38 protein-coding genes and 2 pseudogenes are annotated in these 47,010 nt (G+C 44.8%); 23 read left to right on the top strand and 17 right to left on the bottom strand.

Going from position 1 to position 47,010, the window contains the following annotated elements; translation table 11 throughout:
• The 10 genes from ED312_RS24155 to ED312_RS20975 all read left to right on the top strand — a co-directional run.
• Positions 1 to 211 (top strand): hypothetical protein (locus tag ED312_RS24155; RefSeq protein ID WP_206363296.1); only part of this gene is annotated, 211 nt, incomplete at its 5' end.
• A gap of 29 nt (positions 212 to 240) precedes the next feature.
• Positions 241 to 1,527: a GH36-type glycosyl hydrolase domain-containing protein gene (locus ED312_RS21015; protein WP_240643164.1), complete on the top strand. Its 1,287-nt coding sequence runs from the start codon at positions 241 to 243 to the stop codon at positions 1,525 to 1,527.
• Between the two features lie 506 nt (positions 1,528 to 2,033).
• Positions 2,034 to 2,630: a Crp/Fnr family transcriptional regulator gene (locus tag ED312_RS21010; RefSeq protein WP_123217988.1), complete on the top strand. Its 597-nt coding sequence runs from the start codon at positions 2,034 to 2,036 to the stop codon at positions 2,628 to 2,630.
• 76 nt (positions 2,631 to 2,706) lie between these two features.
• Positions 2,707 to 2,991: a hypothetical protein gene (locus tag ED312_RS21005; protein WP_123217987.1), complete on the top strand. Its 285-nt coding sequence runs from the start codon at positions 2,707 to 2,709 to the stop codon at positions 2,989 to 2,991.
• A 172-nt stretch (positions 2,992 to 3,163) separates the two neighbouring features.
• Positions 3,164 to 4,216 (top strand): tellurite resistance/C4-dicarboxylate transporter family protein, encoded by a 1,053-nt coding sequence (locus tag ED312_RS21000; protein WP_123217986.1) that lies wholly within the window; start codon positions 3,164 to 3,166, stop codon positions 4,214 to 4,216.
• Positions 4,217 to 4,334: 118 nt separating this feature from the next.
• Positions 4,335 to 5,390 carry an MFS transporter gene (locus ED312_RS20995; protein ID WP_123217985.1) on the top strand — a complete coding sequence of 352 codons (1,056 nt, stop codon included), beginning with the start codon at positions 4,335 to 4,337 and terminating at the stop codon, positions 5,388 to 5,390.
• A 21-nt stretch (positions 5,391 to 5,411) separates the two neighbouring features.
• Entirely contained in the window at positions 5,412 to 7,631 is a 2,220-nt protein-coding gene (locus ED312_RS20990; protein WP_123217984.1) for a molybdopterin oxidoreductase family protein, read from the top strand.
• Positions 7,632 to 7,677: 46 nt separating this feature from the next.
• Complete coding sequence (locus ED312_RS20985; protein ID WP_123217983.1) at positions 7,678 to 8,247, top strand: 4Fe-4S dicluster domain-containing protein; 570 nt, start codon at positions 7,678 to 7,680, stop codon at positions 8,245 to 8,247.
• Between the two features lie 11 nt (positions 8,248 to 8,258).
• Positions 8,259 to 8,786, top strand: a complete 528-nt coding sequence (locus ED312_RS20980) for a QcrA and Rieske domain-containing protein (RefSeq protein WP_123217982.1) — start codon at positions 8,259 to 8,261, stop codon at positions 8,784 to 8,786.
• 3 nt (positions 8,787 to 8,789) lie between these two features.
• Positions 8,790 to 9,050: a hypothetical protein gene (locus ED312_RS20975; RefSeq protein ID WP_123217981.1), complete on the top strand. Its 261-nt coding sequence runs from the start codon at positions 8,790 to 8,792 to the stop codon at positions 9,048 to 9,050.
• Positions 9,051 to 9,075: 25 nt separating this feature from the next.
• Here ED312_RS20975 and ED312_RS20970 read toward each other — a convergent pair whose 3' ends face one another.
• The 10 genes from ED312_RS20970 to ED312_RS20925 all read right to left on the bottom strand — a co-directional run bounded on the left by ED312_RS20970 (position 9,076) and on the right by ED312_RS20925 (position 19,326).
• Positions 9,076 to 10,302: a hypothetical protein gene (locus tag ED312_RS20970; RefSeq protein WP_123217980.1), complete on the bottom strand. Its 1,227-nt coding sequence runs from the start codon at positions 10,300 to 10,302 to the stop codon at positions 9,076 to 9,078.
• The gene (gene nadB / locus ED312_RS20965) at positions 10,299 to 11,780 is read right to left on the bottom strand and encodes an L-aspartate oxidase (protein WP_123217979.1); all 1,482 of its coding nucleotides are present in this window, start codon (positions 11,778 to 11,780) and stop codon (positions 10,299 to 10,301) included. Before nadB ends, ED312_RS20970 begins: the two co-directional genes overlap by 4 nt.
• Entirely contained in the window at positions 11,777 to 12,736 is a 960-nt protein-coding gene (gene nadA / locus ED312_RS20960) for a quinolinate synthase NadA (RefSeq protein WP_317125698.1), read from the bottom strand. The genes nadB and nadA overlap by 4 nt, the downstream gene beginning before the upstream one ends.
• A 42-nt stretch (positions 12,737 to 12,778) precedes the next feature.
• Positions 12,779 to 13,561: an ABC transporter permease gene (locus tag ED312_RS20955; RefSeq protein WP_123217977.1), complete on the bottom strand. Its 783-nt coding sequence runs from the start codon at positions 13,559 to 13,561 to the stop codon at positions 12,779 to 12,781.
• Between the two features lie 39 nt (positions 13,562 to 13,600).
• Positions 13,601 to 14,332 carry an ABC transporter ATP-binding protein gene (locus ED312_RS20950; RefSeq protein ID WP_123217976.1) on the bottom strand — a complete coding sequence of 244 codons (732 nt, stop codon included), beginning with the start codon at positions 14,330 to 14,332 and terminating at the stop codon, positions 13,601 to 13,603.
• The gene (locus ED312_RS20945) at positions 14,326 to 15,567 is read right to left on the bottom strand and encodes a nitrous oxide reductase family maturation protein NosD (RefSeq protein WP_123217975.1); all 1,242 of its coding nucleotides are present in this window, start codon (positions 15,565 to 15,567) and stop codon (positions 14,326 to 14,328) included. Before ED312_RS20945 ends, ED312_RS20950 begins: the two co-directional genes overlap by 7 nt.
• 13 nt (positions 15,568 to 15,580) lie before the next feature.
• Positions 15,581 to 16,027: a nitrous oxide reductase accessory protein NosL gene (locus ED312_RS20940; protein WP_240643162.1), complete on the bottom strand. Its 447-nt coding sequence runs from the start codon at positions 16,025 to 16,027 to the stop codon at positions 15,581 to 15,583.
• Positions 16,028 to 16,064: 37 nt separating this feature from the next.
• Positions 16,065 to 16,679 (bottom strand): hypothetical protein, encoded by a 615-nt coding sequence (locus ED312_RS20935; protein WP_123217973.1) that lies wholly within the window; start codon positions 16,677 to 16,679, stop codon positions 16,065 to 16,067.
• A gap of 137 nt (positions 16,680 to 16,816) precedes the next feature.
• Entirely contained in the window at positions 16,817 to 18,778 is a 1,962-nt protein-coding gene (nosZ, locus tag ED312_RS20930; protein WP_123217972.1) for a Sec-dependent nitrous-oxide reductase, read from the bottom strand.
• Positions 18,779 to 18,822: 44 nt separating this feature from the next.
• Complete coding sequence (locus ED312_RS20925; RefSeq protein ID WP_123217992.1) at positions 18,823 to 19,326, bottom strand: c-type cytochrome; 504 nt, start codon at positions 19,324 to 19,326, stop codon at positions 18,823 to 18,825.
• Positions 19,327 to 19,724: 398 nt separating this feature from the next.
• On the opposite strand from ED312_RS20925, the gene ED312_RS20920 reads away from it, so the two are divergent.
• The 9 genes from ED312_RS20920 to ric all read left to right on the top strand — a co-directional run bounded on the left by ED312_RS20920 (position 19,725) and on the right by ric (position 30,567).
• Entirely contained in the window at positions 19,725 to 21,800 is a 2,076-nt protein-coding gene (locus tag ED312_RS20920; RefSeq protein WP_240643161.1) for a TonB-dependent receptor, read from the top strand.
• Positions 21,801 to 21,819: 19 nt separating this feature from the next.
• The gene (locus ED312_RS20915; protein ID WP_123217970.1) at positions 21,820 to 22,668 is read left to right on the top strand and encodes a hypothetical protein; all 849 of its coding nucleotides are present in this window, start codon (positions 21,820 to 21,822) and stop codon (positions 22,666 to 22,668) included.
• Positions 22,669 to 22,896: 228 nt separating this feature from the next.
• Complete coding sequence (locus ED312_RS20910) at positions 22,897 to 23,514, top strand: thioredoxin family protein (RefSeq protein ID WP_123217969.1); 618 nt, start codon at positions 22,897 to 22,899, stop codon at positions 23,512 to 23,514.
• Positions 23,515 to 23,784: 270 nt separating this feature from the next.
• Positions 23,785 to 25,899 (top strand): ribonucleoside triphosphate reductase, encoded by a 2,115-nt coding sequence (locus tag ED312_RS20905; protein WP_123217968.1) that lies wholly within the window; start codon positions 23,785 to 23,787, stop codon positions 25,897 to 25,899.
• Positions 25,900 to 25,980: 81 nt separating this feature from the next.
• Positions 25,981 to 26,142, top strand: coding sequence for an anaerobic ribonucleoside-triphosphate reductase (locus ED312_RS20900; RefSeq protein WP_123217967.1), 162 nt, complete (start codon positions 25,981 to 25,983; stop codon positions 26,140 to 26,142).
• A complete protein-coding gene (locus ED312_RS20895) occupies positions 26,102 to 26,812 on the top strand; it encodes an anaerobic ribonucleoside-triphosphate reductase activating protein (protein WP_240643160.1) in 711 nt (236 codons plus the stop codon). Before ED312_RS20900 ends, ED312_RS20895 begins: the two co-directional genes overlap by 41 nt.
• Positions 26,813 to 26,909: 97 nt before the next feature.
• The gene (locus tag ED312_RS20890; RefSeq protein WP_123217966.1) at positions 26,910 to 27,344 is read left to right on the top strand and encodes an RrF2 family transcriptional regulator; all 435 of its coding nucleotides are present in this window, start codon (positions 26,910 to 26,912) and stop codon (positions 27,342 to 27,344) included.
• A 252-nt stretch (positions 27,345 to 27,596) separates the two neighbouring features.
• The gene (locus ED312_RS20885; protein WP_123217965.1) at positions 27,597 to 29,834 is read left to right on the top strand and encodes a nitric-oxide reductase large subunit; all 2,238 of its coding nucleotides are present in this window, start codon (positions 27,597 to 27,599) and stop codon (positions 29,832 to 29,834) included.
• 4 nt (positions 29,835 to 29,838) lie between these two features.
• A complete protein-coding gene (gene ric, locus ED312_RS20880; RefSeq protein ID WP_123217964.1) occupies positions 29,839 to 30,567 on the top strand; it encodes an iron-sulfur cluster repair di-iron protein in 729 nt (242 codons plus the stop codon).
• A gap of 99 nt (positions 30,568 to 30,666) precedes the next feature.
• Here the strand turns inward: ric and ED312_RS20875 are convergent, their stop codons facing one another.
• Genes ED312_RS20875 through ED312_RS20855 form a run of 5 tightly spaced genes read right to left on the bottom strand, consistent with a single transcriptional unit; the run spans position 30,667 to position 33,123 of the window.
• Complete coding sequence (locus ED312_RS20875) at positions 30,667 to 31,458, bottom strand: helix-turn-helix domain-containing protein (protein ID WP_123217963.1); 792 nt, start codon at positions 31,456 to 31,458, stop codon at positions 30,667 to 30,669.
• Between the two features lie 8 nt (positions 31,459 to 31,466).
• On the bottom strand, positions 31,467 to 31,931 hold the full coding sequence (locus ED312_RS20870) for a phage tail protein (protein WP_123217962.1): 465 nt from the start codon (positions 31,929 to 31,931) through the stop codon (positions 31,467 to 31,469).
• Positions 31,932 to 31,938: 7 nt separating this feature from the next.
• Positions 31,939 to 32,322 carry a DoxX family protein gene (locus ED312_RS20865; protein ID WP_123217961.1) on the bottom strand — a complete coding sequence of 128 codons (384 nt, stop codon included), beginning with the start codon at positions 32,320 to 32,322 and terminating at the stop codon, positions 31,939 to 31,941.
• A 6-nt stretch (positions 32,323 to 32,328) separates the two neighbouring features.
• The gene (locus ED312_RS20860; RefSeq protein ID WP_123217960.1) at positions 32,329 to 32,793 is read right to left on the bottom strand and encodes an SRPBCC family protein; all 465 of its coding nucleotides are present in this window, start codon (positions 32,791 to 32,793) and stop codon (positions 32,329 to 32,331) included.
• A 6-nt stretch (positions 32,794 to 32,799) separates the two neighbouring features.
• A complete protein-coding gene (locus tag ED312_RS20855) occupies positions 32,800 to 33,123 on the bottom strand; it encodes an ArsR/SmtB family transcription factor (RefSeq protein WP_123217959.1) in 324 nt (107 codons plus the stop codon).
• Between the two features lie 643 nt (positions 33,124 to 33,766).
• Between ED312_RS20855 and ED312_RS20850 the strand changes: the two genes are divergently transcribed.
• On the top strand, positions 33,767 to 35,434 hold the full coding sequence (locus ED312_RS20850; RefSeq protein ID WP_123217990.1) for a sulfatase family protein: 1,668 nt from the start codon (positions 33,767 to 33,769) through the stop codon (positions 35,432 to 35,434).
• Positions 35,435 to 35,650: 216 nt separating this feature from the next.
• Here ED312_RS20850 and ED312_RS24530 read toward each other — a convergent pair.
• Both ED312_RS24530 and ED312_RS20845 read right to left on the bottom strand, forming a co-directional pair.
• A pseudogene (locus ED312_RS24530) lies at positions 35,651 to 36,796 on the bottom strand (acyl carrier protein); the annotation flags it as partial.
• A 291-nt stretch (positions 36,797 to 37,087) separates the two neighbouring features.
• Positions 37,088 to 42,745: pseudogene (locus ED312_RS20845) on the bottom strand (SDR family NAD(P)-dependent oxidoreductase); the annotation flags it as partial.
• 154 nt (positions 42,746 to 42,899) lie between these two features.
• On the opposite strand from ED312_RS20845, the gene ED312_RS20840 reads away from it, so the two are divergent.
• From ED312_RS20840 to ED312_RS20830, 3 genes are all read left to right on the top strand, one after another.
• Positions 42,900 to 43,217 (top strand): acyl-CoA dehydrogenase family protein, encoded by a 318-nt coding sequence (locus tag ED312_RS20840; RefSeq protein ID WP_123217957.1) that lies wholly within the window; start codon positions 42,900 to 42,902, stop codon positions 43,215 to 43,217.
• Positions 43,217 to 44,473: an acyl-CoA dehydrogenase family protein gene (locus tag ED312_RS20835; protein ID WP_148044345.1), complete on the top strand. Its 1,257-nt coding sequence runs from the start codon at positions 43,217 to 43,219 to the stop codon at positions 44,471 to 44,473. Before ED312_RS20840 ends, ED312_RS20835 begins: the two co-directional genes overlap by 1 nt.
• 1,089 nt (positions 44,474 to 45,562) lie before the next feature.
• Positions 45,563 to 46,639, top strand: a complete 1,077-nt coding sequence (locus ED312_RS20830; protein ID WP_123217955.1) for an alpha/beta hydrolase-fold protein — start codon at positions 45,563 to 45,565, stop codon at positions 46,637 to 46,639.
• Positions 46,640 to 47,010: the final 371 nt, after the last annotated feature.

Raw genomic sequence — 47,010 nt, 5'->3', positions numbered from 1 at the left:
CCATAGAGGTCCCCTATGGGGGCTAGCCAAAGCCACCTTCTTAGAAGGTGTGATTTTTACTCCCTATAAATTTGGGGAGGAAAACACGGGTAAAGGGACTGTAAAGTACGGACTAATGTTAGTCGCTCTTCTCAGTGCCATTGTTTTTCTCAGAAGAATTAATCATTATTTTTTTATATCTTGTCATATGTTTAAACATATGAACTTTTAATTATGGGTATTAAACCTAAAACTGCCGGTGTGGCATTTCTTGTCATTTTATGTTTTGCCTGTGGCCGTTCCGGAAAGGAGCATACTAAAAATGAAACCGGATTATCTGCGACCACCGTTATAATACGGGATTCTTCCCTGGATACCGTAAAACAGATGGCTCTTGAGGTGATAAAAGATGGCTTTAATGCCGGTGCAGGATATCAGGAGGTCTGGATACGGGATTATAATACTTTTATCAACCTTGCGGCACATGTCCATACGAAGGAATTGCTTAAAGAAAATCTGAGAGTGTTTTTCCGGTTGCAGGGAAACGACGGTAATATCGTAGACGGGTTTATCCCTAAACAAAAAGCCAAAGCTTCGGAGGGAGGTTACGAGTATGTGTATACGGACCTGGAGGAAAATTACGCGGGGCATAAAAATACGGTAGAGACCGACCAGGAGACTTCGCTGGTACAGGCCGTGTACAAGTATATAAAATCTACCGGCGACACTCATTTTTTACAGGAAAAGACAGGAGGGAAGAGCATAGAATCGCGTATGGAAATGGCTATGCAGTTTTTGCTGGAAAAGCGGTTCAACGAAAAATACGGACTGGTATACGGGGCCACTACCGCAGATTGGGGTGATGTTCAGCCGGAACACGAATGGGGGGTGTATATAACGGAAGACACTCATTATGCTATGGATATTTATGATAATGCCATGTTTCTTATTGCCCTGGATAATTTGATGGACATGGCTCCTTCGTTGCAGCAAAAGTGGAGGCCGGTAAGAAATAGGATAGCTGAAAATACCATGAAATATTTATGGGATGATTCCCGCCATAAATTCATACCACACCTGTATACCGATGATTCTCCTTTTCCCCCGGATTTTGATGAAAATGAGATTTATTATCACGGGGGTACCGCCGTGGCCATAGAGGCGGGGTTACTCTCCAAAGAAGAGATAAAAATCTCTCTGCAAAAGATGACAGATAATGTCAAAAAATCCGGTGCGGCGAGTATAGGACTAACGTTGTACCCGCCTTACCCGGAAGGCTATTTTAAAAACCGTGGAATGCATCCTTATGGCTATCAAAACGGGGGAGACTGGACCTGGTTTGGCGGAAGAATGATTAAGGTATTGATAGAAAACGGTTATGAAAAAGAAGCCCGTGAGCAACTCCGCCCGATGATTGCCAGGGTGATAGAAAACAAAGGTTTCTATGAGTGGTATTCCGTCGATAATGAACCCAGGGGCTCCGCGACCTTTAAAGGATCGGCGGGGGTTTTATTTGATGTTATTCAGTTGCTTCGGGAGAATGAATAAAATGCGAAGGGGGACTCTGTGGATATTGTCCTTCGATACCAATTCTTCTGCGGGTCCCATAATTTTATTTCCATGTTTTTCTTTTTCCTGCAAAAACACGGGGTTTCTGTCGCTTTTAGAGGATTAAATGCGGGAAAAACCGGCATATAACGGACTGGAAAAAGCAAAATTCCGATCTTTATCACAATACTGAGGGATCTTTTATAAAAAAAGTATATCTCTGAATGCTCCCGATAGTCCCAGGGATCGCTTTGGTATGTGTGAAGTTTTAATTATAAGGTTATGAGGCTAATGAGTTATCGGGTTTATGTATATTGTCTGAATAGCTACACAACTAACCCGTAACCAAAGAGCAATTTCACCGCTTATCAGAATTTACTGATACCAATAGTGGTTTAGCGCTATCCGCAAATGACAAATATCATAGTATTGCTCCCGGTTGTTAGTGTTCTTTGTATTTCCGGTCTGCTTGAAGCGGACCCTGTAAGAATTACAAACTGGTATTAATGATAACTACGGATCTACTTCTGGATAATGGGGCGGAACTCATTTCTTATGATAAGGGAGAGGTGATTTTCAGGGAAAATCAAAGGGCACAGAACTATTATCAAATACTTTCAGGGAAAGTGAAAATGAACAATTTTACTTCGGAAGGAAAGGAGTTTATTCAGGGAATATTTTCTGACGGTGAAAGTTTCGGAGAACCTCCCTTATTTGCCGATGTAACCTATCCTGCCAATGCCGAAGCTTTAACCGGAACCCGAATTTACCGGCTTTCGGGGGCCGGTCTTTTTAGGTTACTTGTGGCTTATCCCGAAGAACATCTGAAAATAAGCCGGGCTTTGGCCCAAAGGTTATATTACAAAGCCATTATGGCAAACGAATTGTCCGGTCAGGAACCGGAACACCGTATATTACGTATTCTGGATTACCTCAAGAAAGAGGTATATGGATTGGAGGCCCCCTTTTCCTTTAAAGTAAATCTCACCCGCCAGCAGATAGCAGACCTTACGGGCCTGCGCGTGGAAACCGTGATCCGTGCCGGCAAGTGCCTGGAACAGAAGGGGGCAGTTAAAATTGTTAAGCGGAAGCTTTACAGGTGATCTGGCCATATGATTTAAATCATATGTGGCGTTACACTGCCGTGATACCTTTACAGCAAATATTAAAGTAAAGGTTATGCAACTCTATCAAACACTTTTTTCGAGATTTAAAGAGATGTATTATGCTTCCGTAACCATTGGTATTATAGCTTCCAGTTGCGCGGGTTCCGTGGCAGCCATGCTAATCCTGATGAACGGTTATGGTATGTGGCATATGCTCCAGTTGTTTCTCATCGTGGCCGTAGCGATGACTTATAATACCACCGTACTTGCGCAATTGAGACCGAGATTCGTTTTTAATACGTTGCTGATAAGCTTGTCTGCCAGTATAGTGGTTATTGCCGGCTATGTATTATTTTAAAATGCCGACGGCGGAGTGGAAGTGAAATAGGAAGATGGCCGGATTTTGTGGAATACCATACGCAATAAGCAGTGAACTGATGATGTGACGGATTTCCGGGTATATAGGTAGAGGGCTTTAACACATCCAAAGAAAAATCGTACATTTGTTAGGCTACCAACAACTTTTGATAATGAACCTGCTACGCTCCCGGATCAAAACGCTTCTCCCTGCATATTTTGCCCTGGTCATGGCCACCGGTATTATTTCCATAGCTTCATTGCTGGAAGGATTAACAGTTTTTGCCTGTGTGCTTTTTTACCTGAATCTCGTATTTCTTTCGGTACTTGGCCTTTTGTTTGTGTACAGGCTTGTTTTTTTCCGCGCACAGGTACTGGAAGACCTGAAAAGTTACCAGAAGGGACCGGGATTTTTTACTATAGTGGCCGCTCTCTGTATCGTGGGAAACCAGGTTATTTTGTTCCGGAAATCAGTAGCCTTGGCCGAAGTGATCCTCCTCGTGGCCGCCACCGCATGGCTGGTAATTGTGTATAGCTTTTTTTACAGCATTACAGTTACCGAAGACAAAAAATCCCTGAAAGACGGGATTAATGGTACCTGGCTGGTTATTATCGTGGCCATACAGGCATTGTCTGTACTGATATCATTTGTTTCCGGGGATTTTGGAAAACATGCCTACCTATACCTGTTCGTGGCCTTGTGCCTGTTTTTACTAGGGTGTATTTTTTACCTCTATATCATGTCGCTCATTATTTACCGCATTTCCTTTTTCTCTTTGAATGCTAAAGAACTGGGAGCGCCCTATTGGATAAACATGGGGGCTACAGCCATTTCTACGCTGGCAGGTTCCATGCTGATCCTGCACACCGGGGGTTTTAATTTCATAGCAGAGATACTGCCTTTTCTCAAGGGGTTTACACTCTTTTTCTGGACAGCCGGTACCTGGTGGATCCCCTTGCTTATCATCCTGGGGATCTGGCGGCACGTAATCAAGAAAGTCCCGGTACCCGTTTCGGCCGGGGGTTATGATCCCACTTACTGGGCCATGGTTTTCCCCCTCGGGATGTATACCGTGTGTACCTTCCGGTTGAGCGAAGCCCTGGAAATCCCTTTTTTAAAGGCCATTCCCGAATATTTTATATATGTGGCCCTGTTGGCCTGGACAGCCGTAATGATCGGGTTTGTCAGAAATCTGGCTTTGCTTTTTAAGAATAAAACAAATTGAATACAAACTTTAGAATGGCTTTAAATTGTAATTCTTCGGAGTAGGTGTTAGCCATATTGTCCTAAAATGCTTAAATTTAACTGTCTCCTGTCGATGTTTCATCTAAAGCCCCATAGTAATGAACAGACTTTTCCGAACATTAAACAAAAAAGCGCTTATCAAGGCAATTATAGCGGCAGTACTGGTGATTGCACTGGTACTTGTTGGTTCCCGTAATCTTCAGAATTTCGATCCGGCACTGATCGCTTATCTCATCGGGACCATATTTGCTGTTTTCGGCATTGCCTATCGCTATTCCATATGGCTTCAACGTCCGCCTACGAGACTTTACTGGCGGCGCAGCATGCAGTTTCTTTTCAGCCGGCATTTTATTCCGTATTTTTTGCGTTCCCTACGGTTATTTTTCCGGAATATTATGTTCCAAAGATTCCTGGTTTACCGGGGAAGGAGACGGTGGATAGGACATTTCCTTCTGGCTACGGGGTGTATGCTGGCTTTTGCCATTACTATCCCCCTTACTTTTGGCTGGATACACTTTATACTGAAACCGGGGGACGATACCACGTATTACGCCTATCTGTTCGGATTTGAAGCCGGCTCTTTCGCACTAGGGTCAACCCTTGCCTTTATCGCTTTCCACGGGCTGGTATGGTGTTCCGTACTGGTCACTGTCGGGGCGGTAATAATGATGAAAAGAAGGTTCACCAACGGCGGGCTTATTGCTACGCAGACCTTCGGGAACGACTGGTTACCGCTTATTCTGCTTATCGCCATATCCCTTACCGGATTGGGTATTTCCTATGATTATACGTTTCTGGGAGGAAAGACCTACCAGTTTATGGCGGTGACCCATGCCATAACGGTTATCCTCTTTCTGGTATGGCTGCCCTTCGGTAAATTTTTCCACATTTTCCAGAGGCTGGCCCAGCTGGGGGCCAATCTGTATAAAAAGGAAGGCAGCAGAAGGGGAATGGCCGTATGCCCGCACACAAAAAAAGAATTTGCCGCACAAATCCATGTCGATGACCTTAAAAAAGTAACAGAAAAACTGGGTTTCAATTTCGGAAAGGAGGACGGTACCAGCCATCTGGACCTGAGCCCGGAAGGAAAACGGTCGGCACTGGCCAGGGCCCATTTTGAAGCGAGGAAAGAATCAGGACATTTTTTTGGTTAAGAACAGATAAAAAAGATATTCATGGCAAAACTTCCGGTAGCTACAGATCAACTCATAAAAAAATTCGGACCCCATAAAGCCTATACCCCGCAATCCGGTTTTTACGGCGCACACGAGCCGGACAGGCTGGTCAAGACCCATTGTTGTTACTGCGGAATGCAATGTGGCATACAACTGAAAGTAAAGGACAACAAGGTTACGGGTTTCGAACCCTGGATGGAATTTCCGTTCAACGAAGGGAGGCTGTGTCCCAAAGGCGTGCAGCGCTATTTGCAGAACAATCATCCGGACAGGCTTCTGGGGCCCATACAAAGAGTGGAAGGCAAGGGATTTGAGCCTGTATCGTGGGAGCATGCCATGAGTAAAACCGTAAGCGAGATCAGGAGGATACAGGAAAAATACGGCAATGATGCCTTTGCCATGCTGAGCGGTGTTTCCATTACCAATGAAAAGAGTTATATGATAGGGAAATTTGCCCGGGTGGCCCTGAAAACCGCAAATCTGGATTATAACGGGAGACTCTGTATGGTGAGTGCAGGGGGAGGGAACAAAAAGGCTTTTGGGCTGGACAGGAGTTCCAATAGTTGGGCAGACCTGGCCCATGCCGAAGTTATTATTGTAGCAGGGGCCAATATCAGCGAAACCTTTCCCACACTAACGCATTATATCTGGCAGGCCCGGGATAACGGGGCGAAGCTGATCGTTGTGGACCCGCGGGTGATCCCCCTGGCGAGGACGGCCGACCTGCACCTGCCGGTAAGACCCGGGGGCGATTCGGCCCTGTTCGGGGCCATGCTGAAGATTCTCGCGGACAACGACTGGCTGGACCACAATTTTATAAACAATTATACTTCCGGATTCGAAGAGACCATAGCCGCCGTAAAGGATTATACCCTGGATTGGGCAGAGGAACAGACCGGTATTCCCGGGGAAAAGATTATGGAAGCAGCTACGCTCTGGGGAAAAGCTAAAACCAGTTTTCTGCTTCATGCCCGCGGTATAGAACATCATACCAAAGGAGTGGACAATGTGTTGAGTTGTATTAACCTGGTTCTGGCCACCGGACGTATCGGAAAACCCTATTGCGGATACGGTACCATCACCGGGCAGGGCAACGGCCAGGGCGGAAGGGAACACGGTCATAAATGCGACCAGTTACCGGGAAACCGGGATATAACCAATCCGGAACACCGGAAATATATAGCAGAGGTATGGGGGATCGATGAAAAGGATATGCCCGGAAAGGGCCTTACCGCCTATGAGCAGATCGAAGCGATCCACCGCGGAGAGATCAAAGGCCTGATATCGATCTGCTTTAATCCGCTGGTGTCGCTGCCTAACAATAATTTTGTTCGTGAGGCCCTGGAAAAGCTGGAATTCTATATATGTATCGACAGCTTCCTCTCCGAAACTGCCCGTCATGCGGATATCGTCATGGCCGGGTCGTTGCACGAAGAAGAAGAGGGCACGGTAACTACGGCCGAAGGCAGGGTAGTGAAAATAAATGAAGCAGTAACTCCCCCCGGTATGGCGAGAAGGGACGGGGAGATACTCATGGAGCTGGCCGAGAAACTCGGGGCAGGGGACAAGTTCAGTTATGCCTCCAGCGAAGATATATTTAATGAACTGAGAATAGCTTCCCGGGGAGGGACAGCCGATTATTACGGGATTACCTATAAGAAGATCGTAGACAATATGGGGGTTTTCTGGCCCTGCCCGTCTCCCGATCATCCCGGTACTCCCAGGTTGTGGGAAGATCGTAAATTTAAAACGCCCGACGGAAAAGCACATTTCAACCCTGTGCCATACCGACCGGCCTCGGAAGTTACGGACAAAGAATATCCTGTAGTACTGACCACGGGAAGAGTGGTATCTCAATACCTCAGCGGGACTTCCACCAGGAGAATAGGCAAACTCGTGGACCAGTATCCCGAACCCTTGTTGGAAATACACCCCAAACTGGCTTTCCGGTACGGGATAAAGGACAGGGACCTGGTGCGGGTAGAAACCAGGAGGGGAGAAGCAGAGTTCCCCGCACAGGTAGTGGAGACTATCCGTGAAGATACGGTGTTTATCCCGTATCATTGGGGAGGAAAGCATTCCGCTAATCAGCTGACCATCGGAAGCCTCGATCCCGTGTCCAAGATACCCGAGTTCAAGGTATGTGCATGCCGTTTGATACCTATGGGATATAAGGCGCTTGATGTCATCACGAAAACTGCCTATCAGAGCGGACTGTGAAGTGTAAAGAAGATAATATAGATATCAACCATAAAAGATAAATATGATGCCAGTAACCGATTACCACCAGGAAATGGCCTTTTTTGTAGATATGCAACGCTGTATAGGTTGCCATGCCTGCGAAATGGCCTGTGCGGAATGTGAAACCAACGGACAGGAAAGCATGATACATGTCAATTATGTAAACCGGGCCGAAAGCGTACAGACTACCGTACAGGTATGTATGCATTGCGAAGACCCTGCCTGCGCTAACGTATGCCCGGCCGATGCCATTCACAAGGACGAATTCGGAGTGGTTCATTCTGCCAATACTTCCCGCTGTATAGGATGTTCCAATTGCGTTCTGGCATGTCCTTTCGGCGTGCCTAAAAAAATGGAGGAAGCGGAACTGATGATGAAATGCAATATGTGCTATGACCGTACCAGCGCCGGGAAGAAACCTATGTGCGCCACGGTGTGTCCGAGCCAGGCACTGTTTTACGGAACAAGGGAAGAGATCGAAAGGATGCGCCCGGACAGCGTTCCCGTAAACTCCTTTAAGTTCGGGAAGGAGGAAGTTAATACCAAGGTGAGTATTATGATGCCCAAAGGTACCCATCAGTTAATAGTAGGATAAATTTGTATAGCATGGCTAAAAAAGAATCTCACGACCGTTCGGAAATTCCGGCCTGGAAAAGTGATTTTCCGATAAGTGAAGAACAGGCAACCCATGTGAACCGCAGAGAATTTGCAAAATTTCTCGGACTGCTTTCGGGGGCACTGGCACTGGGCAACGGTGTTATTGTGATCAGGGCGCTGGCTTTTCCTTCAAAACCATTGGAGGGTGAACATTTTGTCTGTAATGCGGATGAAGTGGCCGTAGGGGAGATGTTCCAGTTCGAGATCCGAGGGAATGAGATTATTCCCTATATTCTCATTCATCTGGAAGAAGGTGAATGGCGGGCCTTTGAACAAAAATGTACTCATCTGACATGTGCTGTCCGATACCGGGAGGACCTGGGAAAAATTGAATGCCCCTGCCACCACGGGTTCTTTAGTGCCGATACCGGGGAGGTATTACAGGGCCCGCCGCCCAGATCTCTTCCACGGCTGGAAGTGGTGATAAAGGAAGGAAAAGTATATGTAAGAGAAGAAAAACAGGATAAAACCGTCTAGTATATGAGCGATTTCAGAAGATCACAGAATGAAGCGCATCCCAACAAGACCAATACCCTGATGCTGGCCATTATAATGCTGCTTATCCTTTTTGTGGGGATCCAGATATGGTTTTTGTTCGGCGCGCTCAACAATGCCTTGCAGGACAACATTTATTTTGCACTTACCACGTTCATCGGCTCTTTTCTGCTGGCCCTGGCTTCTTTCTGGTTGCTGCGTTATCTGCCCGATCCCCTGAAAAAATCTCGAGGGAAAAGGAAGTGACCCGCCGGATCGTTCGGCAAGTTTTTCAATCCGTATTTTTACTACGGATTTTCCGAAAGCTTCTAAACAAAAGTATTCCTATGGCAATAGAAAAAAGCAGGCTTCCACAAAACAATAACAAGTAATAATGTTCCGTCAGAGACCACTGCAACCATAGCGCTATTCCTTTGTAAAAAATCAGAAATTCGGTAATAAAGAAACCGGCCAGGTATATTCCTATGGCAAAACGGGAAAACACCAGCAGTCTGAAATGCGAAAAGAAAGCAAACAGGGCCAGGGAGATCACGCCCAGAAATGTCCAGTGGAGGTATCCTATGATGAATTCCGGGGTGTGGTAGGCCATCGTAGCTATTTCAGGAACGGCGGAAAAACATTGTAGTAGTAATTTCACAAGCAGGAGCATGCCGCTAACTTTTAAAAGAGAAAAAGTACTTTTTAATCCTCCTGTTTTTCCCGTAGAAGTGATCCGGGACGACCGGGCTATACGGAAAAGCAGGATATATGCCCATAATTGGATGACAGCTCCCGATAATCCCAGGAAATAAAAGATATAATGAGGTTCTGTCCATAAAACGGACAGGAAAAAAGTGAGGATGATCCCTGCGTTCAGCATCCGGTAAAACAGACGGGACTGTCGGGGGGCAACAGGTATATCCCCGAATTCCAGTATAAAAAACAAAAATCCGCACAGCGCCATCAGGAACCAGCCGTTATACTGAAAGTGCAGGTAAAAATAAATAGCGATTTTATACCATACCGAAGTGCTTCCCAAAGTATTCATAATAAGGCCCAGGGCCCAGGGCCCGAGGCTGGAAACAACCATATAGTAAAGGCCTGCTTTTACACATTTAAAAGAATACCCTTTGCGGTACCGTTCCGGGGCATGGCGAATAAAGAACCATGTAAATGCATAGCTTGCAAGGATGAACAGTGTGGAAAAGAAAATGGAATAAGGATGGTAGCCCCAGAAAGGAAAAGTTACCAACATTCCTATAAGGGCTACCTGTGTTGTACGGAAAATATTCCGGTATACCCCGGACTGTTTTATATCCCCTAAGAATAAATGATAAATAACAGCGGTAAGTCCCACGTAGATCCATCCCAAAAGTGCGATATGGGAATGTGCATGTACCAGGAAACGGTAATTAAAAGAGAAATCCGCAATGGGATATGCCCGTAAAAGTATACCCATCAGGGAAGTCAGAAAAAAATAAAAAAGAGCGGTACGGGTATGTTTTACAGCAAGGTTCATAATAGCATCCGGGCAACGGTGATCAGGTTTTTCAGTTCATAGAATTCCCGGGTGGAGTTGTCCGTATTTCCCGGAATATCTGTTTTTCCGGAAATTAATTCCCACAGGGATGTGATATCTTTTTTGGTACGGTCTCCTGTAATTTTTCCGGTATGATAAATATACATCAGTTCCTGCAACCGGGTTTTAATCTTTCCGATTTCGTTTGGCATGGGCTTTCGTTGGGAAATACGACCCGGTTTTCCGGGGTTTTCCGGGAAGGTTACTATGGGAATATGATCGATAACGGAAGCAACTTCCACGGCGGCCCCATGTGAAATAACCACAGCTTCTAGGAGGGAATTAGACGCCAGCCTGTTAGCACCGTGTAGGCCGCTGCAGGCACATTCGCCGTTGGCATAAAGGTTTTGAACGGAGGTTTGCCCTTGCGGGTTAATTGTAACCCCGCCACATTGATAATGAGCTGCAGGCATAATGGGAACAGGGGTTTTAAACAGGTCAAAACCTGCTTTCAGACATTGATTTGCGATTTCCGGAAAGTGCCTGTAAAATTTTCTTTCGTCCAGATGCCGGCAGTCCAGGTATATGCGATTCTCTTCGTTTTTTTGATATTCCGAGAAAATGGCATTGCTCACAATGTCGCGGGTGGCCAGTTCTCCGCGGGAGTGGTAGCGAAACAAAAATCGTTCGCCTTCCGTATTGATAATATATGCCCCGAAACCTCTTACGGCTTCCGAGATCAAAAAGGCAGGATTGCTTTTTCCGGCTGCGAAGGCTGTGGGATGAAACTGGTAAAATACCATATTTCTGATCTGAGCTCCGGCACGGGCTGCCATGGCAACCCCGTCTCCCGTGGCAATTTCGGGGTTGGTAGTGACCTTAAACACCTGCCCGCTTCCCCCCGTGGCCAGAAAAGTGATTTTAGCATGGCTGTTTTTTATTTTTCCGCTGTCGGGATCTACATACCGAATACCGTGGCATTGTTTGTCCCGGACCAGCAGGTCTACGATAAAAAGGCCGGGGCAAAACCTTATGTTTTTATAGCCGGCGGCCCGGCGCAACAGAGTCTGTGTTATGGCAAGGCCGGTCCGGTCCCTGCAATGGAGGATACGCGATTCGGAATGCCCGCCTTCCAGGCCGGTATCCCATTTTCCTTTGGAGTTACGGTCAAAAGGTACTCCCCATTGTGCAAGTTCGGCAATGCGTTCCGGGGCGGCCTCTACAATGGCCCTGACCATATTTTTATCACAATATCCCCGGCCTGCTTCAAGCGTATCCCGGATATGTTGCTCAAAGGAGTCTGTGGTAAAATCCGTTACGGCGGCAATGCCGCCTTGTGCATAGCGGGTATTGGTTTCCCCGGTATTGGCCTTGGAACAGACCCGGATAGAGATATCGGAGCGGCGTTCTGCCAGTTGTATGGCAAAAGTCAGCCCGGCAATCCCGGAGCCGAGGACGAGTACATCGGTGGGTATCATCTGGACAGGTTTAACATTTTCCGGATAGGGAGGAGGGCTTTTTCCAGTAGTGTTGTATCTATGATCACCTCAGGGGTTTCGTCCAGCAGGCAACGGTATAGTTTTTCTACGGTATTCAGTTTCATAAAGGCACATTCGCTACAGGCGCAACTGTTGTCTTCGAGGGACGGAAGCGGAATGAATTCCTTGCCGGAAGCTTCTCTTTCCAATTGGTGTATGATGCCTGCTTCCGTTCCTATAATGAAAGAGGTTGCCTTGCTTTCCCGGATGTATTTCCGGATCTGCGAGGTCGAACCTATGAAGTGTGCAATCCGCAATACGGATGCTTCGGATTCGGGATGCACCACGATCCTTGCTTCCGGACATTTCTGATATAATTGTATCAGCTTTTCCAGAGAAAAAGCTTCGTGTACTATACAGGAACCTTCCCATAATATCATATTTCGCCCTGTTATTTTATTGAGATAACTTCCGAGATTTTTATCAGGTGCAAAAATGAGGGGCTGGTCTTCGGGTATGGAGCGTATGACCACTTCGGCATTAGAGGAAGTACATACATAGTCGCTTATAGCCTTTATACCGGCGCTGGTGTTTATATAGCTTACCACCTGGTGCCCGGGATACCTGGCGCGGAAACCGGCAAACTCTTCGGGCTGGCAATGATCTGCAAGAGAACAGCCTGCGGAAAGGTCCGGGAGGAGTACTTTTTTATCCGGGTTCAGGATTTTCGCAGTTTCCGCCATAAAATATACCCCGGCAAAAACAATAATAGAAGCTTCTGTCCGGGCGGCTTTACGGGCGAGCTCCAGGCTGTCCCCCACAAAGTCGGCAAGGTCCTGGATAGCCTTGTCCTGGTAGCAATGGGCCAGGAGAAGTGCGTTTTTTTCTTTCAGGAGCCTTTTTATCTCTTTGTGGTAAAAATTATTGTCGGTCATTACTCCATTATTTGTTGTCACGTACTGAAATTTTCAATGGTTTTACTTCGTCATAAGCACGACCTAAAAATCTTTTTTCTTTGCTATTCTCCTCATCCGCCAGAGCGGAAGTAATATCCACAGCGATAGCATCAGGGAAGAAAATATTCCCCCGGCTGAGGTGCCGAAAAATTGTTTGAAAACAGCCCCCGTATAGCCCATTAATGCGGATATGTCAAGTTTCAGGAGGATTAGTATACGTGACAGGTCTACGGGATTGAACACTGTAGCGACCAGGGAAAACTTTTCCAGCGGGTATTCCTGGAACCCGGCCAGCAGCAGCAAAAAGATACCATCGTATACTACGGCCAGCAATAACCATAACAATATTGCATAGCCGAAACCTTTAATCCTGTTTTCGTTGGACAGCGCGATATTAAATGCCAGCGAAGTAAAAATAAAAGTAAGGGCCACTCCTGTTATAAGTAATACGGCAAAATTCCAGATCATTGCGGACCGGAACAGACCGTATGCGGCAAACGGAATACCTAGCCCGAGAACAAGGCTCAGGGAAAGCGAGCCGGCAATACCGAAATACTGTCCGGTAAAAATGGCGCTTCTCTTTAAAGGCTGGGCGAGAAGAAGATTGGTGAATTCCCTGGAATTGTAGTGATACATCACTCCGAAAACAGTAGCGATAAGCGGTACCAGGATAATATTGACATTCATCAGTGTTATAATAGCCCCGGAAAGGTTGTTGTTGAGGAACAGCAACACCGTGCCCAGGAGCAGATAGAACAGGAAGTACGCATAACTCCACCTGCTGCGCGCCAGATCGAAAAAACTGTATCTGATGATTTTTAACATGATATTACCGGGTTTAAAGTTTGAGATTGCAGGATTGACTTATGACTCATGGTATACTAAAGCCGGATGGTCGTTTTCCAGCAGCAGGGCTGCTATGGCATGTTCGAGATCTTCTCTGCCTGTTTTTATTTTTAACTCGGAGAGGGAGCCGTTGAAATATATCTTCCCGTCAAGCAGGAACGCTATATTTTCGGCTATTTCCTCTACGAAGCTCATAATATGTGATGTAACAAGTATGATCTTACCCTGTGCTTTTTCTCTGTTTATCCATTCCTTCAGCCGGATCAGGGACACGGGGTCCAATCCGGAAGAGGGTTCGTCGAGGATTATCAGGGGGCTGTCAAACATGAAAGCCAATACAAGGTTAACTTTTTGACGAGTACCGCCGGACAGTGTGTTGAACTTTTTGTCCAGGAAGGGGCCCAGTCCGAAAAACCGGATCAGGGTCTCGTCCCTGGCAGGTTTGTTTCGCAGGTCCTTTATCATTTTTATGAGTTCTTTTACTTTCAGGTTGTCGGGGAAATCGGCAATCTGTGGCAGGTAGTCCAGGTTTTCCCGGTACAGCACATCTTTTTTGATATCCTTGCCGTTTATGGTTATGGCCCCCTTGTCGGGGATGACCATGCCCAGTATACTTTTTATCAGGGTCGTTTTCCCCGAACCGTTAGGCCCCAGTATGGCGGTAACCCCCTTTTGATCTATTTCTAGGGAGAGGTTGTCGAGTACCTGGTTGCGACCGAAAGCCTTATTCAGATTTTGGATGTTTACCATTTGTTTTTTTTAATTTTCGGGGAATTATCCATAAGCCCCGGTGGTGTAAATACAGGCGTTATCTTTTCCGAAAAGTCCATCAGTCCCGTGAAAGTACTACGCAGCAATACGATGGCCTCCGGTATCTGATCGGTCATATGCGAAAAGAGCTTTACCGGGCGGTAGGGGACATCACCTATACCATCCCTGTTGAGATCATAGCCGTAATAATCGCTCCAGTAATTGTAATCGAAGTTGTTTTCGTTCATTCTGCCGGAGTACGAAAGATCAAAGGCATTGTACAGGAAGTTATTCCGGGAAAAAGTATTGCTATAACATGCTCCTTGAATTTTGATCGCGTAACCGTTGTTGGCGAAATCATTTTCGGTAAATGTCATCCGGGATATCCCTTCCGCGTGTACTCCCTGTGTATTATTCTCAAAAGTATTCCGGGTCAGTTTCGAATCCGTGATCTCTTTAAGGAGCAGGCCGTAGGACGAAGGCCCCCAGTTTTTCCTGAAGATATTATCCTGCATTATTATGAATTTCGAAAACATGACCGCAACCCCTGCGCCGTTGTTTTCAAAAAGATTGCTGGTATAGGTGTTGTGGTTTGAAAACATAAAGTGCAGTCCGTAACGCAGGTTGTCAATGCTTTTGTTGTTCTTGATGTCTATATGGTCCGAAAACTCGAGATAGATACCGTCGCGTACGTTTTGTACCGTATTCCCGGTTACTTCCACATGGTCCGAGTACCATAACTGGATGCCGTTGCCCGAATTGTACTCATTCACGGCATTACCTTTAATAGTATTGTTCAGGACTTTCCCCTGCCGGGCTTTTTCCAGGTAGATCCCGAAGAAAAGCCGTTCCAGGATATTATCCCGGATCGTGAAATTTCTACTCTTCACTACCCGGATTGCAGCGTAATCGGTGGTGTAGCTCGTACCCACATTAACAATCGTAAAGCCGGAAATGGTTACGCTATCACTCCGTATGGTAATAATTTCTCCTTTGTTCTCCCCGTCGATCACGGGCATGCCTTCTCCTATAATGGAGAGAGGTTTGGTAATACTGATATTATGTTCTTTATAAGTACCTGCTTTTACCTGAATAGTATCAAACGGTTTCGCCATTTCAACGGCTTGAGTAATTGTAGAGACCTTACAAGTATTGCATATCTCTGTCTTTTGCGCAAACAATACAGGTACACAGCATAAAAACACACAGGCAATATGTAAATAACGGAGGACCATGGCGTGTTGATTTTTAATGATGTAGCTCTTTTCTTTTAAAATATTTCACCAACTGTTTCCAATTGTAGAGTGTACCGTTATAGTTTGTTTGTGTTTCCCGGGCGTCCTGTTCTGAATTAAACCCGGAAAGGTTGGCCCCCATAGGACTTCGGATCCCGGGGCTTATCAAATAGGTGGCGTTTGTGGCCTCAATAAGTTTGCCGGGGTTTTTAAAATCGTTAACCAGGTACACAGACACGGGCCTGGCAGTATTTTCTCTGGTGTAGTTAAGCATACATTCGATGGCATCGAATTTATACGCACGTCCCTTATCGGTTACTAGTTGTGCAGCGTGCTGCCTGTCCACAATGGTCATATTGCAATAATGGCAATTGTCATTCCCATAATCAATGGACACGGGCTCTATCTCACAGGAGGCAAAGAACCATATAAAGATGAATATTGAGATTACAGGTTTCACGATATTGATTTTTGATAAGGCTGAAAAAACCATTTTATTACTGTACAATATTTTTACTCCTTTTTCCGATGAAAAAGGCAATAAGGGTCAATCCCATTCCTGTGAACATCAGGTAACCTCCTGTATGAGGCCACGAATCCACATCGAAATTCAGCATTTTCTGGTGGCCCAGAAGAGGTGGTTTGTAGGTCATAGGAGTACCGTTGGGATGGATCATTTTCATGATGGCATGGGGGTCCAGATCGGTTCCGTAATCGCTGAGCCATAAGTTAAAGTCATGCATTCCCAAAACGCCTAATACGGCCATAAGACCGAACCATCCCAAAAACCACCAGTGATTGATTTTTCCAAAGAATCCCAGTAATCCTATGATAGCCCCCGATACTGCCATGATGGCAACAACCAGAGGAAAGACTCTGAATTCCCACATTTCCCCGGGTTTAGGTATGGTTTGCATTCCTATATAGTGGTTGAGCCCGTCAATATTTTGAATGTCAAATTCGTTTACTCCCTTAATACCGGTTATATAGATATCCATTCCAAGGGGATCGGGGTATTGCGGTGCGCCCAGCATAATATTCCAAAGGGGAAATCTGAACAGCCCCAGAAGGAGGAGCGAGCCTATGATCATTAATATTCCGGCTTTTTTCATTTCTTGTTTTTTGAAAGCTTTTGATCGATGAGAAATATATTAACAGGGTTTAAAAAGGCAGGAGCAAAATCTGTCAACTCCTGCCTTTTTCAGATAGCAGTATCAACTATAACCTGTTTCTGATTCCCCCTGGAATATTATTCCCCGAGAGACCAGCTTGGTTCAATATTGGAATTTGCCGGTGAAACCCGTACATATCCCTGCATTTCCTGGTGCAGGGCAGAACAGAAATCGGTACAATAGAAGGGCCACACACCTACCTGTTTGGGTTCCCACACCAGGGTTTTGGTCTGTCCGGGCATAATGAGCAACTCCGCATTGTTGGCACCGATCATGGCAAAGCCATGTGGTACATCAAAGTCCTGCTCGTGATTGGTGATATGAAAATATACTTTATCACCCACCTTTATTCCTTCTATATTATCCGGGGTAAAGTGGCTGCGTATCATAGACATATATACGTGAACTTCATTCCCGTTGCGTTCTATACGGGTATCTTCACCGTTGAGTACTGCAAATGGGTGTTTATTGTCTTCCAACCGGTAAATTTTTTGTGATTTCGGTGCCAGTATCTCTGCGGGTATCCCGGCAGCGTAATGGGGTTCTCCGTGTGTTGGGAAGTCCAGCAATAGTTCCATTTTATCCCCGCTGATATCAAACAGTTGAGCAGAATGTTCCAGTTCCGGGCCTGTGGGAAGATACCTGTCTTTCGTGATCTTATTCATGGCAACAGCATATTTTCCGAAAGGTGCGGCGGAGTTTCCGCCGGGGATCATGACATGACCTACGGAATAATAGTTGGGCTGTCGGTCTATGACTTCGCGGGTTTCTACATTCCATTTTACCAGTTCCGAAGAGATAAAAAATGTAGTATAAGCATTTCCTTTTCCGTCAAATTCGGTGTGCAGGGGCCCTAACCCGCCGCTTTTTACCTGACCTGCCAGGACGTCCTCGAACTTCAATACAGGAATTCCGTATGCTTCCCCGTCAAATTTCTTTGCTTCGATGGCGGCGATCATTTTATCAAAGGAGTGAACGGTCAGATCAGCGGAGAGTTTTCCGTTTCCTATAATGTATTCACCTGTCGGGTCTACATCGCACCCGTGGGGTGATTTCGGTGTGGGGAGAAAGAAAACGGCACCCGGTACTTCGGTGGGATCTACCGTTAAGACTTCTTTCAGCATGGTGGATTTGGCACCGTGAGTTGCATGCTCATATACATTATGGGCATAATTGGCAGGCATTTTTGTACCGCCTCCGTTATTTACATACTCCTCGATCTTTTTCCAGTTTATGGCCGCAATAAAATCCTTATCGTTTTGTGAAGCATTGACCTCCAATAGTGTACTGGCCTCTTCGGTATTATAGGTGGTAAAGAAAAACCAGCCATGCGATTTCCCGCGCCCGGGGTGTGACAGGTCGTAATTAAACCCGGGCATCATAACCTGGAATTTCATGTTCATCCTCCCGGTTTCCGGTTCTACGGAAATAAAAGACAGTGCGCCTTTAAAATGTCCCTTGTATTCTTTTATGGAAATATCCTGCTGGGGCACAGGTACTGAAAAACGGGTACCGGCCACAACGTATTCTGTGTTTTCCGTAATAAAGGACGAACTGTGGTTCCCTGCACTGTTAGGGACTTCGATGATCTCTTCGGTTTCGAAGGTCTTAAGGTCTATTCTTGCAATACGGGGGGTATTGTTACCGTTTACAAAGATCCACCTTCCGTCAAGTTTCCCGTTCGTTTGTGAAATATCGGGGTGATGAAGGTCATCCCAGGGAACAAACCCATGAGAGGTGTTTAACATGGGTTTGGTTTCTTCGGAATACCCGTACCCGTTGGTGGGAAATTGCGAAAAAACGGGAATTTCCTTAAACATTCTTCCCGATGGCAATCCATATACGGTAAGGTTTCCGCTATATCCGCCGGAAAAGAAGGCATAATATTCATCGTGCTCCCCGGGAGCGACATACACTTTTTCTGCCGCAGTAGAGGCGAGGGCCCCGCGATTGCCATTGGAAGTCCCGCTACTGTTGCAAGCGGTAAACATCACGGCTATTAGAACTAGGGAAGGTAAACTTTTGATTGTTAGTTTCATAATGTTTAAATTTACGCTGTTTTTAATATATATGGCTCATATACTTAAAGTGTCCTGAAATACTCCAGTACCTTTCTTGCTTCTTCTTCAGTAAGCCCCTGGTTGGCCATTGGTGAGCCGTTATGATCTATCAGCAATTGCTTTGCAATAGGATCTTCTTTTACCATGACTTCAGGATTTAAAATCATATTCATAACCCATTCCGGCGAGCGGCGGTCCAAAATTCCTTTCGGTGCAGGCCCGATGAATTTTTTATCCGGTTTATGGCACAACATACATTTTTCCTTAAACAGTGCCTGGCCTGCTTTGGCCATATCCTGATCGATATCGGTGCCTAATTCTATATTTTTGACCGGACCTATACCTTTGTTGTCCAAGTCTGTTAAATCTCCGGTGGCCTTATTTCCGGCAACCTTATTCACTGTTTTGGTCTCCTTTTGAGCAGGAGTTCTTTCATAAGTGAACTTTTCCTTTTTTTCTGGAGTCCCTCCGCATGCTGTTAGCAGGATACCGAAGAGTAATAACATTGTTTTTTTAATCGTACTCATATGCAGTGTATTTTGTTTGTATAATTTGGTGTAAAGGTATGGGACGGTATATGGGGAAAATATGATTTCTGTCATATTCCGATGCAGGGAAGGACATTTATGTATTCTTTTATTAATGAGTGGGATAAGCTGTGCTGTGCTATTTTTTAAACCCTATTATCTCAAAAGAGATGATTTATAAGAGGAAAGGATAAAGTTTCTGTTTAAAAGAATATACGACATGGAAATTTTCAAATCCTTTACCGGGAACGGAGGGAAAAATCCGTTTTTATCCTTAAGGTGACTTTAGTCATATTTTTCATCTCGGGCACCTTCTATATTTGCGGAGAATAAGTACATCAGCTTTGTTTATTACTGTTTCTGTACTTGATTGTTTTTATAGTATTTAATTCTCCCGAATGCTTCTAATGAAAATTATTATACCGGCAGGCAGATTCCCGTATATTTTACTAGGCCCATTGTTCTCGAGGAAATGGCTGCTGTGGTTTTCTGGAGGAGTTCTGTTTATTTCTTTTCCCGTCCATGCACAGAGGGAAGAGGGAGGTGAAAGAGATACGATCTTGCCGGTTTACCTGGAAGAGGTTGTAGTGATATCCGACAGAACGCAGTCCGGCGATCCCGGGCAGGCCAAACCCTTGTCTTCTCTTGATGAATATCTGACCTCCGCCCGGAAAGTGAATATGGTAAAGCGGGGCGCCTATGCATGGGAACCCACACTGAACAGTATGTCTTCCGAGCGGCTTTCCGTCACGATAGACGGAATGCGGGTATTCGGTGCCTGTACGGATAAAATGGATCCCATTACTTCTTATGTAGATGTATCCAATCTTTCCGAAGCACACATTGCATCCGGGCAGCAAGGGGCGGAATATGGTGTAAGTATAGGTGGAGCCATTGATCTGAAGATTGATAAAGCGGGGTTTAAAGAAGATATTTTTATCATAAGCCTGGAAAACGGTTTTGAAACCAACAACGAACAGAAAATTATAGGAGCGGATATTAATTTTTCCAAAGACCAATACTATATAGACGGGGATATTGTATACCGTAAGGCAGGAAACTACAGTGCCGGAGGAGGTGAAGAAGTTCATTTTTCACAATATGAAAAGTACAATATTTCCTTAAACGGCGGATATCAATTGGGACCGGGAAAAAAATTAGCTGCAACCCTGGTCTATGATGAGGCTAATGATGTCGGATATCCTGCTTTGCCTATGGATGTATCCCTGGCCAGGGCGGTGATCACCTCTTTAAGTTATGAGCAGGATACTCTGGGTGTGTTGCATCATTGGGAATCAAAGTTGTATTACAACACGATTACACATGTGATGGATGATTCCCAAAGGCCGAATGTCCCCGTACGAATGGATATGCCCGGCTGGAGCGATACTTACGGTTTTTATTCCCGGACTGCTTTAAAAACCGGGAAACACCGTCTTTTGTTCAAATGGGATGGTTTTTATAATAAATCCCTGGCAGAGATGACGATGTACCCGGCCAATCGCGGGGAGGCTTCCATGTTTATGCTCACCTGGCCCGATGTCCGTACTCTTAATACCGGTCTGTATCTGGAGGACATTATCAATTTTAAAGAGAGTTCCTTAAAAGTCTCCGCAAGGGTCACAGTACAGGGTAATCGTGTAGCGGATAAATTCGGATTAAACAGCCTCCGCATTTTTTACCCGGATGCAGCGGCGTCACAAACGCGTTTTCTTTCCAGTATAGCAACACAGTACAGCAAACAATTACGATCTTTTCAGCTCAATTTCGGACTGGCCTATGCTACCAGGGCCCCATCGGTTTCGGAAGGTTACGGGTTCTACCTCTTTAATAGTTTTGACAACCATGATTATGTAGGTAATCCGGGCTTAGAAAATGAGCGGTCGATGGAATTAAATGCAGGGATATCCATGACCCAGCCCGGGTTTAAATTAAGCTTTGAAGGAAATGCCTTCCGAATACATAATTATATTATCGGGAAAACGGATTCTTCGCTGAGTACCATGACCATAGGTGCGGACGGTGTGAGAATATATACCAACCTGAGATATGCAGATATCGTTAATTTATCATTCAATAGCGAGTATAAAATTGCTCCCGGATTAACCTGGTCCGGTGCCATATCCTGGCACCGGGGAACAGACAACCAAAACCGGGATCTGCCCTTTATCAGTCCGTGGGCCTATCAATCCTTCCTGAAATACGATACAAGGAGCTTTTACGGGGAAGTAAGTGCCGGTGGTGCGGGAAAACAGGTCAACTTTAACCGGGGGTTCGGTGAAGACCAGACACCCGCCTATACGATATTTTCAATGGCGCTGGGAAAAACATTTTATATCTCCGGCAACCGATTATATACCAAAGCGGGTATAGAAAACATCTTTGACAGGTATTATTCCACATATTCGGATTGGAATAATATCCCGAGAATGGGGCGCAACTTATTTTTCAATATTTCCTATAAGATCAATTAGCACTATTAAAAATTAAAAAATGAAAATAGTAAAATCTTTATTTCTTGTCGCGGTTTTTATATGTTTTGTCTCATGCGCTTCGGACAATGACGAAGTATCCGAAAACGATCCTGTAGCCGGGCTCAACCTGGTAACATCTTTTGAGGCCAATGGACATACGGTTGAACTTTACTCGGAAAACAGCGGTTTCACTACGGGATATAACGAGGTATCGATCCGGATAAAAGATATTGCCTCCGACCGTTATTTTTCCGATTCGGAGATTGCCTGGACGCCCGTCATGCATATGACGGACAGGGAACACTCCTGTCCGAAATCCGGCGTAACATTAACAGAAAATAATACGGTTTCCAAAGGTTTTTTGATATTTCAAATGACCGGTAATGCCGAAGAATATTGGAGTCTGATACTAAATTATAAGATTGGCGGAACAACTTACGAAGCGGAAGGGTACCTGGAGGTCAATCCGTCACCTGGCGGGAAGCAAAAGATCACTGTTTTTAAAGGAAGTGATGATACCCGTTATATTCTGGCTATGATCGGGCCGGTGGAACCGGAGGTGAAAATAAATGGTTTTGTAGCCGGGTTGTATAAAATGGAAGATATGATGAACTTTTCCGCAGTTGAGAACTACAGGATCTCCGTAGATCCCCGGATGCCAGGAATGGATAATCATGGTTCCCCGAATAATGAAGACCTGACCTATGATGTGGCATCGGGCATATATAGAGGAAAACTCTCATTCACAATGACAGGGTACTGGAAAATTAATCTCAGGCTGTTAAATGATAAGGGAGAAGTTATAAAAGGAGAGGATGTGACGGAAGAAACGCCCGCAAGCAGCCTGTACTTTGAAGTAGAATTTTAACCGGATGCCGGGACTTGTATCGCGCGCCTGGCCGGGATAGGTAGGGAGAGCAGTTCGGGGTTGAGGAGTTGATAGCTTTTCAGGCACGGATTGCACCTTATGTTAGTGCCGTAGAGCTTAACATGTAGTAGTGTGAAAGTACACCCCCGTCCGGCAGAGATAAACTGATTTTTTCGGTGACCATTACTTCCGGAAACAATTTTAAAAAATTAATCGAAACCACAAGATATGGAAAACAAGATCATAGAAAACAGTTTACAGAAAGCACTTTCCTATGAAGCGTATATGGAACTGGTAAAACAATTGGCTTCCGAAGGAAAGACCTCCGGGCCGGAACAAACTGATGTACGCATAAATTTTACAAAATTGAATATGAGCAGAATGCGCAGGCTCAACAAAACCCTGGCCATTCCGGAAAAAGCGGTGAAGAGTTTTAAAAGGATAAATAAAAGACAAACCTGGCTTGTAATAATGGAAAGCTGGTGTGCCGACGGAGCACAGACAATCCCGGTTTTAAACAAAATCTGTGAGGAAGTCACGAATCTTGATCTCAGAATTGTTCTGCGTGATGAAAACCCTGAGCTCATGGACCTGTTTTTGACAAGTGGGACCCGTTCCATACCTAAACTTATTGTATTGGATGGTGATGTTAACGTAGTCCATACCTGGGGACCCAGATCGGGAACAGTAATGAACATGGTAGCCGCTTATAAAAGCCAGAACGGAAAAATAGACGATCCCTTTAAAGAATTTCTTCAAATATGGTATAACAGAGATGGCGGAATGGCGATCATTGAGGATTTGGTAAAGCTAGTGGAGGAAACACCTCTGGCCGAAAAGCGTTGATTGATGTATCGGATAATCTGCCGGAGGTTGGCTTTTTATGAATATATAATCTGTTATTTCAATAGTTTCCGTATGAAAACTTCTCTCGATGTCATAAATGCCCACCAGAATTAAGCTCCTGAAAACGGATAGACAGAATATAAGCATTTTATGAACAATTTTGATTTTAAATTGTTGATTATTATTTTTTTAAATCGGATATTTAAGTCTTGTTTTGGGTAAATTTGTATTAAACCCATAGCGAAACAGCACGGGATTAAACAGAATAAGATGAAAAATTCAGTTATCAAAAGGACAGGAACTTATGTACCGTTTGAAGGGTACAAAATTGAGATAGCCATAGAAAAAGCTTTTGCCAGTGTACGGCGATCGCCTGACCCTGAAATATATAAAAGATTGATGAGTCGGTTGGATACGGAAAGCATCTTATCGGTGGAGGAAATACAGGATGCCATTGAAAAAGAGTTGTATGAAGCGGGTTATTTTGAGGTGATGCGCTCCTTTATGTTGTACAGGCATACGCGTAAGATGCAAAGGGATCATACACATGGGTTCAGCGAGCATACCACATATGTAGACAGTTCCCAGACGGTGGCGGAGTATATAGAGCAAACAGACTGGCGGATTCATGCTAATGCCAACACGTCATATTCCAATGCGGGATTGATAAATAATGTAGCGGGAAAGTTGATTGCCAATTACTGGCTGGACCAGGTTTATTCGAAAGAGGAGGGGCACGCTCACAGGAACGGGGATATTCATATACACGACCTCGATTGTCTCACCGGTTATTGTGCGGGCTGGAGTTTAAGGGTTCTGCTCAATGAGGGGTTCAACGGTGTCCGCGGCCGGGTGGAAAGTCGTCCGCCTAATCATTTCAGGGAGGCCCTGGGCCAAATGGCTAACTTTCTGGGTATATTACAGAGTGAATGGGCAGGAGCACAGGCTTTCAGTTCATTCGATACTTACCTGGCTCCCTATGTATTTAAGGACCGGCTTACTTATGAAGAAGTGCTGAAAGCCATACGCAGTTTTGTCTATAACCTGAACGTACCGGCACGCTGGGGACAGTCGCCCTTCACCAATATTACCCTGGACTGGGTAGTACCCGAAGATTTAAAGGCCCAGATCCCCACCCGCCGGGACCGGCATTTGTTTGAGGGAAATGACGATGCTGAAATTTCCCGAATGGCATGGGAGCGGGGAGTGGATAGGGTAACCGACCTGCAGTACCGGCATTTTCAGAAAGAAATGCAGGTCATTAATAAGGCGTACTACCAGGTAATGACCGAAGGTGATGCACAGGGCCAGCCATTTACCTTTCCCATTCCTACCGTGAATATCACGGAAGATTTTGATTGGTACGGAGAAAACACGGACATACTTTTTGAGAACACTGCCAAAATAGGGTCATCCTATTTCCAGAACTTTATAGGCAGCCAGTATCTGACAGATGAAAACGGTGACAAAGTGCCCAATCCCAATGCCTACCAGCCCAATGCCGTACGAAGTATGTGCTGTCGGTTACAACTGGACCTGAGGGAGTTGTTGAAAAGAGGAAACGGCCTGTTCGGCAGCGCCGAAATGACGGGAAGTATCGGGGTAGTCACTGTTAATATGGCACGATTGGGATACTTATATGCGGGAAAAGAAAGACAATTATACCAGGCCCTGGACCGGCTGTTGGGATTGGGACAGTCCACTTTGGAGAAAAAAAGGGTTTTTATACAGGAAATGTTTGACAGGGGGCTCTATCCGTATACCCAACGTTACCTGTCTCACTTCAGGAACCATTTTTCGACCATAGGGGTGAACGGAATGAACGAAATGGTCCGGAACTATACCCGTGACCGGAATGACCTGACGGATAATTTCGGACATGAAATGGTGGCCGGAATCCTGGATCACATACGGGGCAGGTTACAGGAATTCCAGGAGAGAACAGGGAACCTGTATAACCTGGAAGCCACACCGGCAGAAGGAACGACATACAGGTTTGCCAAAGAAGACCTGAAGCGCTACCCGGAGATCATCCGGGCCGGGACACCGGAAAATCCCTATTACACCAATAGTTCACAACTGCCGGTTGATTTTACCGACGACCCGTTTGAAGCCTTATTGATGCAGGACGAATTGCAATGCAAATATACCGGGGGAACGGTGTTACACCTGTATATGAACGAAAAGATCAGTTCACCGGAGGCTTGCAGGCAGTTTGTAAAAACAGTACTGACCCGGTTTAAGCTTCCCTATATCACGGTAACCCCGGTCTTCAGTATTTGCCCGGTTCACGGCTATTTGAACGGGGAACATGAATTTTGTCCGAAATGCGACGACATTTTGCTCGACCGGATTCATAACCATCAACAGGAAAGTACAGCATAAATCCTGTACCGGAAAGTTATGCTACACATTTAAATTTTTATTGAATAACCGCTCCCAAACGGAGCATTAAAAAACACATCCATGAAAACAGCAGAACAACACGAACTGAATTCACAGACAGCATTGCGGACCCGATGTTTGATATACACCAGGGTCATGGGGTATCACAGGCCGATAGAAAGCTTTAACATAGGAAAAAAAGGTGAACACAAGCAGCGTACACACTTCAGGGAAGGCTATTAGGAACATATACAGCATCACCCCGTTTACCCTGCTTGACTATCCGGGTTATCCGGCCTGTATTATATGGTTTGCCGGATGCAATATGCGGTGTTCGTACTGCTATAATCCCGATATTGTCCTGGGGAAAGGGCGTCTGACCTATGCCGGAGCTCTGGATTTCCTGCGAAGCCGGAGAGGGCTTCTGGAAGGCGTTGTTTTGAGCGGGGGAGAGTGCCTTCTGCATACTTCAGTTCTTGAATTTGCTTCCCGTGTAAAGGACCTGGGGTTTTTGATCAAAGTGGATACCAATGGCAGTCGTCCCGACGTGTTGAAAGCTCTTGTAGAAGAGTCCCTGGCCGATTATGTCTCGCTGGATTTCAAGGCCCTGCCCGATCGGGAAATAGCGGTTACGGGAGGTGAATATTTTGAAGACTTCAGTAAATGCCTGAACCTGTTGCTGGATGGATCCGTAACCTTTGAGGTCCGTACTACTGTTCACAGCGGTTTACTACAATCGCACGATCTTCTGAGAATGAGTTTTTTTTTAGCTCAAAAAGGATATAGTGGTGTATATTATTTGCAGAAGTTTCAGCGGAACGTTCTCACTCTGGGTGAACCGGGACCCGACAGGGAAGGAATTGATCTGGCAGCACTCGAAGCATCACCGTTATCTATACAGATCAGAGGTTAATTATTTTCCTGGAATTGCTGATTTTTTTTACAGATGTATTTACTGCGATAAAAAGAGTCTTAGTAAAATACGTATTTTTGCGGTAAAGTCCCGCCAAATGCTATCAAAATCCTGTGAATACGGTATCAGGGCCACCCTGTACATCGCTTCCGAGACCCGGAAAAAACAGCGGGTAAGCCTGCGCGATATATCCCGGAAGATCAAATCCCCCGAAGCCTTTACGGCCAAGATACTGCAAAAGCTTGTTAAGCATAATATCGTAACTTCTGTAAAAGGATCCGGAGGCGGGTTTGAAATGGCCACGGCCAATCTCAGTACCATAAGTATGAAAGACCTGGTTACGGCAATAGACGGGGACGGACTGTTTACCCGGTGCAGCCTGGGACTGCACGAATGCAGCGAAACAAATCCCTGTCCTTTCCATTTTAAATACAAACCGGTTAAGGAAAATCTGAAGAACCTGTTCGAACAGACCAATCTCGAAGAACTGATGAGTGATTTGAGCGAGGGCAAAACCTTCTTAAAATTATAATCCTTCCCGCTTTCGGAAACCACCCCGAGGACCGGCCCACCCGGAATATTTTAAACCAATTACCTCACTGCCTCCGCATCTCCCCGTCTCATTGTCTCCCCATCTCATTGTCTCCCCGCCTCACCATCCCACCACCGGTTTTTAGCAAATATGACCTCTGTCATAAAATAAGATATCAGTAAACGACAAATTTGTACCGTAAAATATTGTAAAAAACCGGACAGGTTTGTCTGACCAAACATTAGATACATTATGAACAGAGAACATAAACTATGGATAGGTTTTGCATTGGTAATGCTGTTGTCTTTCGGAGTTTTAGGTTATTATGGTTATGAAATATACCAGGAATCACCTCCCGTTCCCGTAAAAATTGTTACTACCGGTGGAGAGGTCGTATTCACCGGGGAGGAGATAAAGGACGGTCAGAATATCTGGCAGAGTATGGGAGGACAGGAAGTAGGGTCCGTGTGGGGCCATGGGGCTTATGTAGCACCCGACTGGACTGCGGATTGGCTGCACAGGGAAGCTTTGTTTATACTGAACCTTTATGCGGGAAATGATCAAAGTACGACTTACGATGCCCTGAACCCGGAACAACAGGCGGCTTTAAAGGTAAGGCTTCAAAAAGAATTGCGAACGAATACCTACGACCCGGTATCGGGGACCATTACCATATCCGGTGAAAGAGTGCAGGCTGTTGAACATCTCAGCATGTATTATAAAGGATTGTTTACCGACGATCCCGGATTTGACAAATTGCGCAGCGATTATGCCATTCCGAAAAACAGTATTAGAGATGAAGCCCGGATGCATAAAATGAATGCCTTTTTCTTTTGGGCTACCTGGGCTACCGTAACGGAAAGACCGGGAAGTACCATATCCTATACACACAACTGGCCAGCGGATGAACTGGTAGGAAACAAGCCTACCAGCGACCTGCTCGCCTGGTCCGGGGTAAGTATTATCCTGCTGATCCTTTGCATCGGTATCATGGTGTTTTACCATGTAAAATCGGGAGCAGACGAAAATGTCCCGCCCCCCGCAGAAGACCCTTTGTTGAAACAGGGAATAACCCCTTCCATGCGACTGGTTAGAAAATATTTCTGGATTGTAAGCCTGCTTATGGTTCTTCAAATGTTGTTAGGTATTGTTACGGCACATTACGGTGTTGAGGGAGACGGACTCTATGGCATTCCCCTGGACCGGATACTTCCGTATGCTGTTTCACGAACGTGGCATACCCAGCTTGCCATTTTCTGGATTGCGACCGCATGGCTGGCTACCGGGCTTTATATCGCCCCCGCAGTATCAGGAAAAGACCCTAAGTACCAGAAGTTCGGGGTAAATTTCCTGTTTATTGCCTTGTTAATCATTGTATTGGGCTCTATGACCGGTCAATGGCTGGGTGTGATGCAAAAGCTGAATCTTATCGACAACTTCTGGTTCGGGCATCAGGGGTATGAATATGTAGACCTGGGCAGGTTCTGGCAAATATTTCTGCTGGTAGGGCTTTTCGTGTGGCTGGCCCTGATGGTGCGTCCTTTAATACCGGTGCTAAAAGCGAAAACCCCGGAAAAGAACCTTATTGTCATGTTTTTGGTGTCGTGTACGGCTATCGCCACTTTCTATGCTGCGGGACTAATGTGGGGACGGCAGACCAACCTCGCCATCGCCGAATACTGGAGATGGTGGGTGGTCCACCTTTGGGTGGAGGGCTTCTTTGAAGTGTTTGCCACCGTGGTGATCGCATTTTTGTTTGTACGCCTTGGCCTGTTAAAGACAAAAACGGCCACACTTAGTGTATTGCTGGCTACCATCATATTCATGTCCGGAGGGATCATAGGAACTTTTCATCACCTGTACTTTACCGGTACACCAACAATGGTTATGGCCCTGGGGGCTACCTTCAGCGCACTGGAAGTGGTTCCGCTTACCCTGATCGGCTACGAGGCCTGGCACAATTATAAACTGTCTAAAACCGCTAAATGGCTTGAGGATTATAAATGGCCTATCTATTTTATGATAGCCGTCGCATTCTGGAATTTCCTCGGTGCCGGCATTTTCGGGTTTATTATTAATCCGCCCATCGCGCTGTATTATGTACAGGGATTAAACACAACTCCCCTGCATGGACATACGGCGTTATTCGGAGTATACGGAATGCTCGGAATAGGTTTGATGCTGTTTGTGTTGAGAAGCCTTTACAGGGATGTTAAATGGAACGAAAAACTTTTAAAGATATCATTCTGGTCCCTCAATATCGGGCTGCTCGGAATGGCCTTGCTGAGCCTGTTGCCCATAGGGATATGGCAGGCGGTGGAAAGTATAGAGCACGGTATGTGGTATGCCCGTTCCTCTGAGCTTATGCAACATCCCACCATGATCGTACTGAAATGGCTTCGTTCTATAGGCGATATCATTTTCGGTATAGGTATCGTAACCACCTGCTGGTTTGTATTTCAATTGACATTTAAAAACAAAAAACAATAAGAAAATGGAAACATTAATGAATAAACAGATCGGGGAATTCGTAGCTGAAGATTACAGAACAGCTGCCGTTTTTTCAAAATACGGAATAGACTTTTGCTGCAAAGGCCATCGCACCATAGATGAAGTATGCACTAAAAAGGGGCTCGACAAAACCATTTTACTCGACAGCCTGAGTGCAGTGCTGAATATCCGAGCTGATCAGGCTATCGATTACAGGTCCTGGCCTTTGGATCTTTTGACGGATTATATCGAGAAAAAACACCATCGTTATGTGGAGGAAACCATTCCCATTCTCCTGCAGTTCCTGGATAAACTGAGAAAGGTACATGGGGAGCGTCACCCGGAGCTGTTCAGGGTGTACGAGCTGTTCACCATGACGGCAGGGGCCCTGAGCCAGCATATGAAAAAGGAAGAACTCATGCTGTTTCCGTTTATCCGGAAAATGGTGAAAGTCCGGCTCAATGAAGATACGTTGGAAAGGCCACATTTCGGGACTATTGAAAATCCCATTACCATGATGAGGCACGAACACGATGAGGAAGGGGATCGTTTCAGGGAGATCGCCGGGATAACGGGGAATTATATCCCTCCGGAAGATGCATGCAATACCTACAGAGTAGCGTTTAAGATGCTGGATGAGTTTGAACAGGATTTGCACCTGCACATTCACCTGGAAAACAACATTCTCTTTCCGGCGGCCATAGAGTTTCAGGAAAAGATGTTTAAGGAATGATATACATCAAAGTTATACTGCTCATTCATATTCCCGGGGCATGCATCCGGCTTGGCGGAAACCTGATCGATCCTGCTGTTTCATTTCTTTCAGCCATCGTTAAAAATAAAAGGCCCGGCGCTGGCCCCGGAATTTGAGAAAAAGTATACCTGAAAATTGTTTAAAGTCGTGGCTGAAATGCACCTCGTCATAATAACCAAATTCAAAAGCAATATCGGCAAAATTCTTATGTTGAAATGGAGTGTTGAGAAGGGAATTGAACCTGGCAATGCGTAAGAATCGTTTAGGGCTAAAACCTGAAAATTCTTTGAATCTTCTTTCAAACTGCCGCAGAGATAAAAAGTTATTTTTAGTCAGGGAACTGGCTGAAACAGCCTGGTAAGCGTTTGAAATCGTTTTTATAGAAGAACAGGTGCCTGAGAATTTTGTCCTGACATTTATCAATCGTGCTTCTAAAAAATCGGTTATGATTTTAACCCTTTGGTTATTATTAACGGCCAGCATTATTTTTTCTTCCAGTATTTCTCCTTCTTTGCCGTAAAGGGTTTTAATATCAACGGACTGATTGGTAAGTTCATTTGCCTGCATTTGAAACAATTGTGTAAGGGCATGAGGGTATAAATAAAATCCCAAAATACCAAAATCCGTGTTTGATGTAACTCTGCTGATAGATTGTGTCTGCCCGTAAACTCCGGTAATCAGGCTTTTTCCCGTATCAAATGCTGACTTGTATTTGAATTGGCCTTTATAACAGAAGAGAACCTCAGGACAATGATGAGCAAATGCGTGATGAATAAATGAGGGTTCTTTGGGAGCGTTGTATTCTGAAAACCAAAAGAACCGAACATAATCAGCAAGACGTTGTGGGGACTGTATGATCTTAAAGTTCATTTCTGTTTTTAATATTCGCCTTTGATAACAAAAAATGAACCGCGAATTGTTCCTGCCAATTTTGACTTCTTCCGGGCAAACTTAAATTTATTTTCCAATTCTTCCGGTATTTCCATACCATCAGAAAGTTTGAATCCAACAGCCCGTTGTTTAGTAGTATCTATTGTATAAGGAATATTGATTGCAAGTCCGTTCTCATAAAAAACAAAAACCCATTTTATATTTTCCACCTGCAAACTTGCAGTCTCTAATGGTTTAGCTGTAATCTCAATATCCCGCTCTTCCTTTAAAATCCGGTTTACCCAATTAAGGGTCTCCCGGCTTTCACTTGCAGGGATAACCATAAAATCAAGTTTATATTTATTCATAAAATATTGAGCCTCATGTGCCCGTAAACCTGCAAGTGCTTCTGCAACCGGAGATGATTCCAGGCCTGTTACAGATACGTTTTTAAAATCTACTTTATTAGCCATAGTATTATTATTTTTTATTGAAAATGATTTTTCTGTCTGCTGGTCTAAAATACCAGGACAGAACGGTAAGAATTGCAAAAAGTAAAGGGGCGAGATAATGTGCGAAGCCGTCTCCACTTGCGATATGAGAAATTACTGCTCCCGTCATTGCAAAAAAGAAGCCGGCGTAAGCCCATTCTTTTAGTAGCGGGGTTTTTGGGAGTAATATAGCAATAACCCCTAATATTTTCCAGACGCCTAATATGCTCATCAAATAAATTGGATAGCCCAGGTGAACAATCCCCTCTATATTTTCTTTTACTCTGAAAATTTGTGCCAATCCGCCCGAAAACATTCCTAATGCGAGTAAAACCGTTGTTGTCCAGTATATGATTTTGTTTCTCTTTGTCATTTTATACTATGTTAGGTTGGTTAATGTTTCTTGTAATCTGTCGTGAGCCATATTGATACCATTTGCAAATGGTAGTTTTAGCTGTTCCGCTCTGTGTTCCTCTGACTTATAAATTATTTGCATGGTCAACTTACTTGTGCTATCCGTAAGCTTTTCAAATATGAGAAATTCAAGCTGTACACCAATAGGAGTATTTTCCATTTCAAAGGTTCGGATGATTTTTTGGTTGGGCAGAACCTCATGTATTGTTCCGTTTGCCTTAAATACGACATTTCCGTTATACGAAGTTTCAAACTGATAACTACCGTGATTCCTGTTTTCAAGTTTTATTACTTTTGTTCCCATCCATTGCTCTATAAGCTCAGGCTCACTGTAGGCTTTAAAAAGTAACTCAACTGAAAGGTCAAATTCCCTTGTTATTATTAATTCTTGCTTTCCTTCGCGAGCATCAATTTTTGTCTTTTGTTCCATTTTGTCCTATTTCTCCGATTTATAGTTTTTCATAATAGTTTCTAATTTATTAAACCTGTCATCCCACATTTTACGGAATGGTTCAATAAAATCGGCTATTTCTTTCATTCCTTTTGGGTTCAGTTGATAGTATATTTCCCGGCCTTTTTGTTTTTGATTGAGTATTTCACACTCCGTAAGTATTTGTATATGCTTGGAAATAGTTTGTCTGGAATAGTCAAAATGATCAGCAATTGAAGTCGGAGTCATTGCTTGAAAAGCAACCAAAGAAATTATCGTTCTACGAGTTGGATCGGCTATGGCCTGGAAAACGTCTCTTCTTAATTTCATTACGCAGTTATTTGACTGCAAATATATGCGCAGTCAAATAACTGCGCAATTTTTTTATTGATTTTTTTGTAATAGGCTAGTTATTTTCTTATACGTAAGCTGAAATTGAAAAAAACGTGGGGTTGTCCCTCATACTGGTGCAGGTCAAAATTGCCTTTGCTGCCGGTAGCAATGATCTTTTCGGGACCAACATGGAATTTTTCTTCATTTGACCGTAAAAACGAATGGCCGACTTGGCATCTATCCTCCGCCGAAAAAGAAAACCATCACCGGGACTTTTCTCTTTCGCTCAGGGATTCGGGATAATAAATGCCTATAGTTAAATATGAGATATACAGTGTTTTAAAGGTACCCTCTTCCCGGGCTTAAATTTTTTTGAAAACCTGGTAACAGAAAAAATAAAGGTATCAATGTGCGTTAGTTTACTCTTTTTAACAACCATTTTACAGAGAAAAATTAAAATAGAAGTATCTTAGTACGAATCAGAACCTGGATCAGGTATAAAATTATTTTCGATTTACTGCTATTTTTTATTCTGCCCATACTGTACTGTACTGCACGGAGAGGTATAAAACCAGATGTGGGCAGTACAGAATTTAAAATAAACATTGCTAAATTACGAGTGATAAAAGACCAAAAAAAAATGAGAACCAATACCTTATTATACCTTTTGTTTTTTGCGGCGTGCATAGTTTCTCCGGTCAGGGGACAGGAAAAGAACAAAAGACCGAACATCATTTTAATGGTGAGCGACGATCATGCTTATCAGGCTATTAGCGCTTACGGCTACGGCTTGAACGAAACCCCGAACATCGATAAACTGGCCGAGCAGGGAGCGCTATTTACCAGGGCTACGGTTACGAATTCCATCTGTGCCCCCAGTCGCGCCGTTATCCTTACCGGGAAACACAGTTTTATAAATGGTAAGGTAGACAATGTTCAACCTTTTAACTGGGACCAGGACAACTTTCCCAAAGAGTTGCAAAAGGCAGGTTATGCCACGGCCATGATCGGTAAAATACACCTTGATGGTCTTCCTCAGGGATTTGATTTCTCCATGGTTTTGCCCGGGCAGGGACATTATTACAATCCGGATTTTATTATCAACGGAGAGAAAAAACGTATTCAGGGTTATGTAACGGACATCACTACCGAATATGCCCTGAGATGGTTAAAGGAGCAGCGCGATAAAGAAAAGCCTTTCCTCCTGATCTACAATCAAAAGGCGCCCCACCGCAACTGGCAGCCTGCACCTGAATATCTCCATTTATACGATGAAGCGGACTTTACCCCTCCGGATAATTTCTTTGATCCGGAAACAGGATACGAAGGACGTGGTACTGCGGCTAAAACCCAGGAAATGCAGGTTGACGGCCATGCGGTGTGGGGGCACGATTTTAAATTCCTGGTGTCTCCCGAAGGCAACGAAACCGGTTTTGATAAAGAATTAAACCGGTTCAACGAAGAACAACGCGCCCAATGGGAAGCCGCTTACGGGCCCAAAAACAGGGCTTTTATAGAGAAATATTTTGCGGAAAAGAAGATCGATCCCAAAAAAATAGAAAAAAATGTTGACGGGAAAAAGATTTTGATAGACAATAAAACCAGGGAAAAGGAAATAGCCTTGTGGAAATATAATCGCTATATTAAAGATTATCTGCGTACCATTAAATCTGTGGACGATGGTGTAGGGGAGCTGTTAAATTACCTTGAAGAAAACGACCTTACGGACAATACCATTGTTATATATACTTCAGACCAGGGGTTCTACCTCGGGGAACACGGCTGGTTCGACAAACGGTTCATGTATGAGCAATCTTTTCGTACACCTTTATTGATGCGATATCCGAAGGAGATCAAACCGGGTACCGTTGTCGACGAACTTGTCCAGAACCTTGATTTCGCGCCGACTCTTCTGGATTATGCCCATGTACAGGTCCCTTCGGAAATGCAAGGAGAATCGTTCCGGGATCTGGTAAACGGAAAATCAAAGGAATGGCGCGATGCGGTCTATTATACGTATTACGAATATCCGTCGGTGCATATGGTAAAGAGGCATTACGGGGTAGCTACGAAGAGGTATAAGCTGATACATTTTTACTACGACATTGACGAATGGGAAATGTACGACCTCAAAAAAGACCCGCAGGAAATGAATAATATATACGATGATCCCGAATATGCGGAGGTAAGGGCGGACCTGCATCAAAAGTTGAAAGCACTCCGCGAACACTACGGGGATTCGGATGAACTGCAGGAAGAATACTTAAATACATACCTTGAACATCAAGCCAGAGGAAAGAAAGAGTAAAAGGAGAGATTAAAATAGCGTTAAAACAAAAAAGAGATATCGAGTCGGTATTTCTTTATGTGGGGCATGCAGGATTCGAACCGGTGCTTTCCACGCTCTGTCAGGGCAACATTCCAAACCAAAGGAGCTAATGATTCAAAAAAAGCCCCAGGATCTCCTGAGGCTCTATCTGGTTGGGAGAGATGGACTTGAACCGGTGGCCTTTGGGTTATGACGCTAAACTTTCCTGTTATCGGGTAAGGCCGTTTCGTAAAGGTCCAGTCGGGCTATTTTCCTATCAGGTGTTTCAATTTCACAGGTCCAGTGGAAAGAGCGGCCGTTACGACCATTCTCGTAGGCGGTGAACAACACACTTTCACCGGCAAAAGCGAAATTGTCTGTCTCACAAGTGACCCTTTCCGGTTTAAATACCTTGTCCTTATAGGCGAGCTTACGCCCAACTTCAATCAGGTGTGCGGCATAGCGTGTCATTATGGACACGGGAAATGCAGGCAGGTTACTGAAATGACCAACACATTGCTCTGGCTGTAGTTTATCTATCCTGAAGCAGATACGACCATCATCGTTTATTTCCGGGATTGCCGGGTTATCGTCTTCATACACTTCAGAATTGATATCTTGCCATGCCGGATTCGTATTGATATGCTGTTCGAATAGCGTATATAATACTTTTTCCGGGATGATGTGATAAGATACTTCCATTTCCATACAGGTCTCTCCTTTATTGTCGCGAATAAGAGCTATTGCTTTACAGTGCGACTTTACATAATCGAAGCCAAATGGCTTGGCATATAGCGTCAGCTTCTCGTCTGGCCTGGGTATTCTGATAATACTGAGATCACCGTGTTGTACCGGGTAACAGTGCCTGCTGTTGTCGGGATTGACATCTGCCACCGCACAGGAACCGAGTAAAGCAAGATGGCGCGCGCTGTCCGCCATATTAAGCGGTATATTCCTATTCCAGTAAAAACCTTCTACGACGGCAGTCAGGCCATCGGACGATCGGTTTATTTCTGTAAGGGAAAAATAGGGTTTGCCTACACATATCCGCATAAGGTAATCGTTTATCAGGTTTTTTGCCGTGGCGGTCTTTGTTTGTTCCACAGAACCGGCGGGTACAGCTGTAAGGTGCAGTCGCGACACTTTCTTCTTTATCAGCTGCACCAATTTGTTAATGGTACCCGCACCCATTATTTCCATCATGGATGTGTCCAGCCCCAGTTTGGATTGTAGTGCGATAGACAATTCAACAGACATAAGTGAGTCAAGGCCAAGGTCGGTGAGCCTCGCATCCGGTTGGATGGAATCGGCCGGAATACCGGTAATGCCGGCAAACACGTGGGAGATTTCGTTAAGAATGATCTGTTCCCATTCGGCAGGCGAGTGGTTCGTTAACAAATTAAGGAGTGCGGGCTGGCCGCTTTTACCGTTGCTGCTTACCAGCCCTGCCACTTTGGAATGCGTACCGGCAATGCTGCCGGTCCATTTATCCCAGTCGGCATAGAGAATGGAAACGTGGCTCTGATAATGGTTCAGCGCTTTTTCCATCAGCTCCAGTCCTTTGTCCGGTGCTATTGGCATTAACCCGATATTTCCCAGCTGAGTTCTGGCCTGTTCATTCCTGGCGAGGACTCCTACTTCATCAATACTTCCCCAATTGATACAGGTTGCTTTTAATCCCAGTCTTTTTCTTTCATGCATTAGTCCGGCTAAAAAAGTGTTAGCCGCTGCATAGGTCGCTTGTCCGGGATTACCAATATAGCCGATACCTGAAGCGTAACAGATAAAGAAACCCAGCTGCATATCCTTTGTTACTTCGTGCAGGTGCAGTGCACCCAAAGCTTTTGGCAGAAAGACCTTGTTGAGGAAGTTGGGACTGATATTTTTTATGATACTGTCTTCCACCACTGCAGCAGCATGGACCACTCCTGTGAGTTGAAGACCTAATGTGGCCGGATAGGCGATCGCATTTTTTACGGCCGCTGCATCCGTTATGTCCAGCGCTATTTCGTAAATATGGCAACCCATTGCGTTGAGTTTGTTTTTACTGGCGGTATCTTCCGGGGCTATTTTGCCCTTGCGGCTGGCCAGCACCAGGTGTTTTGCCCCGCGTTCCGCCAACCATAAGGCTGTGCGTAGTCCAAATCCGCTGCATCCGCCACTGATGAACACACAGTCATTATCCGTAAAATGAAGCATTCCCTGTATTTCTGGAAGGGTGGCAATGCCGTTATCCGTAAAGTCTATCACTACTTTACCGGCGTGTGTACCGGTGGCCAGCTTTTTAAAGCCCTCCCTGAACTGATGCAGACCATAAATTTCGTGTAGCAGTGGAGGTAAGGCCCCGGAAGTATACGCTTTCAGGAAGTTGTCTAAGAATGTGCGTATCTGTTCAGGCGCAACCGGGGCTATTTTATCGAGATCCAGTGAGATAAAACGGATACTTTTGTTAAAAGGCATCAGGGGTAGTTTATGGTTATTGGTAATATCCTGTTTACCCAGTTCAATGAATGTACCCAATGTACGTAACAGTTCCAGGCTTTTGATCAACGCTGGGCCTGCCAGTGAATTAAGTACCACATCAACGCCTTCCCCACGGGTATCTCTTACTATTTCATCATAGAAATCAAGTGAACGGGAATCGTAAATATAACGGATGCCTTCCCTCTTAAGTAATTCTCTCTTATCGTCAGTGCCAGCAGTGGCGAATATTTCCGCACCATGCGCTCTGGCTATCCTGCACGCTGCCAGCCCCACACCTCCGGCAGCAGAATGGATGAGCACCCGCTGTCCTCTGCTGAGCTGTGAAAGTTCAACAAGACCTGTCCAGGCAGTAAAGTAAACGAGGAAAGTGGAGGCTTCATGAAAAGAAATATGCTCTGGCAGTTTAAATACAAATGATTCCTGTACATTGATGACAGTCCTTAACCCGGAGCCCAGGAAGTATACCCTGTCACCACTACGAATATTCTTTACCGTTTCATGTACCTTTGTGACAATGCCCGCACCTTCCAGTCCGAATTCGCTACCGAAATAAGTGTTCTCCAGGGCTGCCTCGTTCAGCAGGCCCATGGCCTTCATCACATCTTTGAAGTTTACGGAGGAGGAGACAATGTTTATCTGTACTTCCTGCGGACCGGGATCGGAAGGCTGGAAATTGCGGAACTGTAAACTGTCCATCTTGCCTTTTTGCAGAATCTCCAGTTTGCTGTGGCTTATATGTTTCCGGGTAACGGGTATCTGCGTTTTCTGCGGAAAGGTGATATCGTCTTTTATGATAATCCCTTGTTTCCATCCGTCACTGGTGTGTATCAATTCCTCTTCAGGGAATGAATCCCGTAGTAATTCATCCAGCATGCCGGGCGATAACGGCTCCTGGAGATCAATGAGCTTGAGTTGCAGGTCCGGCATCTCTGTCATGGCTGTCCTGCCGAAGCCGGTGAGGGACATATGATGTACATTGATCTTTTCTGTTTCCGGCGCTGTTTCATCTTTCAGGGCGTGTTCCAGCAGCAGTATAAAACGGGTTGGTTTTGTTTCTGTCAGCATTCCCTGAAACAATTGTACCAACTGATAATTGTCTTCCAGAATATCTTCTACACTAATAGTTGTTTCGGCAGGAGGGAGATACAGGAGTTGAAAGTCTTTTTCCTCCAGTGTAGCTAATTGTTTTGTGGAAATAAAGCGAGCATTTCCGAGTTCGGGCGAAAGTTGTTTAAACCTTTCCCTGTCACCGGTTGCAATCAGTTGTGAGCTAGCGAGTTCACCATTCGGGGTAATGCTGAAAGGAGCAAAAGTATATTTATATACCCATTGCTGTAAGGGATCGGCACTATCGGGAATCTGTGTTTTTTTGCAACTCAGTCCTTTAATATCTACGAGCAGATGACCAGCTTCATCTGTGAGTTTCAGGTTCCCCCGCAGTATATTGCCGAATTGACTGGTTATTTCGCCGGCGCAATAGACCTGTAACGGAAGCGGAGCGAAGACCTTAAGGGATTCAATGCTGACGGGCAGGTATGCATAACCGGGTGTGGTTTCCGCAAGTAGTATCAGGGTCTGGAAAGCACCGTCCAGCAAAGCAGGATGCAAAATGGCGGAACCATCCTGTTGTAACTGGCTCTCCAGCCGGGCATATACGCGGTTCCCGACAATATGATGTGCAGAAATGGTCCGGAAATATTGTTTATAGTTCAGCCCCAGAGATGCAAAGCGGTTGTAAATGTCTGCATGTGGCTTGCCTGCATCTGCTAATATTTCTTTCACCGGGGGTAGTGTAACGGGGTTATATTTATTGGTAGCCCATCCTGATGCCCATGCATGTTCCGTAGTAACATCATTCACATGTGACGATATGCTTAAGTTTCCCTTTGATGTAAGATGGACGTATAGCTCCGGGTATTCATCCGGTTGGAAAGAGAGTGGCCGCTCAATAGCCAGTTGTTCCAGCACCAGCACATTATCGTCGGTGGAGGTAGAGAGGGCAGACAACATTGCTTCCACATAACCTGCCGCCGGGAATACAATAGTCTTTCCTATCTGATGGTCTTTGAGATAGGTCAGTGAAGGTTTGTTGAGTTGTGTTTTCCAGGCTGTTACGGAGCCAGACAGTTGTTCCTCGAGGAAAGGACTTTCCCGGTCATTTCCCAGGCGGAAAGCTTCCATTTCTGCACCCAGTGACCAGCAGTGTTCCTGGTCCCATGCATAAGATGGCAAGTGGATTACAGTTCCTTTAAGACCCGGATTTAGCGCAAGTGGTACACTGGCATTGATGAGCGCTTCCATATTTCTGTTGATGATCAGAGGCTCATTACTGTGTCTTTTTAAGGTAAAAAAGGTATTTACTCCGATACTTTCTTTATCGGCGATTTCCTTAATGGAGCCGCCCAGTACAGGATGTGGCCCGATTTCAATAAAATTCACATACTCCTTACGCAGCAGTTCTTCAATGGTAGCCTGGAAATGTACCTGTTCCCGTACATTTTTCCACCAGTAATCGGCAGCATGCACAGCTTTATCAACAAGGGATGCTCTTAAAGTTGAATAAAGAGGGGATGCCGGAACGGAAGGCTTCACCGTGCTGAAAGCAATGAGCATTTTTTCTTTCAACACGTTGGTCTGGGAAGAATGGTAAGCTACTTCTACCCTTACGAACTTAGAGAAAATGTCTGCAGAAAGCAGCTGTTGATCCAACTTTTCCAATATTTCCTTTTTACCGGCAACTGTTACTGATTTTGGGGAGTTAATAGTAGCGATCTCCAGGCCGGGAAAACGCCGGATATAATGTGTGGCATCGTTTATACCGAGACCTACGGCAAGCAGTGTGCCGTGTCCTGCTATTTCTTCCAGTATAGTGCCTCTGTGATAGATGATTTTCACCCCGTCTTCCAATGTTATAGCACCTGTCACCACTGCGGCTGCAACTTCACCTACACTATGGCCCATAACTGCATCTTTTGGCACACCGTAGCTGTTGAGGACTTCACTCAGGCCTATTTGTACGAAGAAGTTAGCTGCCTGCGCGAGATAATTACGGGTAATACGGGAAGAGGCTTCATCCTGTTGCATTTCCGTCAATAATGAATACCCCGCCAGTGGCTGGTATAATGCATCACATTTGTCCAGGGCAGCCCTGAACACTTCGTTCGACCTGTACAGTTCCTGTCCCATGCCATACCATTGCGGTCCCATACCTGTGAATACCCATACCAGTTTGCCATTGCTGGTGGTAGCAGGCCTGGGGGCCTGTTCTTTTGTCGTCATCTTTTCGCGAATGGCAGCAATGAGCGTTGTCGTATCGGAAGCTGTCAGCAGCCAGTTGCAGGCATGCCTGCTTCTTCTTGCTGCAAGTGTATAGGCAAGATCATGTAAAGGGACGTCCGGCTTTTCGTCCAGGAATTCCAGCATCTTTGCGGCATTCATGGAAAGTGAGGCTGCAGACCGCGCCGAAAGCAGGAAATTGTATTTCCCCGGTTTTTTTGTCGTTGTTTTATGAACGTCTTTGGACGTAAAGGCCGATAGGATGACGTGCCCGTTGGTACCGCCGTACCCGAAAGAGTTGACACCGGCATATTGTAAGGAAGTAGTCTCGTACCATTTCTCTCCTGCCAGCGGAATACGGATATTAAGTTCCCTGAAAGGAATATCCGCAGAGAGTTTTCCCAGGTTCATATGAGGGAGTACCTGCCCGTGTTTGAGCATCAGGGCCGCTTTAATGATACCGGCCACACCGGCTGCGGCTTCCGTATGCCCGATGTTGAGCTTCACGGAGCCGACGGGTAATGAATTTTTGCGTTGTTCTCCATACACGGCCCCCAGTGCACCCAGTTCGATAGGGTCGCCTGCTTTGGTGCCTGTGCCGTGTGCTTCTACATACCCAATGGACGAAGGGAGGATACCGGCCACACTCAGGGCTCGTCTGATAACAGCTACCTGTGCGTCCTGGTTGGGGAGTGATATTCCATCCGTTCTGCCATCCTGGTTGATGGCACTGCCTTCTATCACGGCGTAAACGGGATCTCCGTTCGCAATGGCCTTATCCAGTTCCTTAAGTACTACAATACCAGCGCCTTCACCACGACCGTAGCCATCGGCATGTTCGAAGAAGGCCTTGGAGCGGCCGTCCCTGGCCAGGAATTTTCCTTTGCACATGAGGATAGTACCGGAGGGGCTCAACATTACGTTTACACCGCCAGCGAGAGCCAGTTCCGATTCTTCGCTGAGAACAGACTGGCAGGCCAGGTGAACAGCCACCATCGAAGCGGAACAGGCTGTATCCAGGCTGACGGAAGGGCCTGTGAAATCAAAAACATGAGAGATGCGATTGGAGAGTAGAGTAGCTGATCCTGCCATAGCCGTATGTGAGTTCACATGTTTTAATGCGTCTTTCGCTGTACGCAGCAGAAAATTGTCCAGCATAAAGGTACCGGTGAATACTCCTACCGGCTTTTTTCGGAGCAGGTGGATGTCCTGTCCCGCATCTTCCAGTGCTTCGTAAGCGGTTTTCAGCAATAAACGTTGTTGTGGGTCCAGCGTAAGGGCTTCCCTGCGAGAGAAATTAAAAAAACTGTAGTCAAAATCGTAAATATTCTCTTCCAGGAATGCGCCGCGTTTGACATACATCTTTCCGGGTGCATTTTCATCCGGATCATAGAAACGGTCCGTGTTCCAGCGGTCGGACGGAATGTCCTTCACACCATCTGAACAATTTTTTAATTGTTTCCAGAAACTTTCCGGGTCTTTAATGCCGCCGGCAAAGCGACAGCCGATGCCGATAATAGCAACTTTCTTTTTTTGGAGTAGTGTTTTCATAAGGATTAGGGGTAGGGTTATCTCATTCAATTACGGTTTTTCTAAAAGAATTTAAACCATAAATGTATTATAAATATCTCTATTTATTTGTAATATTTTCCTTATATTTATTTTGCATTTTTCTACATTTAAAACCAAATCCCGTAATACTCCTATGGAAAGGCCAACTCCTCCCTTTACTTCCCCTGTTAATACAAGTGAACAAAAATGCAATGCAGTTGTGGAATGGCTTCAATGGTATGCAGAGAACCAGCACAGGCCATTGTTATATGATCAGCGCAGGTGCTTTTCTCCCGACGTAATCCTGGAAGCGGGGATGCATGGCCTGATGGGGCTGAATGTACCGGAACAGTACGGAGGCCTGGACCTGGATATGCGCTCTACAGTACGTATTTGTCAGCAGCTGGGCTCCATTGATCTGTCATTGGCTACCCTGATAACCAACCACAATTTTCTCAGCTTAAGTCCATAGTGAAATATAGCAGTACAACACTAAAAGAGGAATATTTACGACCATTGGCTCAGGGCCGGCAACTGGCCGGCTTTGCCCTGTTTGAACCCGGTGCAGGCTCCAACCCGATGGCCATCACCGGAAAAGCCGTTGTAACAGATGACGGATATTTTCTCAATGCCGAAAAGATGTGGATAGGATCTGCAGGATGGTCATCGCTGATTATTACATTCGCAAAGCTGGCAGACAGCAATTCATCAGAAAGAGGGATCACTTGCTTTGCCGTGCCACGAAACAAGCCAGGGGTACATATAGGCAAAGAGTTACTTACCATGGGCATGAGGGGAATGGTACAGAACAGGATCAACTTCGATGTTGTAAAGCTTGAAAAACGATACCCGATAGGAGAAGAAGAAAAAGGAATGGACATTGCCAATGATGCCATGATGCTGGCCAGAATAACGGCCGGCGCAACCCTGCTGGGCGCTATGGAAAAATGCATACAACTGATGTATCGTTACTCCTCGCGCAGGGAAGTAGCCACCGGCTCATTGCTGAAAAACCCCGTTACACGACAATCGTTGAGCAGCAGTATGATGGAGGCTGCACTGATGGAATCCCTCGTCAATTATATAGCTTCTACCGCAGACACAGATATACGGAATATACCTGCCGAACTCTGTGTAGTATCAAAAGTGGGCGGTTCGGAATTTCTATGGAAAGCCGTAGACGCCGACATGCAGTGTGCGGGAGGACGAGGCTACCTGCAGAACAACTATATATCGCAACTGATACGCGATGCCCGGGTGGTCAGGATATTCGAAGGTCCCTCCGAAGTACTTATTACCTATATGGGCACAAAACATATACGTGCGGTAGATAAAGATCAATTATATGAACTTATCAGCGTGCGGCTACGGCAACCTGAACTTTCCGGAGAATTGGAAAACGTATATCAAAAAAGCAGAGAACTGTTGAAAAGGAATATAGAGGACACCAGCCTTATAGCCTTTCGCAATGGGAATATATTAACATGGGTGCTACTTTTGGCTGTTTACGCCGGTACTATGTCCAATCCTGACCCCGAAGTGATAAGCTATGCCAAACAACAGATCCGTATCTTCACCGCACAGCTGGACAATTTCAACCCGACATCCGGGAATTATGATATTGACACTATTTCAAAATATGTCAGGAAGATCAACGATGACATCGGCAACCTGGAGATACTTACCCCTGACGAAGAATACGATATGGATGACTACTTCAAAAAATAACTCTTTGCATCCGGCGAATGAGGATGAAGTATTGTGAGCATTAGAAATAATGTGTCGAGACAGCCCAAAAATTAAAAAACAGAACATATTGATTCATTTTTCTTTTTACAAAATTCGATATTCCTATTCCGCCATTACCATGATGCTGTTATATAGATTTGTTACCATTGGATATATGAGAAAAAGTAAAGACTATCACATTAAGGATGTCGAAAGGGGTAAATTCGTTATACGGAAGGCCTAAAGGGCCGTTATAGGTGCCCTCACCGGAGTATTAATGGAGAACTAAATTAAGTTTCTGATTTTTATATGCAAACGCAGTATTTGAAAATAGATGTGGATTCCTTCTGTTTTTTTTCATGTTAATGGCTTCTTTTTTATTTTAATCCCATTAAATGGGTCTAATTCCTCGATGCTCTGCATCGAAATGAGCTAAGGTTTGGCTCGTTTGAATACTTCGTGGGCTTGCCCCGAGGTAGTGGATTTTAGAAATTTAAGTATTATTCTCATCATTTATCCTTGTATAATCCTTTTTGTACTTTGAAGGAGAAAGCCATAACACCTGTTTTTAAAATATAAGCCATCCGTTTTTGTTTTTATTGTATTCTACGTTCCAGCTGCCGCTCAGGATTTTATCTCCGTTTGGTCTGAAGGTTTATAATTATAAGATATAAAAGAACGACAGCGTGTTACTCAGGTTGCAAGACCCCGGTATGTATGTTTTTTTTCCGGCGGGTGAAGGACAAAATGGAATTTTAGTATCCATTTTACCCCGTTGGATACAGGAAACGGACATTTTTATTCATTCCGTAAACAAATGGATGTTGTTTTTGTATTATTTATTGAGATTTCAACCTTAGTATTAAAAAGGGTTGTGTATATTCAGGTGCTGTGTGTGATTATGAACATCCTGTTATCTTTCTGCAATAGCAACATAAAAGTACAGTATCTGTAAGAAAATATATAACATGAAATATGAAAAATATAAGACTAACGGTAATTTTAGTACTAATATTTTCCGCTTCAGTATTTGGACAAAAAATAGAGAAGGAAAAAATAAATTCGATAGTTTTAAACTAGGAAAGAAGTCTGTGGATTTATACGCCATGGCAATATGAAGAATATCCGGACAAAAGATTAGAAACAATTTACGTTTTCGACGCTCAAGGGCGAGAATATTTTGACATAGTTCATTCCACAGTTCAATTTTTAGGTGGACAGGAGTTTGCATTTATTGTGGTCGGAATCGAATCGCCATTCATCGAGGAAAAAAATCAAAGCCGGAACACGGATTTTTTGCCGAAAGCGACTGACAAAGAAACCATTGAAAAATACGGTGATTTTTCAGGTGGTGCAGATAAATTTTTAAGTTTCGTCAAAACCGAAGTTGTTCCTTTTATTGATAAAAGGTATAGGACCTTGTCCGAGAGAGTCGCTGTCGGATATTCCAACGGAGGGACTTTTATCAGCTACAGTTTTCTAAAAGAACCTGATTTGTTTGATGCTTATATTGCCATATCTCCAAATTATGCCTACGATAAAGGACAATTGGTAGAACGATTTTCCGACTTGGTCCCTAAAAACCTGAAAGGGGAAAAATTTGTTTTTATAAGCAACTCGAACGAAAGTATAGAAACTGCTGAAAGATGGGCGGGCTGGTCAGAATCGAACGAAAAGGTTATTGAAATAATCAAAAATCCGAAATTCAAATCTAGAATCCATTTAGAAACAAAGGATTTTTCAGAGACCGAAGATCATGGTACTACTTTTCCGATCGGAGTATTTTACGGACTCAAAACATTTATAGATTATCAATTCAGAACCGGAGAAAATACAACCGCATATTACGACCGCCTGGCAAAACAAAATCTTGTAAAACTAACTCCGGAATTTGTAAATACCCTGGCTTATGAATGTTTTTGGAACCAAAAAATCACGGACGCGATTACAGTAATAAATTGGGCAATCGAGAAATTTCCTGATGCACACAATCTTTATGACAGCAGGGGAGAGTTCTACGAAAAAGCCGGAGAACTGGAAAAGGCAAAGAACTCCTTTCAGAATGCCATTGACCAACTCGTAAAATACAAAGAGAAAATGGACAAAGAAGAATATGCAAAAAAAATGGAATACTATGAGGGAAACTTTCAACGAGTGAGTGATTAACATGAATAAGGTAGAAGACAAAAGGCACGCTCTCTTCAGAAGAGGGTAATCCGCAATGACAGGTGCATACCTGCCACCGGACCGTCTTGCTTCACTACCGACGACGCATTGATTCTGGCCAGGTATATTCCCGTTGAAAGCTGTAAAACGGCCATTAACACAATCCCTTTGACACCGGAAGGGGTTTGGTTAGCGGCTAACCAAACTGCTTTTACCGCTAACCGGGTTACTTACGCCGCATATGCAATTGCTTAAGCGGCTAACCGGGTTATGTTAACGGCTAAAGGGAATGGGTTAGCGGCATACACAGTTACGTTGACTTTTAAAGGGAATGGGTTAGCCGTTAAAGGGATTTGTTTAGCGGCATACAC

Source organism: Sinomicrobium pectinilyticum (assembly GCF_003725735.1).
Classification (GTDB): Bacteria; Bacteroidota; Bacteroidia; order Flavobacteriales; family Flavobacteriaceae; genus Sinomicrobium; species Sinomicrobium pectinilyticum.
The sequence above is the reverse complement of the archived record's forward strand: the minus strand, read 5'-3'. Positions and strand labels throughout refer to the sequence as shown.

Bases quoted from the DNA above. Each gene is read 5' to 3' on its own strand.
- ED312_RS21010 (WP_123217988.1), top strand. From the start codon at position 2,034: ATGATAACTACGGATCTACTTCTGGATAATGGGGCGGAACTCATTTCT.
- ED312_RS21005 (WP_123217987.1), top strand. From the start codon at position 2,707: ATGCAACTCTATCAAACACTTTTTTCGAGATTTAAAGAGATGTATTAT.
- ED312_RS21000 (WP_123217986.1), top strand. From the start codon at position 3,164: ATGAACCTGCTACGCTCCCGGATCAAAACGCTTCTCCCTGCATATTTT.
- ED312_RS20995 (WP_123217985.1), top strand. From the start codon at position 4,335: ATGAACAGACTTTTCCGAACATTAAACAAAAAAGCGCTTATCAAGGCA.
- ED312_RS20990 (WP_123217984.1), top strand. From the start codon at position 5,412: ATGGCAAAACTTCCGGTAGCTACAGATCAACTCATAAAAAAATTCGGA.
- ED312_RS20985 (WP_123217983.1), top strand. From the start codon at position 7,678: ATGCCAGTAACCGATTACCACCAGGAAATGGCCTTTTTTGTAGATATG.
- ED312_RS20980 (WP_123217982.1), top strand. From the start codon at position 8,259: ATGGCTAAAAAAGAATCTCACGACCGTTCGGAAATTCCGGCCTGGAAA.
- ED312_RS20975 (WP_123217981.1), top strand. From the start codon at position 8,790: ATGAGCGATTTCAGAAGATCACAGAATGAAGCGCATCCCAACAAGACC.
- ED312_RS20970 (WP_123217980.1), bottom strand. From the start codon at position 10,302: ATGAACCTTGCTGTAAAACATACCCGTACCGCTCTTTTTTATTTTTTT.
- nadB (WP_123217979.1), bottom strand. From the start codon at position 11,780: ATGATACCCACCGATGTACTCGTCCTCGGCTCCGGGATTGCCGGGCTG.
- ED312_RS20955 (WP_123217977.1), bottom strand. From the start codon at position 13,561: ATGTTAAAAATCATCAGATACAGTTTTTTCGATCTGGCGCGCAGCAGG.
- ED312_RS20950 (WP_123217976.1), bottom strand. From the start codon at position 14,332: ATGGTAAACATCCAAAATCTGAATAAGGCTTTCGGTCGCAACCAGGTA.
- ED312_RS20945 (WP_123217975.1), bottom strand. From the start codon at position 15,567: ATGGTCCTCCGTTATTTACATATTGCCTGTGTGTTTTTATGCTGTGTA.
- ED312_RS20935 (WP_123217973.1), bottom strand. From the start codon at position 16,679: ATGAAAAAAGCCGGAATATTAATGATCATAGGCTCGCTCCTCCTTCTG.
- nosZ (WP_123217972.1), bottom strand. From the start codon at position 18,778: ATGAAACTAACAATCAAAAGTTTACCTTCCCTAGTTCTAATAGCCGTG.
- ED312_RS20925 (WP_123217992.1), bottom strand. From the start codon at position 19,326: ATGAGTACGATTAAAAAAACAATGTTATTACTCTTCGGTATCCTGCTA.
- ED312_RS20920 (WP_240643161.1), top strand. From the start codon at position 19,725: ATGCTTCTAATGAAAATTATTATACCGGCAGGCAGATTCCCGTATATT.
- ED312_RS20915 (WP_123217970.1), top strand. From the start codon at position 21,820: ATGAAAATAGTAAAATCTTTATTTCTTGTCGCGGTTTTTATATGTTTT.
- ED312_RS20910 (WP_123217969.1), top strand. From the start codon at position 22,897: ATGGAAAACAAGATCATAGAAAACAGTTTACAGAAAGCACTTTCCTAT.
- ED312_RS20905 (WP_123217968.1), top strand. From the start codon at position 23,785: ATGAAAAATTCAGTTATCAAAAGGACAGGAACTTATGTACCGTTTGAA.
- ED312_RS20900 (WP_123217967.1), top strand. From the start codon at position 25,981: ATGAAAACAGCAGAACAACACGAACTGAATTCACAGACAGCATTGCGG.
- ED312_RS20890 (WP_123217966.1), top strand. From the start codon at position 26,910: ATGCTATCAAAATCCTGTGAATACGGTATCAGGGCCACCCTGTACATC.
- ED312_RS20885 (WP_123217965.1), top strand. From the start codon at position 27,597: ATGAACAGAGAACATAAACTATGGATAGGTTTTGCATTGGTAATGCTG.
- ric (WP_123217964.1), top strand. From the start codon at position 29,839: ATGGAAACATTAATGAATAAACAGATCGGGGAATTCGTAGCTGAAGAT.
- ED312_RS20875 (WP_123217963.1), bottom strand. From the start codon at position 31,458: ATGAACTTTAAGATCATACAGTCCCCACAACGTCTTGCTGATTATGTT.
- ED312_RS20870 (WP_123217962.1), bottom strand. From the start codon at position 31,931: ATGGCTAATAAAGTAGATTTTAAAAACGTATCTGTAACAGGCCTGGAA.
- ED312_RS20865 (WP_123217961.1), bottom strand. From the start codon at position 32,322: ATGACAAAGAGAAACAAAATCATATACTGGACAACAACGGTTTTACTC.
- ED312_RS20860 (WP_123217960.1), bottom strand. From the start codon at position 32,793: ATGGAACAAAAGACAAAAATTGATGCTCGCGAAGGAAAGCAAGAATTA.
- ED312_RS20855 (WP_123217959.1), bottom strand. From the start codon at position 33,123: ATGAAATTAAGAAGAGACGTTTTCCAGGCCATAGCCGATCCAACTCGT.
- ED312_RS20850 (WP_123217990.1), top strand. From the start codon at position 33,767: ATGAGAACCAATACCTTATTATACCTTTTGTTTTTTGCGGCGTGCATA.
- ED312_RS20840 (WP_123217957.1), top strand. From the start codon at position 42,900: ATGGAAAGGCCAACTCCTCCCTTTACTTCCCCTGTTAATACAAGTGAA.